Origin of the sequence: Streptomyces canarius (genome assembly GCF_014650735.1) — a bacterium.
In the GTDB taxonomy this organism is placed as follows: domain Bacteria; phylum Actinomycetota; class Actinomycetes; order Streptomycetales; family Streptomycetaceae; genus Streptomyces; species Streptomyces olivaceoviridis.
Genome location: NZ_BMVN01000001.1, coordinates 1 through 57671, shown reverse-complemented (window position 1 = coordinate 57671; position 57671 = coordinate 1). Strand labels below are relative to the sequence as shown.

General features: G+C 71.9%; 48 protein-coding genes, 1 tRNA gene and 1 rRNA gene. 22 read left to right on the top strand and 28 right to left on the bottom strand.

The features are described 5' to 3' along the window. Positions 1-50: 50 nt before the first annotated feature. Both IE294_RS00245 and IE294_RS00240 read left to right on the top strand, forming a co-directional pair. The gene (locus IE294_RS00245) at positions 51-572 is read left to right on the top strand and encodes a regulator component (protein ID WP_189881163.1); all 522 of its coding nucleotides are present in this window, start codon (positions 51-53) and stop codon (positions 570-572) included. Next, positions 565-1713 (top strand): MAB_1171c family putative transporter, encoded by a 1149-nt coding sequence (locus IE294_RS00240; protein WP_189881162.1) that lies wholly within the window; start codon positions 565-567, stop codon positions 1711-1713. The genes IE294_RS00245 and IE294_RS00240 overlap by 8 nt, the downstream gene beginning before the upstream one ends. Positions 1714-1911: 198 nt before the next feature. On the opposite strand, the gene IE294_RS00235 is transcribed toward IE294_RS00240, so the two are convergent. Next, positions 1912-2748: an SDR family NAD(P)-dependent oxidoreductase gene (locus tag IE294_RS00235; protein WP_189881161.1), complete on the bottom strand. Its 837-nt coding sequence runs from the start codon at positions 2746-2748 to the stop codon at positions 1912-1914. Between the two features lie 228 nt (positions 2749-2976). On the opposite strand from IE294_RS00235, the gene IE294_RS00230 reads away from it, so the two are divergent. After that, positions 2977-4350: a chitinase gene (locus tag IE294_RS00230; RefSeq protein WP_189881160.1), complete on the top strand. Its 1374-nt coding sequence runs from the start codon at positions 2977-2979 to the stop codon at positions 4348-4350. Between the two features lie 277 nt (positions 4351-4627). Then, complete coding sequence (locus tag IE294_RS00225) at positions 4628-5893, top strand: cation:proton antiporter domain-containing protein (protein WP_189881159.1); 1266 nt, start codon at positions 4628-4630, stop codon at positions 5891-5893. A 26-nt stretch (positions 5894-5919) separates the two neighbouring features. Here the strand turns inward: IE294_RS00225 and IE294_RS00220 are convergent, their stop codons facing one another. From IE294_RS00220 to IE294_RS00210, 3 genes are all read right to left on the bottom strand, one after another. Further along, the gene (locus IE294_RS00220) at positions 5920-6594 is read right to left on the bottom strand and encodes an RES family NAD+ phosphorylase (RefSeq protein ID WP_189881158.1); all 675 of its coding nucleotides are present in this window, start codon (positions 6592-6594) and stop codon (positions 5920-5922) included. Continuing rightward, positions 6594-7277, bottom strand: a complete 684-nt coding sequence (locus tag IE294_RS00215; protein ID WP_189881157.1) for a hypothetical protein — start codon at positions 7275-7277, stop codon at positions 6594-6596. The genes IE294_RS00220 and IE294_RS00215 overlap by 1 nt, the downstream gene beginning before the upstream one ends. A gap of 86 nt (positions 7278-7363) precedes the next feature. Beyond that, a complete protein-coding gene (locus tag IE294_RS00210; protein ID WP_229916968.1) occupies positions 7364-7906 on the bottom strand; it encodes a hypothetical protein in 543 nt (180 codons plus the stop codon). A 191-nt stretch (positions 7907-8097) separates the two neighbouring features. On the opposite strand from IE294_RS00210, the gene IE294_RS00205 reads away from it, so the two are divergent. After that, entirely contained in the window at positions 8098-8457 is a 360-nt protein-coding gene (locus IE294_RS00205; RefSeq protein WP_189881156.1) for a DUF6204 family protein, read from the top strand. Positions 8458-8529: 72 nt separating this feature from the next. Next, complete coding sequence (locus tag IE294_RS00200) at positions 8530-8973, top strand: MarR family winged helix-turn-helix transcriptional regulator (protein ID WP_014675426.1); 444 nt, start codon at positions 8530-8532, stop codon at positions 8971-8973. A 99-nt stretch (positions 8974-9072) separates the two neighbouring features. Here the strand turns inward: IE294_RS00200 and IE294_RS00195 are convergent, their stop codons facing one another. Continuing rightward, positions 9073-9504 carry a pyrophosphohydrolase domain-containing protein gene (locus tag IE294_RS00195; RefSeq protein WP_189881155.1) on the bottom strand — a complete coding sequence of 144 codons (432 nt, stop codon included), beginning with the start codon at positions 9502-9504 and terminating at the stop codon, positions 9073-9075. A gap of 129 nt (positions 9505-9633) precedes the next feature. Between IE294_RS00195 and IE294_RS00190 the strand changes: the two genes are divergently transcribed. Then, complete coding sequence (locus tag IE294_RS00190) at positions 9634-10632, top strand: TAXI family TRAP transporter solute-binding subunit (RefSeq protein ID WP_189881154.1); 999 nt, start codon at positions 9634-9636, stop codon at positions 10630-10632. 81 nt (positions 10633-10713) lie between these two features. Here IE294_RS00190 and IE294_RS00185 read toward each other — a convergent pair whose 3' ends face one another. Together IE294_RS00185 and IE294_RS00180 are read right to left on the bottom strand one after the other, a co-directional pair. Further along, complete coding sequence (locus IE294_RS00185; RefSeq protein ID WP_189881153.1) at positions 10714-12144, bottom strand: sensor histidine kinase; 1431 nt, start codon at positions 12142-12144, stop codon at positions 10714-10716. A 9-nt stretch (positions 12145-12153) separates the two neighbouring features. Beyond that, entirely contained in the window at positions 12154-12840 is a 687-nt protein-coding gene (locus IE294_RS00180) for a response regulator transcription factor (protein ID WP_189881152.1), read from the bottom strand. Positions 12841-13136: 296 nt separating this feature from the next. Between IE294_RS00180 and IE294_RS00175 the strand changes: the two genes are divergently transcribed. The 8 genes from IE294_RS00175 to IE294_RS00145 all read left to right on the top strand — a co-directional run bounded on the left by IE294_RS00175 (position 13137) and on the right by IE294_RS00145 (position 19696). Continuing rightward, positions 13137-13913 (top strand): amino acid ABC transporter ATP-binding protein, encoded by a 777-nt coding sequence (locus IE294_RS00175; protein ID WP_189881151.1) that lies wholly within the window; start codon positions 13137-13139, stop codon positions 13911-13913. 136 nt (positions 13914-14049) lie between these two features. Next, complete coding sequence (locus IE294_RS00170) at positions 14050-14889, top strand: glutamate ABC transporter substrate-binding protein (protein WP_189881150.1); 840 nt, start codon at positions 14050-14052, stop codon at positions 14887-14889. A gap of 75 nt (positions 14890-14964) precedes the next feature. Next, positions 14965-15630 carry an amino acid ABC transporter permease gene (locus tag IE294_RS00165; protein WP_189814134.1) on the top strand — a complete coding sequence of 222 codons (666 nt, stop codon included), beginning with the start codon at positions 14965-14967 and terminating at the stop codon, positions 15628-15630. Next, on the top strand, positions 15627-16520 hold the full coding sequence (locus IE294_RS00160) for an amino acid ABC transporter permease (protein WP_189881149.1): 894 nt from the start codon (positions 15627-15629) through the stop codon (positions 16518-16520). The genes IE294_RS00165 and IE294_RS00160 overlap by 4 nt, the downstream gene beginning before the upstream one ends. Positions 16521-16697: 177 nt before the next feature. Next, entirely contained in the window at positions 16698-18347 is a 1650-nt protein-coding gene (locus IE294_RS00155) for an FAD-dependent monooxygenase (RefSeq protein ID WP_189881148.1), read from the top strand. Between the two features lie 240 nt (positions 18348-18587). Further along, positions 18588-18635 (top strand): hypothetical protein, encoded by a 48-nt coding sequence (locus IE294_RS49545; RefSeq protein ID WP_309506048.1) that lies wholly within the window; start codon positions 18588-18590, stop codon positions 18633-18635. Positions 18636-18707: 72 nt separating this feature from the next. Beyond that, on the top strand, positions 18708-19259 hold the full coding sequence (locus IE294_RS00150) for a cupin domain-containing protein (protein ID WP_189881147.1): 552 nt from the start codon (positions 18708-18710) through the stop codon (positions 19257-19259). Beyond that, positions 19256-19696, top strand: a complete 441-nt coding sequence (locus tag IE294_RS00145; protein ID WP_189881146.1) for a rhodanese-like domain-containing protein — start codon at positions 19256-19258, stop codon at positions 19694-19696. Before IE294_RS00150 ends, IE294_RS00145 begins: the two co-directional genes overlap by 4 nt. 149 nt (positions 19697-19845) lie before the next feature. On the opposite strand, the gene IE294_RS00140 is transcribed toward IE294_RS00145, so the two are convergent. From IE294_RS00140 to recA, 3 genes are all read right to left on the bottom strand, one after another. After that, a complete protein-coding gene (locus IE294_RS00140; protein ID WP_189881145.1) occupies positions 19846-22374 on the bottom strand; it encodes an ABC transporter permease in 2529 nt (842 codons plus the stop codon). Positions 22375-22740: 366 nt separating this feature from the next. Next, complete coding sequence (gene recX / locus IE294_RS00135) at positions 22741-23634, bottom strand: recombination regulator RecX (protein ID WP_189881144.1); 894 nt, start codon at positions 23632-23634, stop codon at positions 22741-22743. Positions 23635-23637: 3 nt separating this feature from the next. Beyond that, positions 23638-24768, bottom strand: a complete 1131-nt coding sequence (recA, locus tag IE294_RS00130; RefSeq protein ID WP_189814141.1) for a recombinase RecA — start codon at positions 24766-24768, stop codon at positions 23638-23640. Positions 24769-25004: 236 nt separating this feature from the next. Here recA and IE294_RS00125 point away from each other — a divergent pair, with 236 nt between their 5' ends. Next, on the top strand, positions 25005-25502 hold the full coding sequence (locus IE294_RS00125; RefSeq protein WP_189881143.1) for a hypothetical protein: 498 nt from the start codon (positions 25005-25007) through the stop codon (positions 25500-25502). Positions 25503-25589: 87 nt separating this feature from the next. Next, positions 25590-26336, top strand: coding sequence for a hypothetical protein (locus IE294_RS00120; protein ID WP_189881142.1), 747 nt, complete (start codon positions 25590-25592; stop codon positions 26334-26336). A gap of 24 nt (positions 26337-26360) precedes the next feature. Here IE294_RS00120 and IE294_RS00115 read toward each other — a convergent pair whose 3' ends face one another. Continuing rightward, positions 26361-27500, bottom strand: a complete 1140-nt coding sequence (locus IE294_RS00115) for an AI-2E family transporter (RefSeq protein ID WP_306433306.1) — start codon at positions 27498-27500, stop codon at positions 26361-26363. Between the two features lie 246 nt (positions 27501-27746). After that, on the bottom strand, positions 27747-27941 hold the full coding sequence (locus IE294_RS00110; RefSeq protein ID WP_189881141.1) for a DUF3046 domain-containing protein: 195 nt from the start codon (positions 27939-27941) through the stop codon (positions 27747-27749). A gap of 80 nt (positions 27942-28021) precedes the next feature. On the opposite strand from IE294_RS00110, the gene IE294_RS00105 reads away from it, so the two are divergent. Continuing rightward, positions 28022-28966, top strand: coding sequence for a hypothetical protein (locus IE294_RS00105; protein ID WP_189881140.1), 945 nt, complete (start codon positions 28022-28024; stop codon positions 28964-28966). Between the two features lie 112 nt (positions 28967-29078). Here IE294_RS00105 and IE294_RS00100 read toward each other — a convergent pair whose 3' ends face one another. From IE294_RS00100 to IE294_RS00090, 3 genes are read right to left on the bottom strand one after another with little or no spacing between them, the layout of a single operon-like run. Then, positions 29079-29387, bottom strand: a complete 309-nt coding sequence (locus IE294_RS00100) for an AzlD domain-containing protein (protein WP_189881139.1) — start codon at positions 29385-29387, stop codon at positions 29079-29081. Then, entirely contained in the window at positions 29384-30139 is a 756-nt protein-coding gene (locus tag IE294_RS00095) for an AzlC family ABC transporter permease (protein ID WP_189881138.1), read from the bottom strand. Before IE294_RS00095 ends, IE294_RS00100 begins: the two co-directional genes overlap by 4 nt. 23 nt (positions 30140-30162) lie before the next feature. Then, complete coding sequence (locus tag IE294_RS00090; protein WP_189881137.1) at positions 30163-31056, bottom strand: AraC family transcriptional regulator; 894 nt, start codon at positions 31054-31056, stop codon at positions 30163-30165. Between the two features lie 366 nt (positions 31057-31422). Here IE294_RS00090 and IE294_RS00085 point away from each other — a divergent pair, with 366 nt between their 5' ends. The 3 genes from IE294_RS00085 to IE294_RS00075 all read left to right on the top strand — a co-directional run bounded on the left by IE294_RS00085 (position 31423) and on the right by IE294_RS00075 (position 38396). Beyond that, the gene (locus tag IE294_RS00085) at positions 31423-36480 is read left to right on the top strand and encodes an ATP-dependent helicase (protein WP_189881136.1); all 5058 of its coding nucleotides are present in this window, start codon (positions 31423-31425) and stop codon (positions 36478-36480) included. A 113-nt stretch (positions 36481-36593) separates the two neighbouring features. Beyond that, on the top strand, positions 36594-37439 hold the full coding sequence (locus IE294_RS00080) for an Fpg/Nei family DNA glycosylase (protein WP_189881135.1): 846 nt from the start codon (positions 36594-36596) through the stop codon (positions 37437-37439). Positions 37440-37631: 192 nt separating this feature from the next. Continuing rightward, the gene (locus tag IE294_RS00075) at positions 37632-38396 is read left to right on the top strand and encodes an SDR family NAD(P)-dependent oxidoreductase (protein WP_189881134.1); all 765 of its coding nucleotides are present in this window, start codon (positions 37632-37634) and stop codon (positions 38394-38396) included. On the opposite strand, the gene IE294_RS00070 is transcribed toward IE294_RS00075, so the two are convergent. From IE294_RS00070 to IE294_RS00025, 10 genes are all read right to left on the bottom strand, one after another. Next, positions 38344-38622 (bottom strand): hypothetical protein, encoded by a 279-nt coding sequence (locus IE294_RS00070; RefSeq protein WP_189881133.1) that lies wholly within the window; start codon positions 38620-38622, stop codon positions 38344-38346. The two genes, IE294_RS00075 and IE294_RS00070, sit on opposite strands and share 53 nt — an antisense overlap. A 152-nt stretch (positions 38623-38774) precedes the next feature. Continuing rightward, positions 38775-39245: a Dps family protein gene (locus IE294_RS00065; RefSeq protein WP_189881132.1), complete on the bottom strand. Its 471-nt coding sequence runs from the start codon at positions 39243-39245 to the stop codon at positions 38775-38777. 210 nt (positions 39246-39455) lie between these two features. Further along, a complete protein-coding gene (locus IE294_RS00060; RefSeq protein ID WP_014675397.1) occupies positions 39456-39830 on the bottom strand; it encodes a helix-turn-helix domain-containing protein in 375 nt (124 codons plus the stop codon). A 109-nt stretch (positions 39831-39939) separates the two neighbouring features. Continuing rightward, positions 39940-40485 (bottom strand): CinA family protein, encoded by a 546-nt coding sequence (locus IE294_RS00055; RefSeq protein ID WP_189881131.1) that lies wholly within the window; start codon positions 40483-40485, stop codon positions 39940-39942. Beyond that, positions 40482-41252: a CDP-diacylglycerol--glycerol-3-phosphate 3-phosphatidyltransferase gene (pgsA, locus tag IE294_RS00050; protein WP_189881130.1), complete on the bottom strand. Its 771-nt coding sequence runs from the start codon at positions 41250-41252 to the stop codon at positions 40482-40484. The genes IE294_RS00055 and pgsA overlap by 4 nt, the downstream gene beginning before the upstream one ends. Beyond that, a complete protein-coding gene (gene rimO / locus IE294_RS00045; protein ID WP_189881129.1) occupies positions 41249-42721 on the bottom strand; it encodes a 30S ribosomal protein S12 methylthiotransferase RimO in 1473 nt (490 codons plus the stop codon). The genes pgsA and rimO overlap by 4 nt, the downstream gene beginning before the upstream one ends. Before the next feature lie 95 nt (positions 42722-42816). Then, positions 42817-43659, bottom strand: a complete 843-nt coding sequence (locus IE294_RS00040) for a helix-turn-helix domain-containing protein (protein WP_189881128.1) — start codon at positions 43657-43659, stop codon at positions 42817-42819. A 288-nt stretch (positions 43660-43947) separates the two neighbouring features. Beyond that, positions 43948-46677, bottom strand: a complete 2730-nt coding sequence (locus IE294_RS00035) for a DNA translocase FtsK (RefSeq protein WP_189881127.1) — start codon at positions 46675-46677, stop codon at positions 43948-43950. 139 nt (positions 46678-46816) lie between these two features. Continuing rightward, complete coding sequence (locus tag IE294_RS00030; protein WP_189881126.1) at positions 46817-47497, bottom strand: response regulator; 681 nt, start codon at positions 47495-47497, stop codon at positions 46817-46819. Between the two features lie 294 nt (positions 47498-47791). Then, positions 47792-53251: a HAMP domain-containing protein gene (locus IE294_RS00025; RefSeq protein ID WP_189881125.1), complete on the bottom strand. Its 5460-nt coding sequence runs from the start codon at positions 53249-53251 to the stop codon at positions 47792-47794. 410 nt (positions 53252-53661) lie between these two features. Between IE294_RS00025 and IE294_RS00020 the strand changes: the two genes are divergently transcribed. Beyond that, complete coding sequence (locus IE294_RS00020) at positions 53662-56421, top strand: SpoIIE family protein phosphatase (protein WP_189881124.1); 2760 nt, start codon at positions 53662-53664, stop codon at positions 56419-56421. A 48-nt stretch (positions 56422-56469) separates the two neighbouring features. Here the strand turns inward: IE294_RS00020 and IE294_RS00015 are convergent. The 3 genes from IE294_RS00015 to rrf all read right to left on the bottom strand — a co-directional run bounded on the left by IE294_RS00015 (position 56470) and on the right by rrf (position 57520). Next, positions 56470-56542: transfer RNA gene (locus IE294_RS00015), tRNA-Thr, on the bottom strand. A gap of 84 nt (positions 56543-56626) precedes the next feature. Further along, positions 56627-57289, bottom strand: coding sequence for a DegT/DnrJ/EryC1/StrS family aminotransferase (locus IE294_RS00010; RefSeq protein WP_189881764.1), 663 nt, complete (start codon positions 57287-57289; stop codon positions 56627-56629). A 114-nt stretch (positions 57290-57403) separates the two neighbouring features. Next, positions 57404-57520: ribosomal RNA gene (rrf, locus tag IE294_RS00005) — 5S ribosomal RNA — on the bottom strand. Positions 57521-57671: the final 151 nt, after the last annotated feature.

Here is a 57671-nt window from a genome sequence, read left to right as displayed (position 1 = left end):
TCCGCTGGTGACATGAAGTGCTTTCTCGCCCGAACGGGGTGACACGGCAGGTGAGGAGAACGGGCGAGTACGCCGCGCTACGGCGCCGGTGCACCACGATCCTGCGCGATCTCGGGGTGCCCCGGTCGCTGTCCCTGGACGCGGTACGGGAGCGGGTGGAAGAGCTCAGAGGCCGTCCGCTCGTGCTGAGGGAACTGCCCGAGGAGGCGGCGGCCACCGGGGCCTGCGGCCTGTGGATGGCCACCGACAAGGCCGACTACGTCTTCTACGAGGCCCGGACCGCCCCGCTGCACCGGGAGCACATCATCCTCCACGAGATCGGCCACGTGCTGTGCGACCACCACCGGAGCCTCACGGTCGACGGCGAGCAGCAGGCCGGTGACCTCCTGGTCGGCCTCCAGCCCCATCTCGTCACACGGCTGAGGGCCAGGACCAGCTACACGAACACCGAGGAACAGGAAGCCGAGATGATCGCCACCCTGATCCAGAGCGCCGGGACCGCCGGCCGGGTGGCCGGACCCCTGGGGCGGCTCGGCGCGTTCCTCGGGGTGACGGCCGACGCCGGTGAATGAGCTGGCGGCCCGGGTCGGACTCGCCGGCGTCTTCGCCCTGTGGTTCGCCCTCGTCTGGCGGGCCCGGCCGGCACTGCGCCACTCCCAGCAGCGGGGGCTCTGGCTCACCGTGCTGGCCACGACCATCGCGATCACCCTCTTCCAGCCCGGGATCGTCGGCCCGCTCACGTCGGCCGGCCTCGATGTCCACACGGTGTCCCTCGTCCGCAATCTGATCGGCGTGCTCAGCGCGGGACTGGTCCTGCTCTTCGTCGTCGATTCCAGCGGTCCGCCGCGGCTGCGCCGCTTCGTGGCGGTGGGGATGACGGCGGCCCTCGTCTCGTTGCTCGTCCTGGGTCTCATGCACCTCGGCACGGGAACGGCGTCCGCCCAGGGGCCCGCGTCCGCCGCGTCCGCCTACTGGCTGATCCTCATCGCCGCCCATCTGGCCGGTGACGCCGCCGCCGTCGTGGTCTGCTGGCGGTACAGCCTGCGGACGACCGAGCGCGATCTCGTATGGTCGCTGCGCCTGTTCGCGGCGGGCAGCGTGCTCGCGCTCGCCTTCTGGTCCGGCTACCTCTGGCACCTCTACGACCGTGTCCCGCGCCTGCTCCCCTACCTGACCATGATCATGAGTGTGCACGGCTTCCTGCGGGCGGCGTCCCTGCTGGTCCCCACCGCGAGCGCCCTCGTCCGGACGGCCGGCGCGCTGCGGACGATCTGGCGGCTGTGGCCGCTGTGGCGCGACCTGGTGACGGCGGTGCCCCATGTGGCCCTCACCGGGCCCCGGCGGTCCCGGCTCCAGGAGGTGCTGTGGCCGCGCCTTCCGCCGGCCTTGCAGGCGCACCGGCAGACCATCGAGACGTACGACGCCCTTCTGACACTCCAGCAGTACGTGCGGCCGGACGCCTACGAGAACGCGTACCGGTACGCCAGGCGGGCGGGGGTGCGGGACGATCGTCTGGCGTCCGCCGCGCTCGCCGGTGCCGTGGACCAGGCCCGGCGGGCCGTCCTCGCCGGCGTGCCACCGGCCGACCCGCGGCCCTTGCCCGGGGTGACGCAGGGCAGTCCGGGGACACTCCTCGGGATCGCCCGGATGTGGCCCGCCATGACCGGCGCACTCCCCTGCCCCGACCGGACCTCGCCGGCCCGTCGGCGCTGAAGCCTGGCCGGCCGGCGGAGCCAGCCGGCAACGCGGAAGCCGGCCCGCCGCGCGGAAGCCTGACGGAGCAGGGGCCTCGACAGCCGTGCTGAAGACCGCCCCAGCAGGAGCCCCGTCAACCGCGCTGCCCACCAGCCGAGCAGCGCCGAAGCCCCGTCAACCCGCCCCGCACACCAGCCGAGCGGCACCGAAGCCCGGTCAGTGGGGAGCGGCGGAGCCGTGCCCGCCGTCGCGGGCCGCGATCCGGTAGTCGAACGCGAGTGTTCCCGGGTCGAGGGCCGTCGCGCCGCCGTCCACGGTGAGCACCGCGCCGTTGACGTACGACGCCGCCGGGGACAGCAGCCAGCCGATCGCCTCCGCGACCTCGCGCGGCTCACCCGGGCGCCCCTGCGGCAGCAGCCTGGTGGCCTCCGCGTAGCCCGCCTCCACCCCGCCACCCGGCAGTTCCGCCTCCGCGGCGAAGCGCGCCATGCGCCGGTCGGCCATCTCGGTGCGCACCCAGCCGGGACACACGATGTTGGCCCGCACCCCCTGACGCCCGTAGTCGACGGCGACGGAACGGCACAGCTGGAGCAGGGCGGCCTTGGAGGTGGCGTACGGCGCGTTGCTCGTGCCGTTGCGCAGCGCGGACACGGAAGCGACGGCGACCACCGCTCCCCGGGACTCCAGCAGGTGCGGGATCGCGGCGCGCAGCAGGAGGAGCGGACCGGTCACGTTGGTGCGCATCACCTCGTCCCAGTCCCGCAGCGACATGTCGCCCACGGCTCCGCCGCGCCCGATGCCCGCGTTCAGCACCAGCCCGTCGAGCCGTCCGTACGCGGCCAGGGCCGCCTGGACCAGCCCCTCGGCCGCGTCGGGGTCCCCGACGTCGGACGGATGTGCCAGCGCCCCCGTCTCCTGAGCGAGGCGCTCCAGGGGTTCGGTCCGGCGGCCGGAGACGACCACCTGGTGACCCGCCTCGGTCAGCAGCCGGGCCGTCGACTGGCCGATACCCGAGCCTCCGCCGGTCACGACGACAACGCGCTTGTCCTCCATCGCAGTTCAGGCCCCTTCACCGAGATCACCGAGCATCACCGAGATCGCCAAGCGCGACCGAGCTTAGGACCCACCGCTGCGGCGGTGACGACTTCCGGCCAGCGTCCGCTCCGGTGGTCGGCACGGCAACTCCCTTCCCTCACTTCTTACTTCATACCTTGACGGAAGTGGTCCGTACCTCTAGTTTCGCCGGGCGACCACCCCACCCCACGAAAGGGCGCCCCCACCATGCCCAGAGCCAGGTCCTTGCCCGCGTCCGCTTCCGCCGCGCTGGCGGTCGCCGCTCTCACCCTGTCCACCGGGCTGTTCGCCGCCTCCCCCGCACAGGCCGCGACCGGCACGATCACCGGCCTCGCCGGCAAGTGCCTCGACGTCGCCGGGGCCGCCTCCGCCGACGGCACCGCCGTACAGCTCTACGACTGCAACGGCACCAGCGCCCAGCAGTGGACCGTCGGCAGCGACGGCACCATCCGCGCCCTCGGCAAGTGCCTCGACGTCACCGGCAACTCCACCGCCGACGGCGCCAAGGCACAGCTGTGGACCTGTACCGGCGGCGCCAACCAGAAGTGGACCGTCACCGCCGCCCACGACATCGTCAACCCGCAGGCGAACAAGTGCCTGGACGTCACCGACAACAACTCCGCCAACGGCACCCGGGCACAGATCTGGAGCTGCACCGGTACCGCCAACCAGAAGTGGAACGCGCCCGCGGCCGGCGGCAGCACCCCCTCGGCACCGATGGCGGTGGCGCCGTACCTGTACAACGGCTGGGGCAGCCCGCCCGACCCGACCACCATCACCCAGGCCACGGGCGTCAAGTGGTTCACGCTCGCCTTCGTGCTGAGCAACGGCTACTGCAACCCGCAGTGGGACGGCAGCCGTCCGCTGACCGGCGGAGTGGACCAGCAGACGGTCAACACCGTGCGGGCGAACGGCGGTGACGTCATCCCGTCCTTCGGCGGTTACAGCGGCAACAAGCTGGAGAGTTCCTGCTCCAGCGCCGGCGAGCTCGCCGCCGCCTACCAGAAGGTCATCAACACCTACGGCCTGAAGGCGATCGACATCGACCTGGAGGCCGACGCCTACAGCAACGGCACCGTCCAGCAGCGCACGGTCGACGCGCTGAAGACCGTGAAGGCCAACAACCCCGGTCTGAAGGTGTACATCACCATCGGCACCGGCCAGAGCGGCCCCGACACCAGCCTCATCAACCGGGCCGCCGCCTCCGGTCTGACCGTCGACGCCTGGGCCATCATGCCGTTCGACTTCGACGGCGCGGGCCAGAACATGGGCAACCTGACCGTGCAGGCGGCCGAGGGCCTGAAGAACGCCCTGAAGAACGCCTACCACTACAGCGACGACCAGGCCTACCGGGACATGGGCATCTCGTCCATGAACGGCATCACCGACCAGAACGAGACCGTCACGGTGGCCGACTTCCGCACCATCCTGGGCTACGCCCAGCAGCACCACCTGGCCCGGCTGACCTTCTGGTCCGCCAACCGGGACCGTCCCTGCACCGGCGGGCCCGCCGACAGCTGCTCCGGCGTCAGCCAGTCCGCCTGGGACTACACGCGGGTCTTCGCCGGCTACACCGGCTGACCGGCCCGGCCCCGGGACCGGCGGCGGACACCGCCAGCACGGCCCGGGGCTCTCGCGGTGACCTCACGGGAGGCGACCGGCGCGCTCGACGCGCTCGGCGCCTCCCGTTTCCGCCTCTCCCGGCACCTTCCGCGTCAAGGGGAATCCCGGTCGCCTTTCCGGGACCACGGAAGCCGTTGACAAAAAGGGCCGGCGCACCGAAGCATGGCTGGGCACGTCGGCGGCATCCCATCGAATTCCGGGCGGCACACGCGGCCCGTCATGAAGGCAGGGACCGGTGACCACGAACCAATTGTTCGCGCTCTTCTCCGACCTGGCTCTCATTCTCGTCCTCGCCCATCTCCTGGGCATGGTGGCCCGGCGATTGTCCCAGCCCGCGGTCATCGGCGAGGTGCTCGCGGGTATCGCACTCGGCCCGACTCTCCTGGGCCATACGGTGTCGGACTTCCTGTTTCCCACCGGTATCCGGCCGATGCTCACGGCTCTCGCCGATGTCGGCATGGCCGTCTTCATGTTCATCGTGGGCCTGGAACTGGACCGCGGACTCCTGCGCGGGACCGGACGACTGGCGGTCACCGTGTCGGTCTCCTCCATCGTGCTGCCGTTCGGACTCGGCGCTCTGCTCGCCCTGCTGCTGGTCGACGACAACGCCCCGGATCACCGGCTGGGATTCGTGCTCTTCATGGGCACGGCGATGGCGGTGACCGCCTTTCCGGTGCTGGCCCGCATTCTCACGGACCGCAAGATGCAGCACACCCCGGTCGGCGGACTGGCGCTGGCCTGCGCCGCGATCGGCGACGTGCTCGCCTGGTGCATGCTCGCCGCCGTGGTCGCGATCGTCGGCGGGGCCGGCGCCGACCAGTGGTACCTGCTGCTGCTCGTGCCGTACGCCGGTGTGATGCTCTGGGTGGTGCGTCCGCTGCTGCGCGGACTGGTCGCCGCCACCGGCGGTACCGCCCGGCTGAGTCCCGTCGCGCTGACGGTCGTCCTCGCCGGTCTCCTCATGTCGGGGGCGGTCACGGAGAAGATCGGGCTGCATTTCATCTTCGGCGCCTTCTTCTTCGGCGTGGTGATGCCGAAGGAGTCCACCGAGCAGCTGCGCGCGGACATCACCGAGCGGATCGGCCACATGAGCAGCCATTTACTGCTGCCGGTCTTCTTCATCAGCGTGGGCCTGAAAGTCGACCTGTCGCACCTGGGGCGGTCCGGATGGCTGGACTTCGGCCTCATCATGCTGGTCGCGGTCAGCGGCAAATTCCTCGGCGCGTTCCTGAGCGCCCGGGCGCACGGCGTCACGGCGCGCCAATCCGCGGTGCTCGCCACGCTGATGAACACCAGGGGTCTCACCGAGCTCATCATTCTGACCGCCGGTCTGCAACTCGGTGTCCTCAACGACCGGTTGTACTCCCTGATGGTCGCCATGGCCGTCGTGACCACGGCGATGGCGGGGCCGCTCCTCTCCCTCTTCCAGCCGGACACCGTCGCCGATCACGACCTCCTCCCGGCGGCCCGCGATCCCCGGTCGCCCACTGCTGGGCGATGACGGACACCGCGACGTCCACCTCGCTCTCAACACGGCCACTCGGGCTTGGCGATCCTCGCCCGCAGCGGTGCGAGGAGTTCGCTGGCACGCTCCCAGCCCTCCTCGGAACCGAGGTCCTGGATGCCCCGCCCCGGCAGGACCTCCAGCGGCCCGCCGCCCGGACCCGCGCAACGGTCGTGATAGAGCACCAGCGCGTGTTCCGACCGGTTGCGCCGGGACTCCCAGATCAGGCCCATGGCATCGGATGCCTGCGCCCGGATCTCGCTCGACCAGCGCCGCGCCCGCGCGTAGTTGCTCTCGTCCTCCAGCAGCGTGGCGTCCTGGCACACGGCGGCCAGGTCCGCGCCGCTGATCAGGGAGACGAGGGTCAGGTCGTAGCGCGTGCGCAGACAGCTGAGCGACCGTTGCCAGACCGCGCGGTAGGGGATCGTGCGCTCGCCGACGGGTGGTTCGAACGGCCGGGAGCGCAGCACGCTCTCGGCCAGTGCCGTCAGCGCGCTGTCCGCCAGGTACAGGCTGTGGTACGTGTCCAGCACGGTGCCGTCGAAGCGGCCCCCCTCGAAGTGGATGTCCGCGAGTCGCGGGTTGAACTCGTCTGCCGCGTACCGGGACTGGTGCACCCGCCACAGCACCGTGCCCGCCGGGATCACCCGGCGACGGGGCCGCAGCTTCAGGTCGATCATGGGGAAGAAGCCGCTCATCACTCCCCCTCCGCCAGTTCGCGGGCCGCGCCCGTCAGCCGGTGGTCGGGCAGTCGGCCGAGCAGCGCGGCGGGGGTGCCGCCCAGCCAGCTGTTGCCGCTGAACCACCAGGCCGCGGCCCCCCACGGGTCGATGTCCGCGAGCAGCAGCCGGTTGACCTCCAGGACGACCTCGTACGGGGTGCCGCCGTCCGGTGCGAACTGGAACTCCGGGTAGCGGTCGCCGCCGTCGCGAGCGCGCAGTCCGATCAGCTCGGGAGGCGGCGCGCCACCGCACCGGGCCCGCGCCTCGGGGGCCGACAGGGCCGGTTCCCGCAGCAGCCGCTCGTGCCCGGGGTCCGGTTCGTACGCCGGTCCACGCGCCGGCGACGGCAGGCCGTACCAGGCCATCAGCTCCCGCGCCCCGGCCACGGTCCCCGGTCCGGGCAGGGTCACGGCACCGCGTGGGGAGTCCAGTTCCCCGCGCACCGGATGGCCCAGCGGCAGCTTCAGCAGCACCAGCCTGACGCCGTGGAGTGCCCTGCGTACCGCCCGGTCGTCGTCCGCCGGCGCTTCGGCGAGCGCCGTCAGCCGGGCCAGCAGCACCGTGAACTGCTCCTCGCCCAGCGCCTCGTGGATGGTGTCCCGGTGTTCGCCGATCAGGGCGAGCAGCCGCTCCGCCGCTCCCGCACGCTCCTCGTGCACGCCGTCCTCCCCTCCGCGTCCGCCGTCTGCGCCGTACTATGCCGACCCCCGGCGCGCACGGCGACACGATCCCGCTCCCGCCCTCCTCACCGCCCGGAATCCGCCCGGAAGCCACCCAGTTGTGAGCGCATCTCGCGCCGCATCCCGCGCAGTCGGCCCCACAGCTCGTCGATGTTCTCCCGCACCGCGGCCGGTGAGTCACCGGCGCGTGGGGTTCCGTCGTCCAGGCGCCGGATCATGCCGTAGACCGCCCCGAGGTAGTGGCTGAGGCCGCCCGCGAGGCCGAGCACCCGGTCGGGCATCCGCATCTGGGCCTCCGCGTACACGTCCCGGTACTGGTCGCGTGCCTCCGTGAGCCGCTGCCGTGCGGCCGGCAGCTCCTCCTCACGCCCCAGGGCGTGCATGTGGTCGGTGAGCGCGGCCAGGTACTGCCGCGCGCAGGTGTTGAGGGCGACGTAGCACGCGCGCAGTTCCTGGGCGTGCCGGCGCCGCTCGCGCACCTCCTCGGCGCGCTCCTGCTCCCGCCGGCGGCTGCGGTCGGCCGCGCGCTGGGTCAGCAGCGCGGACAGGAGCGTGCCGACGACCCCGACGACCGCGACCACGGGCGCGGTCGCTTCCCCGACATCCACCCCCGCCCTCCGTCCCCGTCATGGCCCACGCTGTCAGGAAATCAGCACCCGCGCGCCGAGTGAACAGCCGAGCCGGACCTCGCCCGGTGTCCGCCCCGCCCACGCCCGGCTCCGCCGGCCGGCCAGGCGGACGGCACCCGGACCGGGAAACCCGGTGGAGGAGTCGCCCGGGCTGTGCCTAGGGTCGCGGAATGAGTACACGAACCTTCCGCATCACCGTCCGCGGCGCCTTCGACGCCCTCACCGACGCCCAGCGCGCCGCCCTGCTGGCCGACGCCGCCGAACACGACGTCCTGCGCGCCGCCTTCACCCCGGAGGGCACCCTCACCTACGACATCGCCGCCCGGCCCGCCTTCGTCTTCCGTTTCTCCGCGACGGGAGAGAAGGAGGAGGACGTTCTGGAGGCGACGGAACGGGCCGAGGAGGCGGCGAAGTCCTGGCTGACGGCGCGCGGCTACGGCTTCAAGCAGTTGCGGACGACCGCCGAGGACCTCTCTCAGGCGCCCCTGGGCAAGCGACAGCGCCGCGCGGCCCGTGCGGCCGGTCTCTGACGTCCGCCCTAAACTTGAGTACTCAAGGACAAGGCAAGAGGTACGAGTGGGAGTGGGTCGAGGGGGTGGATCGTGAGTGAGGGCCTGGACGCCGCGCTGCGCCTGGTACGGGCCCAGTCGGCGCTCGTACGACGCTTCGACGCCCGGCTCGGCGGCCTGCACGGCGTCAGCCTGGCCGACTTCACCCTGCTGCTGCGGCTGGAGCAGGCGCCCGGCGGCCGGATGCGCCGGGTGGACCTCGCCGAGGCGCTGGGGCTGACCGCCTCGGGCGTGACGCGCGGGCTCGCTCCGCTGGAGCGGATCGGGCTGGTGACCCGGGAGACGGACGCCCGGGACGCGCGCGTGGCGTACGCGGCGCTGACCGGGACGGGCCGGCGCCTGCTGGCGGAGATGCGGACCACGGCGGAGGAGACCGCCGCCGAGGTCTTCGCCGGCCCGGCGTGGCCCGCGGCGGACATCGCCCGCCTCGCGGACCTGCTGACCCGTCTCGGCGGGACGGGCCTGACGGGACGCTGAGTCCGCGCCGCCGCGCTGCCTCAACTCCGCGGCCCTTGGGTCACGTTGAGAGGGGAGCCCGTGGCCTCCGGCTGCCGGTGTCGGTGTCGGGCACCGACGTCAGGCCGCGCCGCCCGGTATCCAGCCCTGGCGGCGCAGTACGGCCGAGACGTCCGGCGCCCGGTAGTGCTCCCCCTTGAGCACCTTGCCGTCGGCCCGGCGGGCGACCGTCCCGTCCGGGCCTCTCTTGCTCATGTTGGCGCGGTGGATCTCGGCGATCACCTCGTCGAGGTCGATGCCGTGCACCAGGGCCGTGCCGTAGGCCACGTACACCACGTCGGCCAGCTCGTGCGCGAGCCGGTCCAGCGGTCCCTCCACCGCGACCTCGGCCACCTCCGCGGCCTCCTCGGCGAGCAGTTCACCGCGGTGGGCGGCCAGTTCCGGGTCCACCTCCGTCGGCGTGCTGCGGGCGTCGAGACCGAAGGCGTGGTGGAACTCGCTGACGAGGCGGGCGGGCGACGTGCTCGTACGGCCGGCGGGCGAAGTGGTCATACGGCGACTCTAACGGCGGCCACTGACAACGCCCCTCGGCCCGTGCGGATCCCCGCGGCCTCCGCTCCCCGGTTCCCGGAGTGCCCCCGGCCCTGGTCAGTGGAGCGCGTCGCCTGGCAGGATCGCCGTATGTCCAAGGTCTTCCCCCGGCTCGGCAGGCGCCGAGCGTTGCAGGGCGCGGCCGTCGGTGCCGTCGCCCTCGCGCTGCTGCTGTGGTGGCTGCTGCCCTTGGGCGAGAAGCCGCCGAGCGGGACGATCGTGTTCAGCACCGGCACGTCCCGCGGGGTCTACCAGGAGTACGGCGAGCGGCTGCGCACCGAGCTGGGCAGGGACATGCCGGGCCTGAAGGTGAAGCTGCTCACCAGCGCCGGCTCCCAGGAGAACGTCCAGCGGGTGGCGACCGGGCAGGCCGACTTCACCATCGCGGCGGCCGACGCGGTGGCGACGTACAAGCTGCGGCACGGCAGCGGCGCCGGGCGGCTGCGCGGTGTGGCCCGGCTCTACGACGACTATGTGCACCTCATCGTCCCGCGCGACTCGGACCTCAGGAGCATCGCCGACCTGCGGCACAAGCGGGTGGCGACCGGACTGCCCGATTCCGGGGTGCGGCTGATAGCCGACCGGGTGCTGCGGGCCGCCGGTATCGACCCGCGCAAGGACATCACGCCGGTCGCGGACGGCATCGACACCGGGCCCGCGCGGCTGCGGGACGGGAAGATCGACGCCTTCTTCTGGTCCGGCGGCCTGCCCACGAAGGGACTGGTGGCGCTGGCACAGCAGGGCGGGTTCCGGTTCCTGCCGATCGACGACACCCTCGTCACCCGGCTGCACGGCCAGGGCGAGGGCGCGCGCTACTACCGGACCACCAAGATCCCCGAGTCGGCCTACCCCAACGTGCAGCAGGGGGCGCAGGTTCCGACGATCGCCGTGTCCAACCTGCTGATGACCCGCACGGACGTGGACCCCCGGCTGACCGAGTGGGTGACCCGTACGGTGATCAAGAGCCGGGACGGCATCGGCGCCCATGTGCATTCCGCCCAGCTCGTCGATCTGCGCACCGCCATCTACACCGCTCCCCTGCCCTTGCAGGAGGGCGCCCGGCGGTACTACCGGTCGGTCAAGCCGTAGGGGCCTCACGGTGAAGCAGTGAGAGGCCCGGGGGAAGCCCGGCAACGGAAATCCCGGAGCCGACGCCGGGCTTGGCGGAGCCTAGGAGGCGGCGTCCGCCACGCCCGCGCCGGTCTCCCCGTGCCGGGGCACCCGGACCGTCACCCGCAGCCCCCGCGGCTCGTGGTGGGCGTAGTCGATCGAGCCGCCGCCCGCACCGAGCAGCGCGCGGGTGATGGACAGGCCGAGACCCGAGCCCTTCACGTTCTGGTGCCGGCCACTGCGCCAGAAACGGTCGCCCACGCGCGCGAGTTCCTCGTCGGTGAGGCCGGGGCCGGTGTCCGTGACGACGACGGTGGTGCTGTCGCCGTCGGGGGCGACGGTGACCTCGACCGTGCCCCCCTCGGGGGAGAACTTCACGGCGTTGTCGATCACCGCGTCCAGGGCGCTGGACAGGGCGATCGGATCGGCCCAGCCGGTGGTGGGCGGGCAGTCGCCGGTCATCCGGACACCCTTGGTCCGGGCGGCCGGCGCCCAGGCGGCCACCCGTTCCTCGGCCAGCGCGCCGATGTCGGTCAGCACGAGGTCGGCCTCGGCGTGCTCGGCCAGCGCCAGGTCGAGCAGGTCGTCCAGGACCTGCGCGAGACGCTTGCCCTCGGTGCGGACCGAGGCGATCTCCTCGTTGTCCTCCGGCAGTTCGAGGGCGAGCAGTTCGATGCGCAGCAGCAGCGCCGCGAGCGGGTTGCGCAACTGGTGCGAGGCGTCGGCGACGAAGGCGCGCTGCTGTTCCAGCACGTCCTCGACGTTGTCCGCCATCTCGTTGAACGAGCGTGCCAGCCGTCTGAGTTCCGGCGGCCCGCCGGCGACCGCGACCCGGGACTTCAGGCGCCCGGTGGCGATGTCGTGGGTGGTGGCGTCCAGGATCCGTACCGGCCTGAGCACCCAGCCGGTCAGCCTGAGCGCGGCGCCGACGGCGAGCAGCATGGCCGCGATCTCACCGGCCCCGATGAGCAGCCAGCCGCGCAGGATGCGCGAACGAAGCTGCCCGGTGGGCGAGTCGGTGACCACGACCGCGACGACGTCCCCGTCCCGGATCACCGGGGAGGCGACGACGAGCCAACCGCGCTGCCAGGGCCACACCTGCCGCGGGTCATGGCTGCGCCGGCTGAGCAGCGCCTCGTCGAACGCCCTGCGCACCTCCCCCGTCCGCGGTACGAACCAGTCGCCGGGCGCGTTGGCCATGGCGGAGCCGTTGCGGTAGAAGACACCGGCGCGGATGCCGTAGACGCCGTAGTAGCTCTCCAGTTCGCTGCGCAGGGTCTCCCCGCGCTCGTCCGTGGTGGTGCGGTGGGGTCCGCCGGGCCCGTCGGTGACGAACTGGGCGAGCGCCGCGAAGCGTGCCGTGTCGTCTATCCGGTCGACGACGACCCGCTGCTGCTGCGCGGCGGCCACGCTGCCGGCGAGCGGGATGCCGAGCGCGAGCAGGACGGCCGCCAGCAGGACGATGAGCAGCGGGAGGAGGCGTGTGCGCACCCGTCCCCGCTAGGCGGCCGGGGCGACGAGCCGGTAGCCGACGCCGCGTACGGTCTCGATCAGCGCGGGCATCCGCAGCTTGGCGCGCAGGGAGGCGACGTGCACTTCCAGGGTACGACCGGTCCCCTCCCAGCTGGTGCGCCACACCTCGCTGATGATCTGTTCGCGCCGGAAGACCACACCGGGCCGCTGGGCGAGCAGGGCGAGCAGATCGAACTCCTTACGAGTCAGCTGGACGACCGAACCGCCCACGCTGACCTGGCGGGTGGGCAGTTCGATCCGGACCGGGCCGAGGAGCAGGGCGCTCTCTCCGACGGCCGCCGGGTCCTCGTGGGCGGTGCGCCGGCTGACGGCGTGGATCCGGGCGAGCAGTTCCCCGGTGTCGTACGGCTTCACGACGTAGTCGTCGGCGCCCAGGTTGAGCCCGTGGATGCGGGAGCGGACGTCGGAGCGCGCGGTGACCATGATCACCGGGGTGCTGGTGCGTTTGCGGATCTTGCCGCAGACCTCGTAGCCGTCCTGGTCGGGCAGGCCGAGGTCGAGCAGGACGACACCGAAGCCGTTGCCCTCGGGGACGAGCGCCTGGAGGGCTTCCTCGCCGCTGCGCGCGTGGGTGACCTGGAAGCCGTGCTTCGCGAGGACGGCCGACAGCGCCGCGGCGACGTGGTTGTCGTCCTCGACGAGGAGCAGTCTCATCCCGGCCCCCTCCGGTTCAGCGGTCGTACGGTCTCGGTTCGTGTCGGGCGTGTAGATCACGCGCACGCGCGCGTGCACCAGTGCAGTGACGCTGATGTACAAGGACGGCGTCAAGAGGCTTCGGGTTGCCCGTCGCTTCCGTTATCCGGCCGATACGCGCACCGGCGACAAGTGCTACGACATGTGTCCGATTGCTATCGGATCGTGATGCTCAGATCTCCCTCAGATGTGATGACGCAGGTCACAGCCCCTCACTACTGTCCTCGGAAACCCGAGGAGGACGGAGCCTGAGAGCGATGACCAATGTATCGGTGGCCAAGGAAGATGTGGCCACGTCCGACGAACTGGTCGTCCTGAGGAGCGTCAACAAGCACTTCGGCGCGTTGCACGTGCTCCAGGACATCGACCTGACGATCGCCCGCGGCGAGGTCGTCGTGGTCATCGGGCCCTCCGGGTCCGGAAAGTCGACCCTGTGCCGCACCATCAACCGCCTGGAGACGATCGACTCGGGCACGATCACGATCGACGGCAAGCCCCTGCCGCACGAGGGCCGCGAGCTGGCCCGGCTGCGGGCGGACGTGGGCATGGTGTTCCAGTCGTTCAACCTCTTCGCGCACAAGACCGTGCTCGAAAACGTGATGCTGGGTCAGGTCAAGGTCCGCAAGGCCGCCAAGAAGCAGGCCGAGGAGAAGGCCCGGGCCCTGCTGGACCGGGTCGGCGTGGGCACGCAGGCCGACAAGTACCCCGCCCAGCTCTCCGGCGGCCAGCAGCAGCGGGTCGCGATCGCGCGGGCGCTGGCGATGGGCCCGAAGGTCATGCTCTTCGACGAGCCGACCTCCGCCCTCGACCCCGAGATGATCAACGAGGTCCTGGAGGTCATGCAGCAGCTCGCGCGCGAGGGCATGACGATGATCGTGGTCACCCACGAGATGGGCTTCGCGCGATCGGCCGCCAACCGGGTGGTCTTCATGGCGGACGGCCGGATCGTCGAACAGGCCACGCCCGACCAGTTCTTCAGCAACCCGCGCAGCGACCGGGCCAAGGACTTCCTGTCCAAGATCCTGCACCACTGACGGCACGGCCGGGCCGTCCGCACCGCCCGGCCGCCGCTCCGCCCGGCCGCACCCGCCGTCCGACCGCACGCCCGCCCGGGTCCGCGTCACCCCCGCCTCAGGCACTCGTTCCTCACCACTCAGAAGGATGTTCAGCATGAAGCTCCGCAAGGTCACCGCCGCGTCGGCCGTCCTCCTCGCCCTCTCCGTGACCGCCACCGCCTGCGGCGGCGACAAGAAGGACGACGGCGCCGGTTCCTCCGACGGCGGCGCCAAGATCACCATCGGCATCAAGTTCGACCAGCCGGGCATCGGCCAGAAGACCCCGCAGGGTTACTCGGGCTTCGACGTCGACGTGGCCACCTATGTCGCCAAGAAGCTCGGCTACAACGCCGACCAGATCGAGTGGAAGGAGTCGAAGAGCGCCGACCGCGAGACCATGCTGAAGCGCGGTGACGTCGACTTCATCGCCGCCTCCTACTCGATCACCCCGGAGCGCCAGAAGCTGGTCGACTTCGCCGGGCCGTACCTGCTGGCCCACCAGGACGTGCTGGTCCGCGCGGACGACAGCAGCATCAAGTCGCCGGCCGACCTGAACAACAAGAAGCTGTGTTCGGTCACCGGCTCCACCTCCGCGCAGAACGTCAAGAACAAGCTCGCTCCCAAGGCGCAGCTCCAGCAGTACCCGACGTACTCCGCGTGCCTGACCGGTCTCCAGAACAAGGTGATCGACGCCCTGACCACGGACGACTCGATCCTCGCCGGCTACGCCGCCCAGTCCCAGTTCAAGGGCAAGTTCAAGCTCGGTGGCCTGAAGATGACCAACGAGAACTACGGCATCGGCGTCAAGAAGGGCAGCGACCTCAAGGGCAAGATCAACAAGGCGCTGGAGGCCATGGTCTCCGACGGTTCCTGGGACGCGGCCGTGAAGAAGAACTTCGGCCCGGCCGGCTACAAGAACGAGCCCGCGCCGAAGATCGGCGACATCAAGAGCTGAGGCAACGCCCGGCGGATGCGCCGTCCTCGAGGGCGGCGCATCCGGGCATCCCTACACGCGAAAGCGCGGGAGATCGTGTTCGACTTTCTTGACGGTTACGACGTACTGGGCGCCTTCTGGACGACAGTGCAGCTGACGCTGCTGTCCGCCGTGGGCTCCCTGGTCTGGGGCACTCTGCTGGCAGCCATGCGGGTGGGTCCCGTACCGCTGATGCGCGGTTTCGGCACCGCCTACGTGAACATCGTGCGGAACATCCCGCTCACGGTGATCATCCTGTTCTCCTCGCTCGGCCTCTACCAGACGCTGAACATCACCCTCGCCGCGAAGGACACCGACGCGATCAACTTCCGGCTCGCCGTGCTGGGCCTGATCGTCTACACGTCGGCCTTCGTGTGCGAGGCGATCCGGTCCGGCATCAACACGGTGCCGGTGGGCCAGGCCGAGGCCGCGCGGGCCATCGGCCTGAGCTTCTCCCAGGTGCTGTTCCTGGTGGTGCTGCCGCAGGCCTTCCGGGCGGCCGTCGGCCCGCTGACCAACGTCCTGATCGCCTTGACGAAGAACACGACCGTGGCGGCCGCGATCGGCGTCGCCGAGGCGGCCCTGCTCATGAAGGACATGGTCGAGAAGGAGGCCCAGCTGCTGCTGATCTCCGCGATCATCGCCTTCGGATTCTGCTGCCTGACCCTGCCGACCGGTCTGATCCTCGGCTGGGTGGGCAAGAAGGTGGCGGTGAAGCGATGAGCTCGGTCCTCTACGACGCCCAGGGACCGCGCGCCAAACGGCGCAACATCCTCTACACGGCGTTCTTCGTCGTCGCGCTCGCGGCCGTCCTCTGGTGGGTGTACGCGTCCCTGGACGAGAAGCACCAGCTGGACTGGGTGCTGTGGAAGCCGTTCTTCAACGGCTCCGAGGCGTACACGACGTACATCTGGCCCGGCCTGGAGAACACCCTCAAGGCGGCGGCCCTGTCGATGGTCATCGCGCTGCCGCTGGGTGCCGTCCTCGGCATAGCCCGGCTCTCGGACCACATATGGGTGCGGATCCCGGCCACGGTCGTGGTCGAGTTCTTCCGGGCGATCCCCGTCCTGGTCCTGATGATCTTCGGCAACGAGCTGTACAGCCAGTACACCGACGTCAGTTCCGACGACCGTCCGCTGTACGCCGTCGTGACCGGCCTGGTGCTGTACAACGCGTCGGTACTCGCCGAGATCGTCCGCGCGGGCATCCTCGCCCTGCCGAAGGGCCAGTCCGAGGCGGCCATGGCGATCGGCATGCGCAAGAACCAGGTGATGCGGGTCATCCTGCTGCCGCAGGCGGTCACCACCATGCTCCCGGCGATCGTCAGCCAGCTCGTGGTCATCGTGAAGGACACCGCGCTCGGCGGCGCCGTCCTCACCTTCCCCGAACTGCTCGCCTCGGCGAACACCATGAGCGGCTACTACGGCGCCAACACCATCGCCTCCTTCACGGTGGTGGCCGTGATCTTCGTGGTCATCAACTTCTCGCTGACCTCGTTCGCGAGCTGGCTGGAGGGCCGGCTGCGGCGCGGCAAAAAGTCGACCGGGGTGGTGCTCGGCGTCGACGAGACCGTGGACATCCCCGGTCACGCCGGTACCGGAACCGCGGCCTGACCCCGGATCAGAGCCGAATGCGTCACCCGGGGGCAGTGGCATGATCGCCACTGCCCCCGGTCGCTTGACGCAAACTCTGCCAATGGGTTGCATACGTTGTGTGATCGTGCACCCCGCTCCTCCTTCCTGTTCACTTGTCCATGTCAGGGCATCATCACGAGCAGGGGGCGCCACACCGTGGACCCGGTGATCATCGTCGGAGCGGGGCCCGTCGGGCTCACGCTCGCCCTGGCGCTGGCGCGTCAGCAGGTGCCGTCCATCGTGCTGGACGAGGGCGTCGGCAAGGAGGAGCCCCGCCCGGCGCGCACCGTCGTCCTGCGCGCGGACACGGCCGCCCTGCTGGAGCGGCTGACCGGGGTCGCGCTCGCGGAACAGGGCGTGCGCTGGGCCGGCTGGCGGTCGGTCAGGCGCAAGCAGGTGATGAGCGAGATCACCTTCACCGAGACCGGAACCGCGCCGCTGCACATCGCCCAGCATGTGCTCACGGACCTCCTGCGCGGGGCCATCGCCATGGAACCCCTGGTGGAGACGGCGGTGGAGAGCCGTCTGGACGCCATCGAGCAGGAGCGTTCCGGCATCACCGCGCGCACCCGTGGCCCCAAGGGGACTTGGTGGCGCGGCAGTTACCTGGTCGGCTGCGACGGTGCCCGCTCGACCGTGCGCAAGCTCCAGGACATCCGCTTCCCGGGCCGTACGGCGGTGGAGCGGCACGCGGTCGCCGCGCTGCGCACGGAACTTCCGTGGGAGGGTCACGCGTTGCTCCATCGGATGCCGCCGTGGCGGTCGTCCGGGCCCTCGGCCGGGGAGGTGACCGCCCGCCCCCTCCCGGACGGCGTGTGGCGCCTGGACTGGCTGCTGCCGCCGAGCAAGGACCTGGTCACCCCCGAGCTCCTGCTGGCCCGGATCCATGAGACCCTCACGGGCTGGACGGACGGCACCACACCGGTGTACGAGCTGCTCGACACCGGCGTCCACACGGTCCACCACCGCCTCGCCCGCCGGTGGCGCGCGGGCCGGGTCTTCCTCGCCGGGGACGCGGCCCACCTGCTCGGCGCGCTCGGCACCCAGGGGCTCGACGAGGGCCTCAGGGACGCCGACAACCTCGCCTGGAAGCTGGCCACGGCCTGGCACCACGGTCCGGACGAGGCCCTGCTGGACAGCTACCAGACCGAGCGGCGCGCGCGGGTCGCCGCCCGGCTGCGCGCCGCAGACCAGGCCCTGCCGGTGCTGCGCGGCGGGGGCGGGCTGCGCCACATCGTCCCGGGCGCGGCCCGCAACCAGGACGCGCTGCTCACCGACGGCCACCTCGGCCGCGGTCCGCTCGGCGCGCCCGGCACGTACGCCGACTCGCCGCTCGCACCCAGGCGGCTGGAAGGGGAGATCCCGGTCGACACCCCGCCCGGCGCACCGGTCACCGACGTCCGGGTCACGGCGGAGGACGGCTCCTTCGTCCAGCTGCGCGACCGGCTCGGCCGTGGCGCGCTGCTCGTCGTGCTCATCGCGCCCGGCACGGGTGTCTGGGACCGCAAGCACTGGATGTCCGCCGGGGTGATGCCCCGGCTCGCGGCGGCCGTGGCCGCGCTGCCGAACCCCGCCGAGCTCCTGGTGGCCGAGAGCTACCCGGGAGCGCCGGCGCACAGCGTGCTGCTCGTCCGCCCCGACGGCCACCTGGTCACCGCGCTGAGCGGAGTCCGCCCGGCCGACCTGTACGCGGCGGCCGAGGCCACGATGGGGGGCGCGGCGCAGACGGGGGAGGCGGAGCAGGAGGAGGAGAGGGAGAGTCAGAAGGAGGGGGAGGCGGCGGAGGCCGGCTCGGGCGCACGCTGACGGCACCCGCTCGTGCACCGAGGACGGATTCCGGCGACGGCTCCCACCGCGCGCCGACCGTGTTCCGTGGGGGGGCTCCCGTACGCGCCCGACCGCGTTCCGTGGGAGGCTCCGTACGCGCCGACCACACCTCCGCGCACCCCCGTCCACAAGGTGACACCCGGTTGACCGCGGTGCGGCGGCAATGCTGTACTCCGGACCGTGACCGACACCTGTGTGCGCCTGTGGCGGAGGGTCCATATGGACCTCGTCCGCTATGCGGGCTGCGTGTGTCGCCCGTCCTGCTGAATTCGCATCCTCTCCCCCCTTTCCGGGCGCCGTCGCGCGCCCGTTCCGCGAACGCTCCTCAGGACGGTGTACGTGTCTGTCCCCTCCCCCACCCCTTCCCTGCCCACGTCCCTCTCCCCCGCCTCCGGCCCGGCGCCCACCCAGGCGGACCTCCTGGACTTCGTCCGGCGTACGGCGGCCGACGCCGAGCTGATCGCCTCCCTACCGCTCGATCCCGAGGGCCGCACCTGGGTACGGCTGGAGGGCCCCGGCGGCAGCGAGGCCTGGCTGATCGGCTGGCCGCCCGGTACCGGCACCGGCTGGCACGACCACGCCGACTCGGTCGGCGCCTTCCTCACCGCTTCGGGCGAGCTCACCGAGAACTCCCTCGCCGCCCGGCTGCCCACCGACGGCTGGAAGACCCTGGAGCTCACCGAGGGGGTGGACCGGGTACGGCGGCTGCCCGCCGGACAGGGCCGCGCCTTCGGCCGCCACCATGTGCACGAGGTGCTCAACGAGTCCCGCGAGCGACACGCGATCTCCGTCCACGCCTACTACCCGCCGCTGCCCCGGATCCGCCGCTACAGTCGCACGGACCAGGTGCTGCGCCTGGAGCAGGTCGAACGCCCGGAGGACTGGCAGTGAGCGGCACGATCGAGCAGCCGGGGACCACGGGTGTGACGGCGGAACGGCCGCTGGGCATCGACGAGTTGCTGGAGCGCGTGCGAGCCGGCTACCAGCGCGTCGGGGCGCGGGAGGCGCATGAGGCGGCGCGGTCCGGCGACGCGCTCCTGGTCGACATCCGGTACGCCGCCCTGCGCGACCGGGACGGGCTCATCCCGGGCGCCGTCGTGGTCGAGCGCAACGAACTGGAGTGGCGACTCGACCCCCAGGGCAGTCACCGCCTCCCCGAGGCCACCGGCCACGACCTGCGGATCGTGGTGATCTGCAACGAGGGCTACGCCTCCAGCCTCGCCGCCGCCTCCCTCCACCAGCTGGGCCTGCACCGGGCGACGGACCTGGTGGGCGGCTTCCAGGCGTGGCGCGCGGAGGGCCTGCCGGTCCGCCCGGCGACGCCCTGACCGACACGGACCCTGGTCGGCGCTGAACGTCCTGACCAGCGCTGGACGTCCTGGTCGGCACCGGACGTCCTGACCGACACCGGACTCTGGCCGGCGCTGGCCGTCCTGACCGGCGCCGACCGGGAACCCGCACGCCCGAGGGCCGGGTACTACTCCTTCGCCGTGGCCACGGTCACCGCCCGTACCCGGAGCGCCGCGCGCCCCGGTACGGCAGTGGCGACGAGCGCGAGGAGACCGGCGACCGCGACGACGCCGACGTAGAGCAGCGGGGTGACCGTCGGGGCGGCCCGGCCCGTCATGCCGACGCTGAACGCGGTGAGCACGGCGAGGGCGATACCGCTGCCGACCGACGTGGCGAGGAGCAGGACGGACAGCGCCTCGGTACGCAGCATGCGCAGCACCTGACGGCGGGTCGCACCGGCGAGGCGGAGCAGTGCGAACTCCCGGACACGCTCGGCGACCGACATGGCGAGCGTGTTCACCACGGCGATGGCGGTGAAGGCCAGGACGAGCCCCATGGCCAGGTAGTTGACCTCGGCGTTCGCCTGCTGCCGATCGGCCTGGAGGGCGGCGGCGGCGGCTGGCGAAAGAATTCTCAGTCCCGGGAACTCACGGAGAGTAGTCGCGAGTTGTGTCTGTGTACGGGTCGTACGGACGAGGACGGAGGAGGCGAGCGGGTTGTCCACGTGGGGGGCCACGAGGTCGTGGGCGAGGGTGAGGTCGCCGAAGCCGAGACCCCGGGCGTAGACGGCGGCGACGGTCAGCGTGGCGGGCGTGCCGTCGCCGAGCGTGAGTCTCAGGGTGCTTCCCGGCTTCAGGTGCTGCTGGTCGGCGGCCAGTTCGCTGACGGCGACGGTGCCGGGGCCGAGCCGGTCGAGGGAGCCGGCGGTCACCTTCGGGTCCCAGGTGCGGGTCAGACCCGCCGGGGTGACGCCCTGTGCGGGGTACTTGTCGAGGCCGACGCGGACGGTCGTACGGACCACCTCGGTGACGGTGTCGTGCCGTGCGCGCAGTCGCTCGGCGGCCTCGCCGGGGACACCCGGTCCCTGGGCGGCGACGACCCAGTCGGCCCGGACACCCTCGCGGACCTGGGCGCGGGCGGCGTCGCCGAGGGTGTCCTGGACGAACAGGACGGTGCAGGTCATGCCGACGAGCAGGGTGAGGGGGGTGACGACGGAGGCCATGCGGGCGGCGTTGGCGCGCAGGTTGGCGGTGGCGAGCCGGCCGCCGTGACCGGTGAGCCGGAGCGGGCCGGCGAGCAGCAGCGCGGCGGCCTTGACCAGGAGGGGACCGAGCAGGGCGACGGAGGCGGACAGGACGACGACGGCGAGGAAGGTCACGGGAGTCGAGGCGGGCTCGGTGCGCAGGGAGGTGAGGAGGACGACGAGGACGACTCCGCCGGCGAGGAGCAGCAGCCCGGCGGCGATGCGGCCCCAGGCGGGCCGGGTGCGCTCGGTCCTGGCTTCGGCCAGGGCCTCGGCCGGGCGGATCCGGGCGATCCTGCGGGAGGCGATCCGGGCCGCCGCCCAGGCCCCGAGACAGGTGGCGACGAGAGCGGCGAGCGGCGGGAAGACACTGACGGTGCGGTCGAGCGTGTCGGGTACGGCGCCCAGGGCGACGAACCTGGTGTGCAGCAAGCCGCCGAGCGGCAGCCCGAGCAGGGCACCGGCCGTGCCCGCCGCCGCGCCGACGATCAGCGCCTCCCGGCCGAGCAGCTTGCGGATCTGCCCGGAGGTGGCAGCGATGGCCCGCAGCAGGGCGAGTTCGCGGTGGCGCTGCTGGACGGTGAGCGCGAAGGTGCCGACGACCACGAGCACCGCCACCAGCAGCGAGGTGCCACCCATGGCCCCGCCCATGCTGACCAGCCGGGTACGGGCCGCAGCCGCGTCCAGGAACTCCACCGGACCGCGGGCGTCCCCGGTGCTGACCTGGGCCGTGGTGCCGTGCAGCGCCCGCGCCAGAGCCCGGTGGACCCGCTCGGGGTCCGCCCCCTTGGCCGGCAGTACACCGAACGCGGTGACCTGCCCGGGGTGCGCGGCCAGTCTGCGGGCCTCGCCGGCGGAGAAGAACAGGGCCGTCTGGTGGCGTACGGCGGAGGCCGGGGTGGCGATACCGGTGATCCGGTAGGCGCGCGGGGCCTGGGTGGACTGCACGGTGAGCCGGTCGCCGGGCCGCAGCCGGGCCCGCGCGGCGAGGTCGCCGTCGATGACGACGTCACCGGCGGCCTGGGGGGCGCGGCCCGTTGTCAGCCGGTACGGGGTCAGCGCGGCGGAGTCCCAGGCATGGCCGTAGGCGGTACGGCCGCCGGTGCCGGCCGGAGTCAACGGCTGGGCGAGGAAGGTGAGTTCGGGGACGACCCGGGCCACGCCGGGGGTGTGGGCGAGGGTGCCGCGCAGGTTCTCGGACAGCCAGGCGCGCTCGGCGATGGGCTTCGCCTTGTGCTTGACCTTGGTCTTGCCCTTCTTGTGCTTGACGGTGGTCCGATGCACGTACTGGTCGGCGGAGACAACGACGGGAGCGGCGGCGTAACGCTCGGTACGGATGGTGCCGCGCAGGCCGGTGTCCAGGAGGGTGCCGCAGGCGGTGATCAGAGCGGCCGCGCACATCAGGGCGAGGAAGGCGCCGAGAAACCCCGCCTTGCGGGCGCGGACCGATTGCAGGGCGTAACGCAGCATCATGGGGACGGGCTCTCTTCTGTTGTACGCATCGGCTGTGTCGTGCGCTGGGCGCGCGTACAGACTCGCCGGTGCGGGGGTGGGAGAGCACTGCGGTGGCCCGGCGTCTTGCGACGGGGGCCACCCCGACCGTCCACAGCGGGGGCTAGCCCCACCCCGGGACACCCGTCACAAGCCCCCGACTGACCCGTCAGGCCTCCCCATCCCGAGCAGCCGCCGCGCCCCGTGCCGAGCAGCCCTCTCGCCCCTCCGTACCGAGCAGCCGTCGCACCCCTCGTCCCGAGGAGCCCTCTCGCCCCTCCGTCTCTGAGGAGCAGTGAGAAGCCCTTACCCCGAGGAGCAGTCAGAAGCCTCCATCCCGGGGACCGGTCAGAAGTCGCCGTCTCCGAGGAACTCCGTGTCCTCGCCCTCTTCCTCCAGGGCCTGGCGGACGACCCTGAGGGCCATGCCCTCGGGGTAACCCTTGCGGGCGAGCATGCCCGCGAGCCGGCGCAGCCGCTTGTCCCGGTCGAGGCCACGGGTGGCCCGCAGTTTGCGGGCGACGAGTTCGCGGGCGGTCGCCTCCTCCTGCTCGGAGTCGAGCTGGGCGACCGCGTCCTCGATCAATGCCGAGTCGACCCCCTTGGTACGCAGCTCCCGGGCGAGCGCACGGCGGGCGAGCCCCCGGCCATGGTGCCGGGACTCCACCCAGGCGTCCGCGAAGGCACTGTCGTCGATGAGCCCGACCTCCTCGAACCGTGACAGCACCTCCTCGGCCGCGTCCTCGGGGATCTCCCGCTTGCGCAGGGCGTCCGCAAGCTGCTTGCGGGTGCGCGGGGTCCCGGTGAGCAGGCGCAGGCAGATCGCCCGGGCCCGCTCGACCGGGTCCGCTGAAGGCTCCCCCCGCTCGTCCCTCGCCGAGGGAGGGCCGTCTTCGTCCTCACCGGGTCCGGACGCGTCGCCGAACCCGCGCCGCCGGCCACGCCCCCGGCGACCGCTGCGCGCTCCCCCGGCCCGCCCGGACCCACGACCGCCGAGCGAACCGCCCCCGTACGGCTCGCCGTCCTCGTCTCCCAGGTCCGCACCGCCGTCACCGCCGTGGCCGCCGGTCCCGCGGTACGCGTCGTATCCGTCGTACGCGCCGAAGCCGTCGTCCCCGAGTCCACCGCCCCGGTGTCCGCCGTCACCGTCCGGGGCGGAGTCCGGGTGGCCTCCGGTGCCCCTCCCCCGTGGGGCACCGGGGGTGGCGTACTCGTACTCGGCCCAGTCGGTTCGTCGTGTCACGGGTCAGCTCTTGGCTGCGGCGGCCTTGGGCTTGGTGGCCTTGGCGGCTGCCGGGGCGGGGGCCGACTTGGCGGGGTCGTCGGCCGCCGCGGTGGTGACCGCCGCGTCGGCGCCCGGCTCGGCGGCGGGCTCCTCCGGCCGGACTCCCACGCCCAGCTTCTCCTTGATCTTCTTCTCGATCTCGTTGGCCAGGTCGGGGTTGTCCTTGAGGAAGTTGCGCGCGTTCTCCTTGCCCTGGCCGAGCTGGTCGCCCTCGTACGTGTACCAGGCGCCGGCCTTGCGCACGAAGCCGTGCTCCACGCCCATGTCGATCAGACCGCCCTCGCGGCTGATGCCCTGGCCGTAGAGGATGTCGAACTCGGCCTGCTTGAAGGGCGGCGCGACCTTGTTCTTGACCACCTTGCAGCGCGTGCGGTTGCCGACCGCCTCCGTGCCGTCCTTCAGGGTCTCGATGCGGCGGATGTCGATACGCACCGAGGCGTAGAACTTCAGCGCCCGGCCACCGGTCGTGGTCTCCGGGGAGCCGAACATCACGCCGATCTTCTCGCGGAGCTGGTTGATGAAGATCGCGGTGGTCTTGGACTGGTTGAGCGCACTGGTGATCTTCCGCAGGGCCTGGCTCATCAGGCGGGCCTGAAGACCCACGTGGCTGTCGCCCATCTCGCCCTCGATCTCCGCGCGCGGGACGAGCGCGGCGACGGAGTCGATGACGATGAGGTCCAGGGCACCGGAGCGGACCAGCATGTCCACGATCTCCAGGGCCTGCTCGCCGTTGTCCGGCTGGGACAGGATGAGGTTGTCGATGTCGACGCCGAGCTTGCGCGCGTACTCGGGGTCGAGGGCGTGCTCGGCGTCCACGAAGGCGACCTGGCCGCCGGCCTTCTGCGCGTTCGCCACGGCGTGCAGGGTCAGGGTCGTCTTACCGGAGGACTCCGGTCCGTAGATCTCCACGACACGGCCGCGCGGCAGGCCGCCGACGCCGAGGGCGACGTCGAGGGCGGTCGATCCGGTCGGGATGACCTCGATGGGCTCCTTGGACCGCTCGCCCATGCGCATGACCGCGCCCTTGCCGAATTGCCGTTCAATCTGCGCGAGCGCGGCGTCGAGCGCCTTCTCGCGGTCGGTTCCTGCCATGGGTTCCACCCGGTTTGCTTGAGTCGATCGCTTCACGTCAAAGACGCTAACGCCTGCCACTGACAATGCGCCCCGACGCAGGCCCAGCCTGTGGATAACCGAGGGACATCTACCCGCGAATCGGGACGAAATCCCCAGCCGAAAGCCTCGCCTGAGCCTCCATAAGAATGGATGTTCGATTTTCGTGTCAAGCGCGCCACCCGGCACCGGACGGGGCTTGCGCAGGGTGGGCGGAGATGAACGACGACGACCGGACGCCGGCCCTGTTCCGCGCCCTGGACAGCCTGCCCGGACCGCACCACCTGGAGTACCCCGACGGCTTCGACCACGCCGGGGCCCGGCTCCGGGCGACGGGACTGCGGGACCGGCTCACCCAGGACTTCGGCCGGTCCTGCCGGCTCGACGAGGGCATCCAGGACGCGAGCTTCTCCTTCTCCGTGGACATCCCGGCCGAGGCGACCGGGGCCGGGGTGTCCATCGCCGTGCGGCTGAGCAACTACGGCGATCTGGCGGTGGTCACCACGCCGGAGCCCGGCAGCCATGACGACCTGGACGACGCCGTGCGCGAGGGAGCGCTGTCCCAAGCGGACCGCGACCGGATCACGGCCGCCCTGTCCGACCTGGGCTACCGGCTGGTCGCCCCACGGCTGCTCCAGCGGCCGTACGACGGCGTGACGTGGCTCGTCGACGAGGGCCACGCGACCTGGTGGACCCGGTTCTTCGACCACCTGTGACACGGGCCGGCCTGCTCCCGGTGACGTAGCACGGGTGTCTCCGGCCGGACGACGACCGCGCGGGCCGCGCCCGGAAGCCTTGGGCCCATGAAGATGCCGCGTGCCGCCGTCGACCGCCTCTGTCACACGACGGGGCTGCTCCTCGTCCTGTCCGGCCTCGTCCACCTGGTGGTGTTCGCGGTCGACGGCGGCCCCTGGGACGGTCCCGTCTCCTGGCGCAAGCCCGTCACGTTCGGGCTCTCGTTCGGGGCGACGCTGATCGCGGTCACGTGGGTCACGTCGTACCTGCGGACCGGTGACCGGCCGCGCTCGGTCCTGCTGCTGGTCTTCGCCGCGGACTGCGTGGTGGAGGTGGGCGGCATCACCCTCCAGGCGTGGCGCCGGGTGCCCTCGCACCTGAACAGGGAGACCCCCTTCGACACGGTGGTGTCCATGACGCTCGCGGTGGGCGGCGGCGTCCTGGCGGTCCTGCTCACCGTCTTCGCCGTCGCGTCCTTCCGGCACCGGCCGGCGGGCCCCGCCGGCATGCCGCTCGCCGTGCGTTCCGGTTTCGCGCTCCTGCTGATCGCGCTGGCCTCCGGTGCGGCGATGATCGCGCGCGGGGTCGTCCTGACGCGGACCGGCCACCAGGAGGCGGCCTATCGCTCGACGGCCCCGCTCAAGCCGCTGCACGGCGTGAGCCTGCACGCGGTCCTCGTCCTGCCCCTGCTGGCCCGGCTGCTGTCCCGCACCCCGTGGGACGAGCGGACGCGCCGGCGGATCGTGGCCGTGGCGGCGGGCTGCTACTCGGCGGCCGTCGTCGTGGCCGCCGGGTGGGCGCTCCTGACGTACTGAGGCGGCGCGGATGCGCGCGGGCAGCTACGGCCGCTGTACCCCGCCGGAGCGGCGCTCGACCCAGAGCCGGCGCACGCGCGTGAGCATCCCGGGGCCGCCCGGGCCGCTGCCGCCGCGCCCGTGCACCCGGGGGTCGTCCGTGACGGCGTACCGCTTCACGTACGCCCCCAGGAACGCCTGGAGCGTGGCCACCGCCGGGATGGCGATCAGCGCGCCGACCGCGCCCAGCAGCGCGGTGCCCGCGACGACCGAGCCGAAGGCGACCGCCGGGTGGATGTCGACCGTCTTGGCGGTCAGCTTGGGCTGGAGCATGTAGTTCTCGAACTGCTGGTAGATCACGACGAAGATCAGCACCCAGAGCGCGTACCAGGGGTTGACGGTGAACGCGATCAGCATCGGCAGCGCGCCCGCGAGGTACGTGCCGATGGTGGGGATGAACTGCGAGACCAGGCCCACCCAGACACCGAGCACGGGCGCGTACGGCACGCCGAGGGCCTCCAGCAGGATGTAGTGGGCGATGCCGGAGATGAGCGCCATGAGGCCGCGCGAGTACAGATAGCCGCCCGTCTTGTCGACGGCGATCTCCCAGGCGCGCAGCACCTCGGCCTGCCGTGCGGGCGGCAGGACGGAGCACAGGGCGCGGCGCAGCCGGGGGCCGTCGGCGGCGAAGTAGAAGGAGAACAGCGCGACCGTCAGCAGCTGGAAGAGCCCGCCGAGCACCTGGGCGGAGACGTCGAGGACTCCGGCCGCGCTGTTCTGCACGTACTTGCGCAGCCAGTCGGAGTGGAGCACGCCCTCCTGGACGTCCACCCGTCTGAGGTCGGTGTGGAAGGTCTGGTTGATCCAGTGGATGAGCGAGTCGAGGTAGCCCGGGAAGCCCTCGATCATCTTGACGATCTGGCCGGCCAGCATGGACCCGAGCAGGGTGACGAACCCGGCGGCGAAGACCGTCAACCCGAGGAAGACCAGGAAGGTGGCGAGGCCCCTGCGCATGCCACGGGTCGCCATCCGGCTGACCGCGGGCTCGATCGCGAGGGCCAGGAAGAACGCGATCAATATGTTGATCAAGAGTCCGGTCAGCTGGTGGAAGGCCCAGCTGCCGAGCTGGAACGCGGCGATCAGCGCGAGCGCGAGCACCATGGCACGCGGCAGCCAGCGCGGCATCCGGGCGGCCGGAGCGACGGCGCCGGGGGCCGGAGGCGGGCCGGGCGGGGTCGTAGCGGCCGGAGCTGCCTGCCCGGGGGACGGCTCGCCGTCCTCGGGAGTGAATACCAGGGGGTCCTCGTTGGGTGCCACGCGCCCAGTCTCGCCCACGCCACTGACAACCGGCGCCCCGCGGCGATCTTCGTGACAGATCAGTGCCGTACTGTCGACTTCTTCACCGGCAAACCCGGCATTTCGACCGACGTGTCAGCGCCTCTCACCCGGCACGTCCATCACCGCGCAGACCACGCGCCACACCTCCTTGGCCTCCCAGCCCGCGTCCAGCGCCTGGTTCACCGTGCGTCCGCCCAGTTCCGCCATCACGTGATCGCGCGCGAAGGTGTCGGCGTACCCCGGACCGAAGTGTTCCGCCATCCGCTGCCAGAAGACCGTCAACCGCATGACACCAGTATCCCGCCCCTGAGGGTGGGCCTTGCCCGGGAGCACCTGCCGAGACCGCTTTCCGTCCTACGGTCTGACGCATGGCCGAAACAGGAGCTTCCCCACCCCCCTCCACGCCCCCGGCGCGCTCCCCGCTCTTCCGCGCCGAACAGTTCGTGTGGCTCACCGCGCGCGTGCTGGAGCAGCACCTCTTCGCGTACCACTTCCTGCGCGGCAGCCCGGAGGCGGTGGAAGCGGCACTGGACGCCTACCGCAACGAGGACGGGGGCTACGGGCACGCGCTGGAGCCCGATCTGCGCGGACCGGTCAGCCAGCCTCTGCACACGGCGCACGCCCTGCGCGTGCTGGACGCCATCGGGCGCTGCGGCGGCCAGCGGGTGGAGCGCGTGTGCCGCTATCTGACCTCCGTGTCCACCCCGGACGGCGCCCTGCCGGCGATCCTCCCCGGTCAGCGCGGGTATCCGACGGCGCCGTTCGTCCCGGTCGTCGACGATCCGCCCAGCGATCTGCTGGCCACCGGGCCGGTGGTCGGGCTGCTGCACCGCAACGAGGTGTGGCATGCCTGGCTGTTCCGGGCCACCGACTTCTGCTGGCAGGTGGTGGAGTCCCTGGAGAAGTCCCACCCCTACGAGGTGCAGGCCGCCGTGACCTTCCTGGACTCCGCTCCCGACCGCCCGCGCGCGCAGGCCGCCGCCGACCGGCTGGGCCGCCTGGTGCGGGAGCAGCGGCTCTCTGCGCTGGACCCTGACCGGCTCGACGCGTTCCCGGTCGCGTCCGGCTATGCCCCGGGCGAGCACCACTTCCCGCACGACTTCGCCCGGAGCCCGGACTCGCTCGCGCGCGCGTGGTTCACGGACGACGAGATGACGCGCTCGCTGGACCACTTGGCCGCCGGGCAGGAGGAGGACGGCGGCTGGCCGGTCCGGTGGCGCCGGTGGGCCCCCGCGCCCGCCCTGGAGGCGCGCTCCCTGGTGACGATCGAGGCCCTGTGCACCCTGCGCGCCTACGGCCGTTTCGTGGGCTGACCGGTCCTGGCCACGGTCCGGGGCCCGCCGTCCGCGGGGGCGACCCGCTCGGCCACCGAGGGCCGCCTCACGCGCCGGCCGCCCGCCCCCGCTGACGCGCGGACCGTCTGTCTCACCCGCCGACGGCCCGTACGCCCGCCGTCACCACCACGGCCGCCGCGACGACCAGCAGGAACGGCGCGCGCAGCACGAGTGCCACGGCCGCCGCGCCGAGCCCGGCGGCCCGGGCGTCCAGCGACAGCGCGTGCCCGTCGGCGAACGTCTGCTGGGCCGTGAGCGCGGCGAGCAGGGCGACCGGCAGCAGGGCGGCGAGCCGCCGCACGTACGGCCGCTCGACGGCGTGTGCCGGGACCAGCAGGCCGGCGAGCTTGACGGCGTAGCAGCCGAGGGCGGTCACGCCGATCGCGATCCAGATGTTCACCGGTTCCCCTCCGAGCCGTCCAGGTCCTCCCGTGGGCTACGGCCCCCGCGCCGGCCCTCCGCGAAGAGGGCCAGCGGGGCCGCCAGTGCCGCCACCAGCACCGGCACACCGGCCGGCAGGACGGGCAGCAGACCGAGGCCCAGCAGGACGGCGAGGCCCGCGACCGCACGCTCCGTGGCCGTCTTCAGCATCGGGGCGAGCAGCGCCAGGAACACGGCCGGCCCCGCCGCGTCCAGGCCCCACGCGCGCGTGTCACCGATCGCCCGCGCACCCAGGGCGCCGAGCAGCGTGGTCAGGTTCCACAGCACGTACAGGCTGAGCCCGGTGACGGTGAAGCCGAGCCGCGCGGCCCGCCGGGTCGGCTGGGCCAGGGTGACCGCGGTGGTCTCGTCGATCACCCACTGCGCGGCGAACGGCCGTACCGCGCGCGGGAGGGCGAGGAGCTGGGAGAGCCGCAGTCCGTAGAAGGCGTTGCGCACGCCCAGGAAGAGGGCACCCGCGGCGGCCGTGAACGGGTTGCCGCCGGCGGCGAGCGCCCCGACCAGCGCGAACTGGGAGGCGCCGGTGAACACCAGGAGACTGAGCGCGCAGGTCTGGAGCAGTCCGAGTCCGCTGCCGGCCGAGGTCACTCCGAAGGCGAATCCGGACAGGCCCACGGCGACGCCGACCCCGAGGGCGTCCCGTACGACGGCCGCGTCCGGCTTGTCCGCGCCGTCGGAGGTCTGGTTCGTGAGTGCTATGTGCTGTGCCACGCCCCGGACGGTACGGGCGGCCGTCAGCCCGCGTCTTGTACGTTCTTGCGCTCTCTCGGCCCCGCGTGATCCCCCAGCTCCGCGCGCTCACCGAAGCCGGCGCGCTCGCGCTGGTACGCGCCCGGGGGCACGCCGACGATCCGGGCGAAGTGCCGGTTGAGGTGGGGCTGGTCGGTGAAGCCGACGGCGACGGCCGCCTCGGCAGGGGGCGTCCCCGCGTCCAGCAGCAGCCGCGCGTGGCGCACGCGGGCGTCGGTCAGCCAGGTGTGCGGCGGCATGCCGTAGGCGTCGCGGAACGCCCGCAGCAGGGCGAACGGGCTGGTCCCGAGGTCGGCGGCCAACTGTTCCAGGGTCGGCGGTGCGGCCATCCGCTCCTCCAGCACCGCACGCGCGCGTGCCGCGATCCGCGCGCCGGCCGTCCGGGGCCGCCGCTGGGGCAGGGGGCCGCCGTTCAGCCGCAGCAGCCTGGTCACGGCGACCCGCAGGAGCGTGTCGGCGGCCAGGGCGTTGCCCTCGTCGGCGGCGCGCAGCACCTGGTGCACCAGGCGGACGGTGCCGGGGTCGTCGAGGACGGGGCTGACGAAGCCCGGCGTGCCCCGGAGGGTGGTGGTCTCGGCGGCGATCGCGGCGACCACGTCCGGCGACGGGTACAGGGCGCCGTACCGCCAGCCCTCGGGCACCCCGGCCCGGCCGGTGTGCGGCGTGTCCGGGTTGACGAGGGCGAGCGCTCCCGCACCGGCGGAGACGTCGGAGCCCCGGTGGTGGAAGACCTCGACGCCGTCGGCGATGGCCGCGATCACGAAGTTCTCGTGGGTGTGCCGGATGAAGGTCTTGCGGATGTACCGGGCCCGCAGCAGGTCGACCCCGGGCAGCTCCGCGTACCGCCAGTGCCGTGCCCGCTCCCCTGAACCCGCCATGGGCCCATTGTCCGCCCCGCCCACCACCCCGCCGGCTCCGCCCGTTCCGCCGCTACCCCGCCGGCTCCTTCCGTCCCGGCCCGGCTCCGCACGGTCGGACCCCGCTCGCACGGTCGGCCCCGGCTCCCCCCGACTCCGCAGGTCCAGCCGGCCACGGGCCCTGCCCCCGCCCCGCCCCGCACGCTCGGCTCGGCAGCGGTCAGCACCGGCCATCGCCCCGCGGCGCCCCGCCCGATCCCGAGCGCCCACAGCCCCTCGCCGCCGGCGCGACCGCCCACGCCCCTCGGCACTCCGCGTCACACGCCCGTACTCGCCCCGTTTGCCCAGGTCAGGGCGATTGTCAGTGGGTGGGTGCAGGATGGACGCATGGTCAGCTCCGCACACCGAGCCCTCGACGGCTTCTCCCCCGCGACCCGCGGCTGGTTCACGGGGGCCTTCTCCGCGCCCACCGCGGCCCAGGCGGGCGCGTGGCAGGCCATCGGGGAGGGCTCGGACGTGCTGGTTGTCGCCCCGACCGGCTCCGGCAAGACGCTGGCCGCGTTCCTCGCCGCCCTCGACCAGCTGGCCTCGACCCCGCCCCCGGCCGATCCGAAGAAGCGCTGCCGGGTGCTGTACGTGTCCCCGCTGAAGGCCCTGGCGGTCGACGTCGAGCGCAATCTGCGCAGCCCGCTGACCGGTATCCGCCAGGAGTCCGTGCGGCTGGGCCTGCCCGAGCCCGAGGTCAGGGTCGGCATCCGCTCCGGCGACACCCCGGCCGCCGAGCGCCGCGCCCTGTCCACGCGCCCGCCGGACATCCTGATCACCACCCCCGAGTCGCTGTTCCTGATGCTGACGTCGGCCACGCGCGACGCGCTCACGGGCGTGGAGACGGTGATCCTGGACGAGGTGCACGCGGTAGCGGGCACCAAGCGCGGCGCGCACCTCGCGCTCTCCCTGGAGCGGCTGGACGAGCTGCTGCCCAAACCCGCCCGCCGGATCGGCCTGTCGGCAACCGTGCGCCCGGTGGACGAGGTGGCCCGGTATCTGTCCCCCCGCCGCAAGGTGGAGATCGTCCAGCCCGAGTCCGGCAAGGAGTTCGACCTCTCCGTGGTCGTCCCGGTCGAGGACATGGGCGAGCTGGCGGGCGCCCCGGCCGCCGACGCCTCCGAGGGCGGGGAGCGGCCGTCGATCTGGCCGCACGTGGAGGAGCGGATCGCCGACCTGGTGCAGGCCCACCGGTCCACGATCGTCTTCGCCAACTCCCGCCGTCTGGCGGAGCGGTTGTGCAACCGGCTCAACGAGATCGCGTACGAGCGCGCCACCGGCGAGACCCTGGAGGAGCACCACTCCCCCGCCCAGCTGATGGGCGGCTCCGGCGCGGCCCAGGGCGCGCCGCCGGTGATCGCCCGCGCGCACCACGGCTCGGTCTCCAAGGAGCAGCGTGCCCTCGTCGAGGAGGACCTCAAGGCAGGGCGGCTGCCCGCGGTGGTGGCCACCTCCAGCCTCGAACTCGGCATCGACATGGGCGCCGTGGACCTGGTGGTGCAGGTCGAGTCCCCGCCGTCGGTCGCCTCCGGTCTCCAGCGGGTGGGCCGCGCGGGACACCAGGTCGGCGCCGTCTCCACCGGTGTCGTCTTCCCGAAGTACCGCGGCGACCTGGTCCAGGCCGCCGTGGTCACCGAGCGGATGCGCACGGGCGCGATCGAGTCGCTGAAGGTGCCCGCGAACCCGCTGGACGTGCTCGCGCAGCAGCTGGTCGCCATGACGGCGCTGGACACCTGGCAGTTCGACGACCTGCTCGCCGTGGTCCGCCGGGCGGCCCCGTTCGCCTCGCTGCCCGAGTCGGCGTTCACGGCGACGCTGGACATGCTGGCGGGCCGCTATCCGTCGGACGCGTTCGCGGAGCTGCGCCCGCGCGTGGTGTGGGACCGCGTCACCGGTGACATCACCGGCCGTCCGGGCGCCCAGCGCCTCGCCGTCACCTCCGGTGGCACGATCCCGGACCGCGGCCTGTTCGGCGTCTTCCTCGCCGGTTCCGACCCCAAGAAGGGCGGCGGCCGGGTCGGCGAGCTGGACGAGGAGATGGTCTACGAGTCCCGGGTGGGCGACGTCTTCACGCTGGGCACGAGTTCCTGGCGGATCGAGGACATCACGCGCGACCGCGTCCTCGTCTCGCCCGCGCCGGGCGTGCCGGGCCGGCTGCCCTTCTGGAAGGGCGACCAGCTGGGCCGGCCCCTGGAGCTGGGCCGCGCGGTGGGCGCGTTCCTGCGCGAGGTCGGCTCGCTGCCCAAGGACGACGCCCGGCTGCGGCTGCTGGCGGCGGGCCTGGACGCGTGGGCGGCGGACAACGTGCTGTCGTACCTGGGCGAGCAGCGCGAGGCCTGCGGTCACGTCCCGGACGACCGCACGATCGTCGTGGAGCGGTTCCGTGACGAGCTGGGCGACTGGCGGGTCGTCGTCCACTCGCCCTTCGGCGCCCAGGTCCACGCCCCCTGGGCGCTCGCCCTCGGCGCCCGCCTGTCCGAGCGGTACGGCATGGACGCGCAGGTCATGCACGCCGACGACGGCATCGTGCTGCGCCTGCCCGACGCCGACCTGATGGGCCTGGACCTGCTCGACCAGGAGCCCATGAAGGCCGGCACCGAGTACGACGGCGACCAGGCCCCGGTCGGCGCGGCCGACGTCGCCTTCGACAAGGGCGAGGTCGACCAGGTCGTCACCGACCAGGTCGGCGGTTCGGCGCTGTTCGCCTCCAGGTTCCGTGAATGCGCCGCCCGCGCCCTGCTGCTGCCGCGCCGCAATCCCGGCAAGCGCACCCCGCTGTGGCAGCAGCGCCAGCGGGCGGCGCAGCTCCTCCAGGTGGCGAGCGAGTTCGGCTCGTTCCCGATCGTCCTGGAGGCGGTCCGCGAGTGCCTCCAGGACGTCTTCGACGTCCCCGGGCTGGTCGAGCTGATGGGTGACATCGAGTCCCGCAAGGTGCGCCTGGTCGAGGTCACCACCCCGGAGCCGTCCCCGTTCGCCCGCTCCCTGCTCTTCGGGTACGTCGCCCAGTTCCTGTACGAGGGCGACTCCCCGCTGGCCGAGCGGCGCGCCGCCGCGCTGTCGCTGGACTCGCGGCTGCTGGCCGAGCTGCTGGGCCAGGCGGAGCTGCGCGAACTGCTCGACGCCGAGGTGCTGACCGAGCTGGAGCGCGAGCTCCAGTGGCTCACCGAGGACCGCCGGGTCAAGGACGTCGAGGGCGTCGCCGACGTGCTCCGGCTGCTCGGCCCGCTCACCGACGCGGAACTGGTCGCGCGCGGTGCGGACGCGCAGTGGGCGCGGGAGCTGGCCGGGGCCCGCCGGGCGATCAAGGTGCGGATCGCGGGCGCCGAGCACTGGGCGGCCGTCGAGGACGCGGGCCGGCTGCGCGACGCGCTCGGCACGGCGCTGCCGGTCGGCGTCCCCGAGGCGTTCACCGAGCCGGTCAAGGACCCACTGGGCGACCTCCTCGCGCGCTACGCCCGTACCCACGGCCCGTTCACCTCGGCCACCGCGGCGGCCCGGTTCGGCCTGGGCGTGGCGGTCACCGAGGGCGCGCTACAGCGGCTGGCCGCGGCCGGCCGGATCGTGCAGGGCGAGTTCCACCCGGCGGGCATCGGCCAGGAGTGGTGCGACGCGGCCGTGCTGCGCCGGCTGCGCCGCCGTTCCCTCGCGGCCCTGCGGCACGAGCTGGAGCCCGTGCCGCCCGCCGCGCTCGCCCAGTTCCTGCCGCAGTGGCAGCACATCGGCAAGGGCCATGGTCTGCGGGGCATCGACGGACTGGTGCGGGCCGTCGAGCAATTGCAGGGTGCCTCCGTGCCGGCCTCCGCGCTGGAGAAGCTGGTCCTGCCCTCCCGCGTGGCGAACTACACGCCCTCGATGCTGGACGAGCTGACCGCCGCGGGCGAGGTGGTGTGGGCCGGAGCGGGCGCCCTGCCCGGCAAGGACGGCTGGGTCTCCCTCTACCTGGCGGACGCGGCCCCGCTGCTGCTCCCGGCACCGCACCCACTGGAGCTGACCGCGCTCCACCAGTCGGTCCTCGACGCCCTCTCCGGCGGCTACGGCCTGTTCTTCCGGCAGATCGCCGACCAGGTCCGCGCCACCACGCACCCCGACGTCACCGACCCCCAGCTGGCCGACGCGCTGTGGGACCTGGCCTGGTCGGGCCGGCTCACCAACGACACCCTGGCGCCGATGCGCTCCCTGCTGGGCTCGGGTCGTACGGCCGGCTCGACCGCCCATCGTGCCAAGCGTGCCGTCCCGCGCGGGCGCTACGGCTCCCTGACGGCCGCCGCGCGCACCGCCTCCCGCACCGGCCCGCCGACCGTCGCCGGCCGCTGGTCACTGCTGCCCGCCGCCGAGCCGGACGCCACCGTGCGCGCCCACGCGCTGGCCCGCACACTCCTGGACCGGCACGGTGTGGTCACCCGGGGCGCGGTCGCCGCGGAGGGAGTCGAGGGCGGCTTCTCAGCGGTGTACCGGGTGCTGTCGGCGTTCGAGGAGAGCGGTCAGGCCCGGCGCGGTTACGTGGTCGAGGGGCTGGGCGCGGCCCAGTTCGCCATGGACGGCGCGGTGGACCGCCTCCGCGCGGTGGCGAACGCCCGCGAACGGGCGGAGGGCCTGCCGGCCCCGGCCCGCCCCCAGGGCTTCGGCATCCCAGGCGGTGCGAACGGCTTCGGCGCCCCGGCTGCCATGAACGGCTTCGCCGGGCCGGACCTCCCGAACCCGTTCGACGAGCCGGACGGTCCCGGCAGCGCCACCGGCACCCCGCACGGCCACGCACCCACCGGCGTCTTCGACGAAGCCGACGGCGGCTTCGGTCATCCCGGCCTGGACGGCGACTTCACCTGGCCTCCGGAGGACCCCTCCGGAGGCGACGGCACCCCCACGGCAGCCCGCGACCACGCCGACCCGTTCGCCTCCCCCGGCTACGGCGGCCCCCGCGGCGGCGGCTCCACCCACTCCGGCCCGACCTCCTACGGCGCGGCCCCGTACCGCGGCTACGGCAACGGTCGCTCGGGCACCGCCACGCCCGACCCCCGCGCCGTGGTCCTCGCCGCGGCCGACCCCGCGAACGCGTACGGCTCCGCGCTGCCCTGGCCGGAACCGCCGAGCGGAGCCGGGCACAAGCCGGGCCGTAAGGCGGGCTCGCTGGTCGTCCTGGTGGAGGGCGAGCTCACGCTGTACATGGAGCGCGGCGGCAAGACGCTGCTGGCCTGGCCGACCGCCACGGACACGGCCGCCACGGACGACCCCCGTCTACGCACGGCCGCCGAGGCGCTGGCCGCGGCAGCCCGCGCGGGCTCGCTCGGCACGGTCACGGTCGAGCGGATCAACGGCACCCCGGCCCTGACCTCCCCCATAGGCACCCTCCTGGAGGCGGCGGGGTTCGTGGCAACACCGCGCGGCCTGCGCCTGAGAGCGTGAGGCCCGGTCGGCCGGGCAGCGGGGCCGGTGCCGACACGGGGCCGATCCCGGTCCCGTCAATCCGCGTCCCGCCGCCCCCGCCCCCTCTCACCCCACCATGGCACCCTTGACCCATGCCCGAAGGTGACACGGTCTGGCAGGCCGCCCGGCGGCTGCATGAGGCTCTCGCGGGCAAGGCGCTGACCCGCAGCGACTTCCGCGTGCCGAAGTACGCCACGGTCGACCTGACCGGCCGCGGGGTGCTGAACACGATCCCGCGCGGAAAGCACATCCTCACCCGGTTCGAGGGCGGCCTCACCCTGCACACCCACCTGCGCATGGAGGGCGCGTGGAAGGTGTACGGCACGGGCGAGCGCTGGCGGGGCGGACCGGCGTACCAGATCCGGGCGGTCCTCGGCACCGCCGACCGTACGGCCGTCGGCTACCGGCTACAGGTCCTGGAGCTGCTGCGCACGACCGAGGAGGAGCGGGTCGTCGGCCACCTCGGCCCCGACCTGCTCGGCCCGGACTGGGACCCCGAGCGGGCCTTGGCCAACGTCCTGGCTGACCCGTCCCGCGAGCTCGGCGAGGCCCTGCTGGACCAGCGCAACCTGGCCGGCATCGGCAACGTCTACAAAAGCGAGCTGTGCTTCCTCCTCGGCGTCACGCCCTGGCTGCCGGCCGGGGCGCTCCCCGCGGACGTCGCCCGGCAACTGCCCGCGCTGGCCAAGCGACTGCTGGAGACCAACCGCGACCGCCCGGTCCGGCAGACCACCGGCCTGCACCGGTACGACCTGTTCGTCTACGGCCGCGCACCCCGCCCGTGCCTGCGCTGCCACACCCCCGTGCGGGTGGCCGACCAGGGCGACGGCTCCCAGGAACGCCCCACCTACTGGTGTCCCACCTGCCAGCCGGGCCCCGCCCCCGCCCCCGGCACGCCCCAACGCTGGCGCGACAAATACCCGCGCCGCACCCGCTGACCGTCCGGCCTGACCGACCGGCCCCAGCCCCAGCCCTCAGCCCTCAGCCCTCAGCCCCCCAGGCCGAAACCCCCTCGCCCACGCCGTCACACCCGCCCCACGCCCCGCACCCGGCACCGCGCACCACACACCCCGCACCCCGAGCAGACCCACCAATTGACGGACCGTCAGAAATGCTCGTACCGTCCCCTCATGGCCCTCACCGCGTACGACCTCAGCGGACGCACCGCCTTCGTCACCGGAGCCGCAAGCGGCATCGGGCGAGCCTCCGCCGTACTGCTGGCCGGGGCGGGTGCCACGGTGCACTGTGCCGACCGGGACGCCGACGGCCTGGACGGCACGGCCGCGCTGATCGAGGACGGCGGCGGCAAGCCCCGTACCCACGTCCTCGACATCACCGACCGGGCCCGGCTGGGCGAGGCGGTCCGGTCCTGCGGCCGGCTGGACGTGCTGGCGGCGATCGCCGGGATCATGCACAGCAGTCCGGTGCTGGAGACCCGCGACGAGGATCTCGACCGGGTGCTGGACGTCAACTTCAAGGGTGTGCTCCACGCCTGCCAGGAGGCGGCCCGGCTGATGCTCGCCCACCGGACCCGCGGCAGCATCGTCACCATGGCCTCCGGCGCGGTGGACACCGGTGGCGCAGGGCTGCTCTGCTACGGCGCGGCGAAGGCGGCCGTGGTGCAGTTGACCAAGACGCTGGCCACCGAGGTCGGCCCGCACGGCATCCGGGTCAACGCGGTCGCGCCGGGCTGGATCCGCACTCCCATGACCGACCGGCACGACCGCGAGGCACAGGTGCACACGGAGGCCGCGATGACCCGGATGACCCCGCTGGGCCGGGTCGGCGAACCGGACGACGTCGCGCACGCGGTGCTGTATCTGGCGTCGGACGCGTCGGCGTTCATGACGGGCCAGATACTTCGCCCGAACGGGGGCGTGGCGATGCCTTGGTGACGTCCCCCGCCCGCCAGGCGGCCACCCAGCGCCCCGGGTGCACGGCGCCGGTCGCGCGCCCCTTGGGCACACAGTGCACGGGCAGCAGGCTGATCCCCCAGCCGCCGGCGGCGACGGCCCCTTCCAGCACGCCCGAGCCCTCTCCCACGGCGAGCCGCAGCACGGCCCACCACCACACCGCTCCCAGGCCGAGCGCCAGTCCCCAGCGCACTGTCCGTCCCGCCATGCCCGCCATCACCTCCAGCCGGACGCTAGACCGCCGCCCCGACCGCGCGGGAGGCGCACCGAGGGCTCACTGATGCAGCACCGGGAGGCAAGCAGCCCGCACGGCGTTCACGGCGGACTTCCCGTGCAGGGCACCGGCCCCGGCCCCACCTCTTACGCGTTCTCCGCCTGGAACATCCAGTGATGCTTCTCCAGGTCCGCGGTGATCCCGATGAACATGTCCTGGGACACCGGGTCGGGCTCCCCCGTCGCCTTCACCCGCTCCCGCATCCTCGTGATCACCGAGCCCAGCGCGTCCACCATCGTCCCGACCGCGTCCGCGTCCTTGATCCACCCGGCCGGGGACGTCTTGATGCCGCTGCCGGAGGCCACCGTGCCGGCGCGTCCGTCGGGCGGTACGCCCAGCGCCGAGGCCCGCTCGGCCACCGTGTCCATGTGGGTGCGGGCGGAATCGACGACCTCGTCCAGCTGGAGGTGGACGGAGCGGAAGCGGGGACCGACGATGTTCCAGTGGATCTGCTTGGCGACCAGGGAGAGGTCCACGAGATCGACGAGGGCGCCCTGGAGCGCCTCGGACACGGTCTTCAGGTCCTCGTCGGCCAACGGGCTCTTCACGACGTACATCCGCTTCCTCCGGTGTTCAGGCGCCGTCACGTCCCTCCCACCATGACCGCACCCCACACCACCGGCAAACGGGCGCACACCGGGCACTGAGCGCGAAAAAGCCCCGACCGGCTCCTCAGGTCTCCCTGGAGAAGCCGGCCGGGGCTCAAGCCGTATCGGACGGTGGCGGATCGTCACTCGTCCCGGATCGTCAGATTGCGCACGGGCACCTCACGCGGCGACGACGTCCACCGCTTCCGCGGGCGCCTTGATGGTCACCCGTTCCGGTGGCACGCCGGTCACCGACACGGAACCCAGCATCGGCCGGACCGGTGTGGGCACGGGCTCGGTGGCCCGGGCGGACTGGGCCAGTTCGGCGAGCGCCAGTTCGTCGCTCACCTCTCGCATGAGTTCCGACATCCGTACGTCCAGCGCGTCGCAGATGGCGGCGAGCAGCTCGGAGGAAGCCTCCTTCTGCCCCCGCTCCACCTCGGAGAGATAGCCGAGTGAGACTCGGGCGGACGAGGAGACTTCGCGCAGAGTACGGCCCTGGCGTTGGCGCTGCCGACGCAGCACGTCACCCAGCAGGCGACGGAGCAGAATCATCGGTGGCTCCCTCCTCGGACCGCGTAGCCGCATCCTTCTCGCCCCACCGTACCGCCTTGCGCCGCGGCCGTGCGGGGAGCGATGTCGTGTTCACTCAGGGCTGCAAACATCAAAACCCCCCGTTCCGTTCCGTATCCTGTGCCCGCTCATTCCCAGTCTGTTCGCCCGCAAGCTGCTCCAGGAGCACTGCGAGTACGCTCCGTACACTCTCCATACGAATTTCCGCACGGCTGCCGTTCAACCGCAGACCCTCGACTTTTCCGCCACCGGCAGAACCGGACCGGGCGGTGAGGGGCCCGTCGACGGCCACGAAGACCGTCCCGACGGGCTTGCCGTCCTGCGGGTCGGGGCCGGCGACCCCGGTGGTCGCGATGCCCCAGTCGGCGCCCAGCACCTTGCGGACTCCGGCTGCCATCTGGCCCGCGACCTGCGGATCCACCGCTCCGCGTTGGGCCAGCAGGGTGGCGTCGACGCCCAGCAGCTGATGCTTCAGTTCGGTTGCGTAGGCGGTGATCGAGCCCCGGAACACCCGGGACGCGCCGGGTACCCCGGTGATCTCCGCCGCTACCAGGCCACCCGTCAGCGACTCCGCGACGGCAAGGGTCTCTCCCCTCACGGTCAGTAGTCGCACCAGTTCGGTGGCCCTGGAACTCACGCTTCCTTCTCCTCCAACGCTGCCGCCCGCTCGGCGATTCCCCGCCGGCGCAGCACAATGGCTTGTCTTACGTAGTCGAGGCCCGTGACGACGGTGAGGACGACCGCCGCGGCCATCACCCAGAAGCGCAGGCTGGCGAGCCACCCGGTCAGGGCCAGGACGTACATCCCGACGGCCACGCCCTGGGTGAGCGTCTTCAGCTTGCCGCCCCGGCTGGCGGGGATGACACCGTAGCGAATGACCAGAAACCGCAGCAGGGTGATGCCGAGCTCCCGGCCGAGGATCACGGCCGTCACCCACCACGGCAGATCGCCGAGGCCGGACAGACAGATGAGCGCCGCACCCATGATCGCCTTGTCGGCGATGGGGTCGGCGATCTTCCCGAAGTCGGTGACCAGGTTGTAGGTGCGCGCCAGATGTCCGTCGAACAGATCGGTGATCATGGCGATGGCGAAGGCCGCCCAGGCCAGGGAGCGCCAGGCCGGGTCATAGCCGCCGTCGGCCAGCATCAGCGCCACGAAGCCGGGCACCAGGACGAGCCGGAGCATCGTCAGCAGATTGGCGACGTTCCAGACGCTCGCCTGGTTGACGGCCGCCGCCGCGATCTTCCCGCCGCGCGGCGGCTTGCCGCCCTCGGGAGCCGTGGCCGGAGCCGAAGCAGAACCGGAGACCTCGGACGGGGTTCCGCCGTCGGCAGCGGCGGCGGAGCCACGGGCGCCCTGCGCGCCGGAGGAGCCACCCGCGGCGGATGCCGGGACTCCGGTCATCTGCCCGCCTCCTCACTACACGCGAGCGAGCCGGTCAGCGGCTCGGCCACCAGGTCGACGCCTTCGGTGCCGACCACCTTCGCCTCGACCATACGTCCGACGCTCAGACCCGCGCCGCTCGTGAGGAGCACCTGGCCGTCGGTCTCCGGCGCCTGGTGCGCGCCGCGGCCGTGGACGCCCTCCTCCTCGTCCACGGACTCCACCAGGACCTGGACGGTCTCGCCGACGCGTTCCTCGGCGCGCTGCGAGACGAGTTCCTCGGCGAGCCGGGAGATGTGGGCCAGGCGCTCGGCGACGACGTCCTCGTCCAGCTTGTTGTCGTACGTCGCCGCTTCCGTGCCCTCCTCGTCCGAGTACCCGAAGACACCGATGGCGTCCAGCCGGGCGCCGTTCAGGAAGCGCTCCAGTTCGGCGAGGTCGGACTCGGACTCGCCGGGGAAGCCGACGATGAAGTTGGAGCGCACACCGGCCTCGGGGGCCTTGCTCCGGATGGTGTCGAGCAGTTCCAGGAAGCGGTCGGTGTCGCCGAAGCGGCGCATGGCGCGCAGCACGCCGGGCGCGGAGTGCTGGAAGGACAGGTCGAAGTACGGGGCGACCTTCGGCGTGGAGGTCAGGACGTCGATGAGTCCGGGGCGCATCTCGGCCGGCTGGAGGTAGCTCACCCGCACCCGCTCGATGCCGTCGACCTCGGCCAGCTCCGGCAGCAGGGACTCCAGCAGGCGGATGTCGCCGAGGTCCTTGCCGTAGGAGGTGTTGTTCTCGGAGACCAGCATGATCTCCTTCACGCCCTGCTCGGCCAGCCAGCGGGTCTCGTTCAGGACGTCGCTGGGGCGGCGGGAGATGAAGGAGCCGCGGAAGGAGGGGATGGCGCAGAAGGAGCAGCGCCGGTCGCAGCCCGAGGCGAGCTTGACCGAGGCGACCGGGGAGCCGTCGAGACGGCGGCGCAGCGGCGCACGGGGGCCCGAGGCGGGCGCGACGCCCTCCGGGAGGTCGGCCGGGCCGTGCCCGGGCAGCGCGACGGACGCTGCCGACTCCTGGCGCTCGGCGGGGCTGATCGGCAGCAGCTTGCGCCGGTCGCGGGGGGTGTGGGCGGCGTGGATGCCACCGGACAGGATGGTCTGGAGGCGGTCCGAGATGTTCGTGTAGTCGTCGAAGCCGAGGACACCGTCGGCCTCGGGCAGCGCTTCGGCCAGCTCCTTGCCGTACCGCTCGGCCATGCAGCCCACCGCCACGACGGCCTGGGTTCTGCCGTGGCTCTTGAGGTCGTTGGCCTCCAGCAGCGCATCGACGGAGTCCTTCTTGGCGGCCTCCACGAAGCCACAGGTGTTGACCACGGCGACGTCGGCGTCCGCGGCGTCCTCGACGAGCTGCCAGCCGTCCGCCTCCAAACGGCCTGCGAGCTCCTCGGAATCCACCTCGTTACGAGCGCAGCCGAGAGTGACGAGTGCGACGGTACGGCGTTCAGGCATGGGCTCAAGACTACTTTGTCTCACTGACAGCCCACGTCGACGGGGTTGGCCGATTGCGGCCGACTCCGTCACACAACCGTCCCGCGGGCCCTTCGTCAGCCCGCGACCGGGTCGCCCTTCGTGTAGGTGAGGCGCTCCACCGCGCCGGGCCGGAAGGTGTCCTCGATCTTCTTGCCGTTGACGTACAGCTCGATCGCCCCGGCGTCGCCGAGGATCAGGTTGATCTTGGAGCTGTCCTGGAAGGTCTTGGACTCGCCCTTCTTCAGCAGCCCGTCGTAGAGCATCCGGCCGTTGTGGTCCTTGGCCGAGATCCAGCTGCGTCCGTTGGGCGCGCTGACCTGGACGGTGACCTTGTCCTGGGGGGCGGCGGCGATGGCGCTGTCGGAGGGCTCGCCGGTCGGTGCGGCGGGCTTGTCCTTCTTCGGGGTGGGCGAGGCGGACTTGCCGGGCGTGGGGCTCTGACCCTCGGCGACCTGCGACTTGGCGTCACCGGAGGCTCCGCCGCCCTTGAACGCGGTGAACCCGACGAACCCGATCACGACGACGATCGCGGCGACCATCGCGGCGGTCCAGTTCGGGCCGCGCCGCTCCGGCCGGATCCGCTCCGCCTCGAACAGGGGTGCGGCGGGGGTGGGTGCGGGCCGGCCGCCGTGCTCGGCGTCGTACTGCGCGATCAGCGGCTCGGGATCGAGGTGGACGGCCCTGGCCAGCGTGCGGATGTGCCCACGGGCGTACACATCGCCGCCACAGGGGGCGAAGTCGTCCGCCTCGATGGCGCGCACGATGGCGATACGGACACGAGTGGCACTGCTGACTCCGTCCACGGTGAGCCCGGCCGCGATCCGCGCCTGCTGGAGCGCGCGGCCCACGGAGGGTCGGGCTTCCTGGGACTCGTCTCGGAACGGACGCTCGTCTTCAGGGGAGTTGCCGATGGACACGGGGGCGCCTTTCGAGCGTGTAGCCACCTGTGCTGGAAGCTCAGTCTAGGGGGGGTACGAAAGGGTGGGACAACCGGACGGTAGGACATTTGTGCGCCATCGGAATGGCCGGACTATCCGATGGTTTGACAGGCTGGTACCCCATGATGGGACGCCTACCTGTCCTTTCGCTCAACTGGACGTACGACAAAGGGGAACGGTTGCCCACCGGTCGCTAACGGGTGGGTCACGGCGACCCCGCCACCCGGCGTAACCCGCGTCCGCCGAACGGCCCTTCGCGCCTCACCCCTACGACTCCCCGCGGATCACGGCGAGCACGCCGTCCAGCTCGTCGGGCTTCACGAGAACGTCACGCGCCTTGGAGCCCTCGCTCGGCCCCACGATGTTGCGGGACTCCATGAGGTCCATGAGCCGTCCGGCCTTGGCGAAGCCGACGCGCAGCTTGCGCTGGAGCATGGACGTCGAGCCGAACTGGGTGGAGACGACCAGCTCGGCCGCCTGGCACAGCAGGTCGAGGTCGTCGCCGATGTCCTCGTCGATCTCCTTCTTCTGCTTGGTGCCCACGGTGACGTCGTCCCGGAAGACCGGCGCCATCTGCTCCTTGCAGTGCCGGACGACGGCCGCGACCTCCTCCTCGGTCACGAACGCGCCCTGCATACGCGTGGGCTTGTTCGCGCCCATCGGCAGGAACAGGCCGTCGCCCTTGCCGATCAGCTTCTCGGCGCCGGGCTGGTCGAGGATGACCCGGGAGTCGGCGAGCGAGGAGGTGGCGAAGGCCAGCCGGGAGGGCACGTTGGCCTTGATCAGACCGGTGACCACGTCGACCGAGGGACGCTGAGTGGCGAGCACCAGGTGGATGCCGGCCGCGCGCGCGAGCTGCGTGATGCGCACGATCGCGTCCTCCACGTCCCGCGGGGCGACCATCATGAGGTCGGCCAGCTCGTCCACGATCACCAGCAGGTACGGGTACGGCTGTAGCTCGCGCTCGCTGCCCTCGGGCGGCTTGGCCTTGCCCTCGCGCACCGCGCGGTTGAAGTCGTCGATGTGCCGGTACCCGTAGGCGGCCAGGTCGTCGTACCGGAGGTCCATCTCGCGGACCACCCATTGCAGCGCCTCGGCGGCCCGCTTGGGGTTGGTGATGATCGGCGTGATCAGGTGCGGGATGCCCTCGTAGGCGGTCAGCTCCACGCGCTTGGGGTCGACCAGGATCATCCGGACGTCCTCCGGGGTCGCCCGCATCATGACCGAGGTGATCAGGCAGTTGATGCAGGACGACTTGCCGGAACCGGTGGCGCCGGCGACCAGCATGTGCGGCATCTTCGCCAGCGAGTGCATGACGTACCCGCCCTCGACGTCCTTGCCGAAGGCGACCAGCATCGGGTCGTCGTCCTCCGCCGACTCCGCGAGGCGCAGCACGTCACCGAGGTTGACCATCTCCCGGTCGGTGTTCGGGATCTCGATGCCGACCGCGGACTTGCCGGGGATCGGGCTGATGATCCGCACGTCCGGGCTGGCCACGGCGTACGCGATGTTCTTGGTCAGCGCGGTGATCCGCTCGACCTTCACGGCGGGTCCGAGTTCGACCTCGTAGCGGGTGACCGTCGGGCCGCGGGTGAAGCCGGTGACGCGCGCGTCGACCTTGAACTCGGTGAAGACCTGGGTGAGCGAGGCGACGACGGCGTCGTTGGCCGCGCTGCGGGCCTTGCCGGGGCCGCCGCGCTGGAGCAGGTCCAGCGCGGGCAGCGCGTAGGTGATGTCGCCGGACAGCTGGAGCTGCTCCGCGCGCGCGGGCAGGTCGCGGGGTTCCTCCGGGGCCTTCTTGGTCAGGTCCGGGACGGAGCCGGCCGTCGGCTTCTCCTGCTGTGGGCGGGCCGCCGGGACCGGCTTGGGGGCAGGAGCGGGGGCCTGCTCGTCGGCGGTCGCCGGCGCGGGCACCGGGGTGGTGTCCTCGCGTTCGCCCGCGCTCACCCCCTGGGTGAGGTCGGCGACGAGCGGGGACGGCGGCATGCCGTGCAGGACGGCGCCGTCGAGCGCGGCGGCAGCCGCCGCCGCGACGTCCACGGCGTCCATCTGCCGCTGGGGGTCCGGCTGGGGCACCGCGGAGCGCCTGGGGCGCCCGCGGCGCTGCGAGAGGGCGTCCTCCTCGGCGCTGTCGGGGTCGTACGCCTGCGGGGCGGCGGAGCGTCGGCGGGGGCGCGCGGGCGTCGCCTCGCGCCACTGCTCGTCGTAGTACTCCTCCTCGAACCGGTCCTCCTCGGGGTCGCGCAGCACGCCCAGGTGCACGCCGAGCGTCCGCAGCCGCTGCGGGATGGCGTTGACCGGGGTGGCGGTCACCACGAGCAGCCCGAAGACGGTCAGCAGCACCAGCAGCGGTACGGCGAGCACCTCGGTCATGGTGTACGTCAGCGGGGTGGCGGCCGCCCAGCCGATGAGGCCGCCGGCGTCCCTTATGCCCTGCATGCCGTCGCTGCGCGCGGGCGAGCCGCAGGCGATGTGGACCTGGCCGAGCACGCCGACGACGAGCGCGGACAGGCCGATCACGATCCGCCCGTTGGCCTCCGGCTGTTCCGGGTGCCGGATGAACCGTACGGCGATCACCGCGAGCAGTATCGGCACCAGCAGGTCGAGCCGGCCGAAGGCGCCGGTGACCAGGATCTCGACCAGGTCGCCGACGGGGCCGCGCAGGTCCGCCCAGGTGCCGGCGGCGACGATCAGGGCGATGCCCAGCAGCAGCAGCGCGATGCCGTCCTTGCGGTGGGCCGGGTCGAGGTTCTTCGCGCCCTGCCCTATGCCGCGGAAGACGGCGCCCACGGCGTGCGCCAGGCCGAGCCAGAGGGCGCGCACGAGCCGGTACAGGCCCCCGGCAGGCGCGGGCGCCGGCTTCGCGGGCACGGTCTTCCTCGCCGGGGCCTTCTTGGCCGGGGGTTTCCTCGGGGCGGCCTTCTTCGCCGGAGCCTTCGCGGGAGCCGCCGCCTTCCTGGCGGGCTGCTTCTTGGCTGCGGAGGGACGTGAGGCCATGGTGTGAGGTTACCGGGGGAGACGACAGCGGACACCTGTGCCCACAGCTTCACCCGTTCGTGTCGTGCCTGCGGGGGCCCGGAACTGACGCACACTCATCCGTGACCTCGGTCCGGTGCGCGCCAGTTCCACCTGTACGTCAGTTCTGCGAGGGCACCGAGGCACCGGCGCCGCCCGCGCCCGGCTCCAGGGCGTCGAGCGCACGGCGCAACCCGGTGAGTTTGCGCTCCAGATGGGCCGCCGTGGCCACCGCGGCCGCGTCCGCGGAGTCGTCGTCCAGCTGCTTGGACAGCGCCTCCGCCTGCTCCTCGACGGCCGCGAGCCGCGCGGACAGCTCGGCGAGGAGCCCGGCCGGCTCCTTGCCGGCGGCTCCGTCCTTGGCGCCGCCCTCCAACTGGAGCCGCAGCAGCGCCGCCTGCTCCCGCAGCTGGCAGTTCTTCATGTACAGCTCGACGAAGACCGAGACCTTCGCGCGCAGCACCCACGGGTCGAACGGCTTGCTGATGTAGTCCACCGCGCCCGCCGCGTAGCCCCGGAAGGTGTGGTGCGGGCCGTGGTTGATCGCCGTGAGGAAGATGATCGGGATGTCCCGGGTGCGCTCGCGCCGCTTGATGTGCGCGGCGGTCTCGAACCCGTCCATGCCCGGCATCTGGACATCCAGCAGAATGACCGCGAAATCGTCCGTGAGCAGCGCTTTGAGCGCTTCCTCCCCGCTCGATGCCCGCACCAGCGTCTGATCGAGCGCAGAGAGGATGGCCTCCAGCGCCAGCAGATTCTCCGGCCGGTCATCGACCAGGAGGATCTTGGCCTTCTGCACCATGGCCCGCCCTCCTCGCCCCGGCGGTACACCGGGCGCCGCCCCAGGGGACGACTCCCTTTCGCCGTCCGTCCTTGTGCCGGTCATCGTAGCCGCACCCCGCCTGTCGCCACACCCTGTCACCGCGATGTCACTGTGCACACAGCGGAAACGCGGCGAGACCCCGGATGGTTCCCGGAACCCGGGATTCCGCCGCGTACCCGGCCTTCATCATGCAGCAACTCCCCGGGGCCGCCGAAGGTTCCCCCGGTGTTCACCGCACACCCGTCCGATCCGCTCACCCTGGGCACCCCGCGGTCACTCCGCGGTCATCCACTGGCGCATCACCGACAGCAGGTGATCAGGATCGACCGGCTTGGTGACATAGTCGGAGGCGCCCGACTCGATCGCCTTCTCCCGGTCGCCCTTCATCGCCTTCGCGGTGAGCGCGATGATCGGCAGCCCCGCGAACTGCGGCATCCTGCGGATCGCCGTGGTCGTCGCGTACCCGTCCATCTCCGGCATCATGATGTCCATCAGGACGACCGCCACGTCGTCGTGCTGCTCCAGCACCTCGATGCCCTCGCGGCCGTTCTCCGCGTACAGCACCGACAGGCCGTGCTGCTCCAGGACACTGGTCAGCGCGAACACGTTGCGGATGTCGTCGTCGACGATCAGCACCTTCTCGCCGCCGAACCGCACCGCGCGGCCCTGCTGCGGCGCGTGCTCCTGCTCCGGCACCGCCGTCCACTGCTCGGGCCGCTGCCCGTCCTCCGGCCGGCTCCGCCGCCGGCGCCTGAAGAGCGCGGCGGCGCCGTTCTGCGTCTCCCGGTACGACTTCACCTCGGCCGGCGTCTCGATCTCCACCGCGGACAGCTCGGAGGACAGATGCGCCTCGGAGGCGACCAGGTCGCCGGCCTCCAGCGCGGGCACGGACTGCTGGTAGCCCTGCGGCGGCAGTTCGCTCGGGTGCAGCGGCAGGTAGAGCGTGAACGTCGAGCCGCGGCCCGGTTCGCTCTGCGCGTGGATCTCGCCGCCGAGCAGCTGCGCGATCTCCCGCGAGATCGACAGGCCGAGGCCGGTGCCGCCGTACTTGCGGCTGGTGGTGCCGTCCGCCTGCTTGAACGCCTCGAAGATCACCCGCATCTTGCTGGCCGCGATGCCGATACCGGTGTCGGTCACCGAGAACGCGATCAGTTCGCCGCCCGGATCACGCAGCGAACCGGCCTCCAGCAGCTGTTCCCGGATGGACTGCGGCACACTCGCGCCCGCGGGCCGGATCACCAGCTCCACCGACCCGGAGTCGGTGAACTTCACCGCGTTGGACAGCAGGTTGCGCAGCACCTGGAGCAGCCGCTGCTCGTCGGTGTGCAGGGTCGCCGGCAGCTCCGGGGAGACCCGGACGGACAGGTCCAGGCCCTTCTCCGCGGTCAGCGGCCGGAAGGTGGCCTCCACGTAGTCCACCAGCTGGACGAGCGCGATCCGCGTCGGGGAGACGTCCATCTTGCCCGCCTCGACCTTCGACAGGTCCAGGATGTCGTTGATCAGCTGGAGCAGGTCGGAGCCGGCGCCGTGGATGGTCTCGGCGAACTCGACCTGCTTGGGCGAGAGGTTGCCCTCGGCGTTGTCGGCGAGCAGCTTCGCCAGGATCAGCAGCGAGTTGAGCGGGGTGCGCAGCTCGTGCGACATGTTGGCGAGGAACTCGCTCTTGTAGCGCATCGAGACCGCGAGCTGCTCGGCACGCTCCTCCAGGACCTGCCGGGCCTCCTCGATCTCGGTGTTCTTCACCTCGATGTCCCGGTTCTGCCGGGCCAGCAGCTCGGCCTTCTCCTCCAGTTCGGCGTTGGAGGCCTGGAGCGCCTTCTGCCGGTTCTCCAGCTCGGCCGACCGCTCCCGCAGCTGCTCGGTCAGCTCCTGCGACTGCTTGAGCAGCTGTTCGGTCTTGGTGTTGACCGAGATGGTGTTGACGCTGGTCGCGATCATCTCGGCGATCTGGTTGAGGAAGTCCTTCTGGATGTGCGTGAACGGCGTGAAGGACGCCAGCTCGATCACACCGAGCACCTTGCCCTCGAACAGCACCGGCAACACGATGACCTGCGCGGGCGGCGCCTCGCCGAGCCCCGAGGAGATCTTCAGATAACCGCTCGGCGCGTCCGATACCAGGATCGTGCGCTTCTCCTGCGCGGCCGTGCCGACCAGCGCCTCACCGGGCCGGAACGACGTCGGCATGGAGCCCATCGAGTAGCCGTACGAGCCGAGCATCCGCAGCTCGTAGTCGTCCTCGCCGTTGCCGACGCCCTTGCCCTCCATGAGCGGCATCGCCACGAAGAACGCGCCGTGCTGCGCGGACACCACCGGCGTCAGCTCGCTCATGATCAGCGAGGCCACGTCCTCCAGGTCCCGGCGGCCCTGCATGAGGGCCGAGATCCGGGCCAGGTTGCCCTTGAGCCAGTCCTGCTCCTTGTTGGCGATCGTGGTGTCGCGCAGGTTGGCGATCATCTTGTTGATGTAGTCCTGGAGCTCCTGGATCTCGCCGGACGCGTCCACGTCGATCTTCAGGTTCAGGTCGCCGCGGGTCACCGCGGTCGCCACGCGCGCGATGGCCCGCACCTGCCGGGTCAGGTTCCCGGCCATCTCGTTCACGGACTCGGTCAGGTCCCGCCAGGTGCCGTCGACGTCACGCACGCGTGCCTGACCGCCCAGCTGCCCTTCCGTACCCACCTCGCGGGCCACCCGGGTGACCTCCTCGGCGAAGCTGGACAGCTGGTCGACCATCGTGTTGATCGTCGTCTTCAGCTCGAGGATCTCGCCGCGCGCGTCAATGTCGATCTTCTTCGTCAGGTCACCCTTGGCGATGGCCGTGGTGACCATGGCGATGTTGCGCACCTGGCCGGTCAGGTTGGACGCCATCTGGTTCACCGACTCGGTGAGGTCCTTCCAGGTGCCGGCCACACCCGGCACGTGCGCCTGGCCGCCCAGAATGCCGTCCGTGCCCACCTCACGGGCCACCTTGGTGACCTGGTCGGCGAACGAACTCAGCGTCTTCACCATGGTGTTGATGGTGTCGGCGAGCTGCGCGACCTCACCGCGCGCCTCGATCGTCACCTGCTGCGTCAGGTCACCGTTGGCGACGGCCGCGGCCACCTGGGAGATGTTGCGCACCTGCATGGTCAGGTTGTTGGCCATCAGGTTGACGTTGTTGCTGAGGTCCTTCCAGATGCCCGTGACGCCCGGCACGTGCGCCTGACCGCCCAGGATGCCCTCGGTGCCCACCTCACGGGCCACCCGGGTCACCTGCTCGGCGAAGCTGGACAGCTGGTCCACCATCGTGTTGACCGTCGTGACGAGCTCAAGGATCTCGCCCTTCGCGTCAACAGTGATCTTCTTCGACAGGTCGCCCTTGGCGACCGCCGTCGTCACCTCGGCGATGTTGCGCACCTGGATGGTCAGGTTGTTCGCCATGAAGTTCACGGACTGCGTGAGGTCCTTCCAGGTGCCGGAGACACCCTGCACCTCGGCCTGACCGCCGAGCATGCCCTCCGTACCCACCTCCCGGGCCACCCGCGTGACCTCCTGGGCGAACGACGACAGCTGGTCGACCATCGTGTTCAGGGTGTTCTTCAGCTCCAGGATCTCCCCGCGCGCGTCCACGGTGATCTTCTGAGACAGGTCACCGCGCGCCACGGCGGTGGCGACCTGCGCGATGTTGCGCACCTGGGCCGTGAGGTTGCCGGCCATGCCGTTCACCGAGTCGGTCAGGTCCCGCCACACACCGGCCACACCGGGCACCTGCGCCTGCCCGCCCAGGCGGCCCTCCGTACCCACGTCCCGCGCGACGCGGGTCACCTGGTCGGCGAAGGCGGACAACTGGTCGACCATCGTGTTGATCGTGTTCTTCAGCTCAAGGATCTCGCCGCGCGCGTCCACGTCGATCTTCTGCGACAGGTCACCGCGCGCCACGGCCGTCGTCACCTGGGCGATCTGCCGCACCTGGGACGTCAGGTTGCCGGCCATGAAGTTGACGGAGTCCGTCAGCTCCTTCCACGTACCGGAGACGCCGTCCACCCGGGCCTGACCGCCCAGCCGGCCCTCCGTACCCACATCCCGGGCCATCCGCGTGACCTGGTCGGCGAAGCTCGACAGCTGGTCCACCATCGTGTTCACGGTGTTCTTCAGCTGGAGCATCTCACCGGACACGTCCACGGTGACCTTCTGCGACAGGTCGCCGTTGGCCACCGCCGTGGTCACCTGGGCGATGTTGCGCACCTGCCCGGTGAGGTTGCGGAACGCGGTGTTGACGGAGTCCGTCAGGTCCTTCCAGGTACCGGCCGCCCCCGGCACCTGCGCCTGGCCGCCCAGCTCACCCTCGACACCGATCTCCCGGGCGACCCGCGTCACCTCGGCGCCGAACGCCGACAGCTGGTCCACCATGCCGTTGACGGTGTTCTTCAGCTCCAGCATCTCGCCGGCCACGTCCACGGTGACCTTCTGCGACAGATCACCGCTGGCCACCGCGGTCGTCACCGCGGCGATGTCCCGCACCTGGGTGGTCAGGTTCCGGAACACCGTGTTGACGGAGTCCGTCAGGTCCTTCCACGTACCCGCCGCGCCCGGCACGTTCGCCTGCCCGCCGAGCCGCCCTTCCGCGCCGACCTCGTTCGCCACCCGCGTGACCTCGTCCGCGAAGATCCGCAGCGTCTCGGTCATCTGGTTGATCGTCTCGGCGAGCTGCGCCACCTCACCGCGCGCCGGAACCGTCACCTTCTGCGACAGGTCGCCGTTGGCCACAGCGGTCGTCACCTGGGAGATCCCCCGCACCTGCGCGGTCAGGTTGCCCGCCATCGTGTTGACGGAGTCCGTCAGCTCCTTCCACACGCCGGCCACCTCGGGCACCTGCGCCCGGCCGCCCAGGATGCCCTCCGTGCCCACCTCCCGGGCCACCCGTGTGACCTCGGAGGAGAACGCCGACAGCTGGTCCACCATCGTGTTGACGGTGTTCTTCAGCTCCAGCATCTCGCCGGCGACGTGGACGGTCACCTTCCGGGACAGGTCACCCCTGGCCACCGCCGTGGTCACCAGGGCGATGTCGCGCACCTGGGCGGTCAGCCGGTCCGCCATCGTGTTGACGGACTCGGTCAGGTCCTTCCACGAACCGGACATACCGCGCACCCGAGCCTGACCGCCGAGCTTGCCCTCGGTGCCGACCTCGCTGGCCACGCGCGTGACCTCGTCCGTGAACGTCGACAACTGGTCGACCAGGTTGTTGACGGTACGGCCGACCTTCAGGAACTCACCCCGCAACGGATGCCCGGTACCGCCGTCCGGCGCCTGCGTCCGCAGCTCCATCCGCGGCGACAGATCGCCCTCGGCGACCGCGGTGAGCACCCGGCTGACCTCCGAGACCGGCCGGACCAGGTCGTCCACCAGCGCGTTGGAGTTGTCGATGGCCGTCGCCCAGGAGCCCTCGCAGGCCCCCGTCTCCAGCCGCTCCGTGAGCTTTCCCTCACGCCCCACCATGCGCCGCACCCGCGACAGTTCACCGGTCAGATGCAGGTTCCGGTCGGCCACCTCGTTGAAGACGGCCGCGATCTCCGACATCACGCCGTCCCCGGAGACCGTGAGCCGCTTGCGGAAGTTGCCGTCGCGCATCGACACGAGGGCCGCCAGCAGCCGATTCAGGGCAGCCGTGTCCACCGTGGTGGTGCCGCCGCTCCTGCCCAGGGACGATTCGCCTTTCGCGCGCGTCTTCGTACCTCGCGTCGCCGCGCCAGACTCCACTGTGTCCCTCCCGGAGGGGTAGACCGTTACTGCTGTGCTCGATCGCTTCGGCCCGGCCTGCCGGTCATCGGCATACCGGTTACTTCCGCGTACCGGTTACTGCTGCGTATTTCTGCCAGACGGGGTCCGGCCACACCAATGGCTGCTGCCCGCCGTACACGGAACGCACGCAGCCCGACCCGACCTTCGTCAGAAGCCTGCCCAGTGTTTCACCCCGGCCGAACCAGGCCATAACAGTTCGGCAGCTTCGCACATCGTCCGCACACCCTGGGGGCGTAAACACCGGCGACCGGCATCCACTGGGACCGCGAAGGTAAGTAACCTTGCATGCGGCTGTCCAGCCGCACCGGTCCGACCGGTCTGGGCGGTGGCACGAGTACGAGCGGGCATCGGAGGGGCGGCCGGACACCATGACCACCGGACTGATCCCCGGGGGACATCCCCCGGAGCCACAGCCGACCGGCGAGCTGATGCCGCAGCAGCGGAGCGAGCCGGCCGGCCACGCAGCCCTGCATGTCGACAACCGGCCGAGGAGTTCTGTGATCACCGCGCGCGCGGCTGCCAGTTTCGAGCCCGTCGGACGATCGGTCGCGACCGCCCGGTCCTTCGTCCGCGACACCCTCCAGGGCTGGGGGTTCGCCGACATCGTCGACGACGCGGTCGTCCTCACCAGCGAACTGGTGACCAACGCCGTCGTCCACGCGGGCACGCACGCGGAAGTGCTGTGCCTGCGCACCGAGGACGGCGTGCGCATCGAGGTCTCCGACCGCTACCCGGAGCGCGAGGTCCCCCTCCAGGGCTCCGCCGTCGCCATGAGCAGCCCCGACCGCGAGGGCGGCCGGGGCCTCCAGCTCTGCGCGGCCCTGGCGACCCGCTGGGGCGTGGACTACACCCCCACCCACAAGAACGTCTGGTTCCAGCTCAACCTGCCCGAGCGCCCGGTCGGCACCCGCACCGCCGGCCCGGCCCTGCCCGCCGACCTCCTCCCGCTGGCCGACGGCCGCGTCCGCGTCGCCGTCCTCCAGGTCGACCGGAAGGGCGGCATCAGCGCCTGGAACGAGGACGCCGAGGAGCTGTTCGGCTACCCGTCCTCCGACGTCATCGGCAAGCCCCTCGTCGACCTGGCCGCCTGGCCGCACACCCCGGGCACCGGTACCGGCATCGCCGAGGCCCTCCAGCTCTCCCGCTGGGAGGGCACCTACGGCATCCGCGGCGTCGACGGCCGCGTGGCCCAGGTGTACGCCTCCCACCTCAGGGTCCGCGACACCGGAGGCGAACCCTCCACCGTCTGCCTCCTCGTCCGCGACCACGAGCGCGCCGTCCTGCAAACCCCCTCCCGCGTCCCGGCCACCGACCCGGCCCCGTCCGCCGACGGGCAGAGCACCGACCCCTTCGAGGTGTTCATCGGCTCCCCCGCCCCGGACGACCTCGACGGCCTCCTCCAGCGCACGGTGGAACGCGCCCGCGACATGCTCGACGGCGACTCGGCGTTCCTGCTGCTCGCCACCGACGACGAGACGGAACTGGAGGTCCGCGCCTCCACCGGCCTGCCCTCCGCCCGCCAGCGCTTCGCGCGCGTGCCCGTCGAAGCGGGCCCCGGCCGCTACGGCTCCGCCCGCATGCCCGCCGTCCACGACGACCTCGCCGCCGTCCCCGGGGCCGTACCCCTGCTCGCCGGAACCGGCATGCGCTCCGTCGTCACCGTCCCGCTCAAGGTCGAGGGCCGCCTCACCGGCTCCCTCGGCGTCGCGGCGGAGGCGCCCGGCCGCTACACCAACGAGGAGGCGCTGCGCCTCCAGTTCGCCGCCGACCGCATCGCCCTGGCCGTCGAGTCGGCCCGCCTCGGCGAACTGGAACGGCTGCGCCGCGGCTCCCTCAGCTTCCTGGTCGAGGCCTCCGACCTGCTGGCCGGCACCCTGGACCGCGACCAGACCCTCGCCCTGATGGCCCAGATGACGGTCCCGACGCTGGCCACCTGGTGCGCGGTCTACACGATCGCCGACCAGGCCTCCGAGCCGTACCTGTCGTACGTCCTGCACGAGGACGAGGAACTCATCGACGGCATCAAGTCGCTGCTGTCGAAGGTCCCCCCGCCGGACCCGGTGCCGACGCCCGGCGCCCGCGTGTGGACGGCCCCCGGCGAGGTCGCCCACCAGGCCGCCCTGCGCACCTCCATGCGCAGCCTGGGCCTGGCCGGCGGCCCCACGCACCAGATCGCCTCCGGCATCGGCCCGACACTCGCGACGGCCTCCGCGGTCGGCGGTGAGACGGTCGTCCTGCCGCTCGTCGCACGCAACCGCGTCATCGGCATGCTGACCCTCGGCAAGCCCACCGACGAGCACTTCCGCCAGGAAATCCTGGAACTCGCCGAGGACTTGAGCCGCCGGGCCGCCCTCGCCCTGGACAACGCCCGCCTGTACTCGGAGCGCACGGCCATCAGCCAGTCCCTCCAGCGCAGCCTGCTCCCGCCGGGCCTGCCGCAGATCGACGGCGTCGAGGTCGAGGTCATCTACCGCGCGGCCGGCGAGGGCAACGAGGTCGGCGGTGACTTCTACGACCTCTTCCCCATCGGCGACGGCGCGTACGGCTTCGCCATCGGCGACGTCTGCGGTACGGGCCCCAACGCGGCGGCGGTCACCGGCCTGGCCCGGCACGCGCTGCGCCTGCTGGCCCGCGAGGGCCTGTCCGGCCCGGCCGTGCTGGAGCGCCTGAACTCCGCGATCCTCGACGAGGGCGACCGCAGCCGCTTCCTGACCCTCCTCTACGGCGAGATGCGCCCGCAGGAGGACGGCAGCGCCGAGCTGAAGGTGGTCTGCGCCGGCCACCCGCTCCCGCTGCGCCTGCGCCAGGACGGCACGGTGACGGCCGCGGCCGAACCCCAGCCGCTGCTGGGCGTCATCGAGGACCTGGAGCTGTACGAGGAGACGGTCACCCTCGACCCGGGTGACGTGCTGCTGTGCGTCACGGACGGCGTCACCGAACGCCGGGAGGGCTCGCGCATGCTGGGCGACGACGGTCTCGCCGACGTCCTCACGACGTGCACGGGTCTGACGGCGGGCGCGGTCGCGGCACGCATCATGCGCGCGGTCGAGCGTTTCGCCTCCGACGCCCCCTCCGACGACATGGCCATTCTGGCGATGCGGGTTCCGGGAATCCACAAGGAGGCCTGAGGAAGCACGAAAATGCCCCACCCGGTAAGGGTGGGGCATTTTTGCCGGAGCCCCCAAACGGAATCGAACCGTTGACCTTCTCCTTACCATGGAGACGCTCTGCCGACTGAGCTATAGGGGCCTGTCGTTTTCGAGGTTTCCCTCGCGGCGACGAAGAAACTGTACCCCGAGCAGGCCCGAGTTCCCAAATTCGTGTGCCGTCCGGTCAGAAGGCGGGCTGAAGCAGACCGCCCAGGGCGTTGCAGGCGGACACTATGCGGTGCATCTCCCGCTTGGTGAGCGCGGCGTCCACGGGCAGCGCGAGCGTTTCGTCGGCGGCCAGCTCGGTCTGCGGCAACGACACGCACCGGCGGAATTCCGGCAGCCGGTGCGCGGGCGTCTTCACCGGCACCCGGCACTCAACTCCCTTGGCCCGTACGGCCCGCGCGAAGGCGTCCCGGTCCGGCCGGCCGTTCCCCGGCACCCGTACGACGTACTGCTGGTAGGTGTGCCCGTCCCCACCGTCCGGCGTCCGCACGCCCTTCAACTTGGCGTCGAGATAGGCCGCGCGCTCCCTGCGCTGCGCTATCTCGTCGTACGGCGCCTCGGACTCGCCCTGCTCCAGCACCAGCAGCCCGTGCCGCTGCCCGAGCGCGTGCAACCGCCCGATGTCGGCCCGCCGTCCGAAGCGGTGGACGACAACCACCGCGGCCGTACGTGCGGTTACGGCCGCCTCGACCGCGTCCGGGTCGAGGCAGTAGGTCACGGGATCTATGTCCGCGAACACCGGGAGCGCGCCCGCCAGGGTCACGGCCTCGGCGACCTCGACGTTCCCGAAGGCCGGTACGACGACCTCGTCACCGACTCCTACGCCGGCGGCCCTGAGCATAGCTGCGGTTCCCATGTCTGGGATGCTGGGCCCGCAACGTGAACGACACGTTACGCACAACAGAAAAAGGCCGGACCCCGAACCGAAGTTCAGGATCCGACCTTTTCAAAATTTGTTCGGCGGCGTCCTACTCTCCCACAGGGTCCCCCCTGCAGTACCATCGGCGCTGTGAGGCTTAGCTTCCGGGTTCGGAATGTAACCGGGCGTTTCCCTCACGCTATGACCACCGAAACACTATGAAACAATCAACCGGAACGCCCCCCAAAAGAGGCGACATGGTCGTGGTTTCAGAACCAACACAGTGAACGCGAGCGTCTGAGGACAAGCCCTCGGCCTATTAGTACCAGTCAACTCCACCCGTTACCAGGCTTCCATATCTGGC

Excerpts from the sequence above, each read along its gene's own strand:
- IE294_RS00010 (WP_189881764.1), bottom strand. The coding sequence starts at position 57,289 with ATGCTCAGGGCCGCCGGCGTAGGAGTCGGTGACGAGGTCGTCGTACCG.
- IE294_RS00205 (WP_189881156.1), top strand. The coding sequence starts at position 8,098 with ATGAGTACACGAACCTTCCGCATCACCGTCCGCGGCGCCTTCGACGCC.
- IE294_RS00030 (WP_189881126.1), bottom strand. The coding sequence starts at position 47,497 with ATGGTGCAGAAGGCCAAGATCCTCCTGGTCGATGACCGGCCGGAGAAT.
- IE294_RS00160 (WP_189881149.1), top strand. The coding sequence starts at position 15,627 with ATGAGCTCGGTCCTCTACGACGCCCAGGGACCGCGCGCCAAACGGCGC.
- IE294_RS00035 (WP_189881127.1), bottom strand. The coding sequence starts at position 46,677 with ATGGCCTCACGTCCCTCCGCAGCCAAGAAGCAGCCCGCCAGGAAGGCG.
- IE294_RS00060 (WP_014675397.1), bottom strand. The coding sequence starts at position 39,830 with ATGATTCTGCTCCGTCGCCTGCTGGGTGACGTGCTGCGTCGGCAGCGC.
- IE294_RS00070 (WP_189881133.1), bottom strand. The coding sequence starts at position 38,622 with ATGGCGGGACGGACAGTGCGCTGGGGACTGGCGCTCGGCCTGGGAGCG.
- IE294_RS00230 (WP_189881160.1), top strand. The coding sequence starts at position 2,977 with ATGCCCAGAGCCAGGTCCTTGCCCGCGTCCGCTTCCGCCGCGCTGGCG.
- IE294_RS00140 (WP_189881145.1), bottom strand. The coding sequence starts at position 22,374 with ATGATGCTGCGTTACGCCCTGCAATCGGTCCGCGCCCGCAAGGCGGGG.
- IE294_RS00115 (WP_306433306.1), bottom strand. The coding sequence starts at position 27,500 with ATGCCGCGCTGGCTGCCGCGTGCCATGGTGCTCGCGCTCGCGCTGATC.
- IE294_RS00170 (WP_189881150.1), top strand. The coding sequence starts at position 14,050 with ATGAAGCTCCGCAAGGTCACCGCCGCGTCGGCCGTCCTCCTCGCCCTC.
- IE294_RS00075 (WP_189881134.1), top strand. The coding sequence starts at position 37,632 with ATGGCCCTCACCGCGTACGACCTCAGCGGACGCACCGCCTTCGTCACC.
- IE294_RS00190 (WP_189881154.1), top strand. The coding sequence starts at position 9,634 with ATGTCCAAGGTCTTCCCCCGGCTCGGCAGGCGCCGAGCGTTGCAGGGC.
- IE294_RS00120 (WP_189881142.1), top strand. The coding sequence starts at position 25,590 with ATGAAGATGCCGCGTGCCGCCGTCGACCGCCTCTGTCACACGACGGGG.
- IE294_RS00220 (WP_189881158.1), bottom strand. The coding sequence starts at position 6,594 with ATGAGCGGCTTCTTCCCCATGATCGACCTGAAGCTGCGGCCCCGTCGC.
- IE294_RS00175 (WP_189881151.1), top strand. The coding sequence starts at position 13,137 with ATGACCAATGTATCGGTGGCCAAGGAAGATGTGGCCACGTCCGACGAA.
- IE294_RS00105 (WP_189881140.1), top strand. The coding sequence starts at position 28,022 with ATGGCCGAAACAGGAGCTTCCCCACCCCCCTCCACGCCCCCGGCGCGC.
- IE294_RS00090 (WP_189881137.1), bottom strand. The coding sequence starts at position 31,056 with ATGGCGGGTTCAGGGGAGCGGGCACGGCACTGGCGGTACGCGGAGCTG.
- IE294_RS00180 (WP_189881152.1), bottom strand. The coding sequence starts at position 12,840 with ATGAGACTGCTCCTCGTCGAGGACGACAACCACGTCGCCGCGGCGCTG.
- IE294_RS00085 (WP_189881136.1), top strand. The coding sequence starts at position 31,423 with ATGGTCAGCTCCGCACACCGAGCCCTCGACGGCTTCTCCCCCGCGACC.
- IE294_RS00235 (WP_189881161.1), bottom strand. The coding sequence starts at position 2,748 with ATGGAGGACAAGCGCGTTGTCGTCGTGACCGGCGGAGGCTCGGGTATC.
- pgsA (WP_189881130.1), bottom strand. The coding sequence starts at position 41,252 with ATGACCGGAGTCCCGGCATCCGCCGCGGGTGGCTCCTCCGGCGCGCAG.
- IE294_RS00110 (WP_189881141.1), bottom strand. The coding sequence starts at position 27,941 with ATGCGGTTGACGGTCTTCTGGCAGCGGATGGCGGAACACTTCGGTCCG.
- IE294_RS00080 (WP_189881135.1), top strand. The coding sequence starts at position 36,594 with ATGCCCGAAGGTGACACGGTCTGGCAGGCCGCCCGGCGGCTGCATGAG.
- IE294_RS00020 (WP_189881124.1), top strand. The coding sequence starts at position 53,662 with ATGACCACCGGACTGATCCCCGGGGGACATCCCCCGGAGCCACAGCCG.
- recA (WP_189814141.1), bottom strand. The coding sequence starts at position 24,768 with ATGGCAGGAACCGACCGCGAGAAGGCGCTCGACGCCGCGCTCGCGCAG.
- IE294_RS00065 (WP_189881132.1), bottom strand. The coding sequence starts at position 39,245 with ATGTACGTCGTGAAGAGCCCGTTGGCCGACGAGGACCTGAAGACCGTG.
- rimO (WP_189881129.1), bottom strand. The coding sequence starts at position 42,721 with ATGCCTGAACGCCGTACCGTCGCACTCGTCACTCTCGGCTGCGCTCGT.
- IE294_RS00195 (WP_189881155.1), bottom strand. The coding sequence starts at position 9,504 with ATGACCACTTCGCCCGCCGGCCGTACGAGCACGTCGCCCGCCCGCCTC.
- IE294_RS00125 (WP_189881143.1), top strand. The coding sequence starts at position 25,005 with ATGAACGACGACGACCGGACGCCGGCCCTGTTCCGCGCCCTGGACAGC.